General features: G+C 59.5%; 52 protein-coding genes and 2 pseudogenes (1 of these 54 running past the window's edge). 43 read left to right on the top strand and 11 right to left on the bottom strand.

Annotation, left to right across the window (positions count from 1 at the left end; genetic code table 11):
• The 3 genes in view from FHX05_RS25685 to FHX05_RS25675 are tightly spaced (at most 25 nt apart) and all read left to right on the top strand, a layout consistent with a single transcriptional unit that may run on beyond the window.
• Positions 1-1660 carry the 3' portion of a DUF1998 domain-containing protein gene (locus FHX05_RS25685; RefSeq protein WP_183875389.1) on the top strand. The gene continues 182 nt to the left of window position 1, outside the view, so the window shows 1660 of its 1842 coding nt (coding positions 183-1842); its start codon lies beyond the left edge, outside the window; its stop codon occupies positions 1658-1660.
• A gap of 11 nt (positions 1661-1671) precedes the next feature.
• Positions 1672-2421: a DISARM system phospholipase D-like protein DrmC gene (gene drmC / locus FHX05_RS25680; RefSeq protein ID WP_210294992.1), complete on the top strand. Its 750-nt coding sequence runs from the start codon at positions 1672-1674 to the stop codon at positions 2419-2421.
• A 25-nt stretch (positions 2422-2446) separates the two neighbouring features.
• Positions 2447-3040 carry a hypothetical protein gene (locus FHX05_RS25675; protein ID WP_183875387.1) on the top strand — a complete coding sequence of 198 codons (594 nt, stop codon included), beginning with the start codon at positions 2447-2449 and terminating at the stop codon, positions 3038-3040.
• A gap of 938 nt (positions 3041-3978) precedes the next feature.
• Here the strand turns inward: FHX05_RS25675 and FHX05_RS30870 are convergent.
• Positions 3979-10047 (bottom strand): hypothetical protein, encoded by a 6069-nt coding sequence (locus FHX05_RS30870; RefSeq protein WP_183875385.1) that lies wholly within the window; start codon positions 10045-10047, stop codon positions 3979-3981.
• Between the two features lie 244 nt (positions 10048-10291).
• Between FHX05_RS30870 and FHX05_RS25665 the strand changes: the two genes are divergently transcribed.
• A complete protein-coding gene (locus FHX05_RS25665) occupies positions 10292-10486 on the top strand; it encodes a hypothetical protein (protein ID WP_183875383.1) in 195 nt (64 codons plus the stop codon).
• 27 nt (positions 10487-10513) lie between these two features.
• Here FHX05_RS25665 and FHX05_RS30865 read toward each other — a convergent pair whose 3' ends face one another.
• Positions 10514-10969, bottom strand: coding sequence for a DUF1612 domain-containing protein (locus FHX05_RS30865; RefSeq protein ID WP_348648344.1), 456 nt, complete (start codon positions 10967-10969; stop codon positions 10514-10516).
• Complete coding sequence (locus FHX05_RS30860; RefSeq protein WP_348648346.1) at positions 10860-11282, bottom strand: hypothetical protein; 423 nt, start codon at positions 11280-11282, stop codon at positions 10860-10862. The genes FHX05_RS30865 and FHX05_RS30860 overlap by 110 nt, the downstream gene beginning before the upstream one ends.
• A 75-nt stretch (positions 11283-11357) precedes the next feature.
• Here FHX05_RS30860 and FHX05_RS30855 point away from each other — a divergent pair, with 75 nt between their 5' ends.
• The 4 genes from FHX05_RS30855 (at position 11358) to FHX05_RS25645 (ending at position 13663) form a co-directional block, all read left to right on the top strand.
• Positions 11358-11621: a hypothetical protein gene (locus tag FHX05_RS30855; RefSeq protein WP_348648343.1), complete on the top strand. Its 264-nt coding sequence runs from the start codon at positions 11358-11360 to the stop codon at positions 11619-11621.
• A 224-nt stretch (positions 11622-11845) separates the two neighbouring features.
• Positions 11846-12088, top strand: coding sequence for a type II toxin-antitoxin system prevent-host-death family antitoxin (locus tag FHX05_RS25655; RefSeq protein WP_183715472.1), 243 nt, complete (start codon positions 11846-11848; stop codon positions 12086-12088).
• The gene (locus FHX05_RS25650) at positions 12088-12507 is read left to right on the top strand and encodes a type II toxin-antitoxin system VapC family toxin (protein ID WP_183715470.1); all 420 of its coding nucleotides are present in this window, start codon (positions 12088-12090) and stop codon (positions 12505-12507) included. Before FHX05_RS25655 ends, FHX05_RS25650 begins: the two co-directional genes overlap by 1 nt.
• On the top strand, positions 12497-13663 hold the full coding sequence (locus FHX05_RS25645) for a site-specific integrase (RefSeq protein WP_183875381.1): 1167 nt from the start codon (positions 12497-12499) through the stop codon (positions 13661-13663). Before FHX05_RS25650 ends, FHX05_RS25645 begins: the two co-directional genes overlap by 11 nt.
• A 37-nt stretch (positions 13664-13700) precedes the next feature.
• Here the strand turns inward: FHX05_RS25645 and FHX05_RS25640 are convergent, their stop codons facing one another.
• Positions 13701-14906 (bottom strand): GGDEF domain-containing protein, encoded by a 1206-nt coding sequence (locus FHX05_RS25640; RefSeq protein ID WP_183875379.1) that lies wholly within the window; start codon positions 14904-14906, stop codon positions 13701-13703.
• A 201-nt stretch (positions 14907-15107) separates the two neighbouring features.
• Between FHX05_RS25640 and FHX05_RS25635 the strand changes: the two genes are divergently transcribed.
• The 6 genes from FHX05_RS25635 (at position 15108) to FHX05_RS25610 (ending at position 21525) form a co-directional block, all read left to right on the top strand.
• Complete coding sequence (locus FHX05_RS25635; protein ID WP_246699101.1) at positions 15108-15932, top strand: alpha/beta hydrolase; 825 nt, start codon at positions 15108-15110, stop codon at positions 15930-15932.
• Between the two features lie 347 nt (positions 15933-16279).
• Positions 16280-17494, top strand: a complete 1215-nt coding sequence (repA, locus tag FHX05_RS25630; RefSeq protein ID WP_183715464.1) for a plasmid partitioning protein RepA — start codon at positions 16280-16282, stop codon at positions 17492-17494.
• On the top strand, positions 17491-18492 hold the full coding sequence (gene repB / locus FHX05_RS25625; protein WP_183875377.1) for a plasmid partitioning protein RepB: 1002 nt from the start codon (positions 17491-17493) through the stop codon (positions 18490-18492). Before repA ends, repB begins: the two co-directional genes overlap by 4 nt.
• Positions 18493-18686: 194 nt before the next feature.
• A complete protein-coding gene (repC, locus tag FHX05_RS25620) occupies positions 18687-19940 on the top strand; it encodes a plasmid replication protein RepC (RefSeq protein ID WP_183875375.1) in 1254 nt (417 codons plus the stop codon).
• A gap of 232 nt (positions 19941-20172) precedes the next feature.
• Complete coding sequence (locus tag FHX05_RS25615; protein WP_183715458.1) at positions 20173-20832, top strand: transcriptional regulator; 660 nt, start codon at positions 20173-20175, stop codon at positions 20830-20832.
• A gap of 132 nt (positions 20833-20964) precedes the next feature.
• Positions 20965-21525, top strand: a complete 561-nt coding sequence (locus tag FHX05_RS25610; protein ID WP_183875373.1) for a hypothetical protein — start codon at positions 20965-20967, stop codon at positions 21523-21525.
• A gap of 213 nt (positions 21526-21738) precedes the next feature.
• On the opposite strand, the gene FHX05_RS25605 is transcribed toward FHX05_RS25610, so the two are convergent.
• Positions 21739-21954, bottom strand: coding sequence for a hypothetical protein (locus tag FHX05_RS25605; protein ID WP_183875371.1), 216 nt, complete (start codon positions 21952-21954; stop codon positions 21739-21741).
• 171 nt (positions 21955-22125) lie between these two features.
• On the opposite strand from FHX05_RS25605, the gene FHX05_RS25600 reads away from it, so the two are divergent.
• The 11 genes and pseudogenes from FHX05_RS25600 to FHX05_RS25550 all read left to right on the top strand — a co-directional run bounded on the left by FHX05_RS25600 (position 22126) and on the right by FHX05_RS25550 (position 35403).
• Complete coding sequence (locus FHX05_RS25600) at positions 22126-24243, top strand: ParB/RepB/Spo0J family partition protein (protein ID WP_183875369.1); 2118 nt, start codon at positions 22126-22128, stop codon at positions 24241-24243.
• Between the two features lie 73 nt (positions 24244-24316).
• Positions 24317-24971: pseudogene (locus FHX05_RS25595) on the top strand (hypothetical protein).
• Between the two features lie 75 nt (positions 24972-25046).
• Positions 25047-26237, top strand: coding sequence for a DUF932 domain-containing protein (locus FHX05_RS25590; RefSeq protein ID WP_183715448.1), 1191 nt, complete (start codon positions 25047-25049; stop codon positions 26235-26237).
• 104 nt (positions 26238-26341) lie between these two features.
• Complete coding sequence (locus FHX05_RS25585) at positions 26342-26602, top strand: DUF6117 family protein (protein ID WP_183715446.1); 261 nt, start codon at positions 26342-26344, stop codon at positions 26600-26602.
• Positions 26603-26726: 124 nt separating this feature from the next.
• A complete protein-coding gene (locus FHX05_RS25580) occupies positions 26727-31109 on the top strand; it encodes a strawberry notch family protein (RefSeq protein ID WP_183875367.1) in 4383 nt (1460 codons plus the stop codon).
• A 12-nt stretch (positions 31110-31121) separates the two neighbouring features.
• Entirely contained in the window at positions 31122-32159 is a 1038-nt protein-coding gene (locus tag FHX05_RS25575; protein WP_183715442.1) for a toprim domain-containing protein, read from the top strand.
• A 323-nt stretch (positions 32160-32482) separates the two neighbouring features.
• Positions 32483-33424 (top strand): DUF2493 domain-containing protein, encoded by a 942-nt coding sequence (locus FHX05_RS25570; RefSeq protein WP_183715440.1) that lies wholly within the window; start codon positions 32483-32485, stop codon positions 33422-33424.
• Positions 33425-33506: 82 nt separating this feature from the next.
• Complete coding sequence (locus tag FHX05_RS25565; RefSeq protein WP_183715438.1) at positions 33507-33767, top strand: type II toxin-antitoxin system prevent-host-death family antitoxin; 261 nt, start codon at positions 33507-33509, stop codon at positions 33765-33767.
• Positions 33757-34176, top strand: coding sequence for a hypothetical protein (locus FHX05_RS25560; RefSeq protein WP_183715436.1), 420 nt, complete (start codon positions 33757-33759; stop codon positions 34174-34176). The genes FHX05_RS25565 and FHX05_RS25560 overlap by 11 nt, the downstream gene beginning before the upstream one ends.
• 513 nt (positions 34177-34689) lie before the next feature.
• A complete protein-coding gene (locus tag FHX05_RS25555; RefSeq protein WP_017958522.1) occupies positions 34690-35013 on the top strand; it encodes a DUF736 family protein in 324 nt (107 codons plus the stop codon).
• A 57-nt stretch (positions 35014-35070) separates the two neighbouring features.
• A complete protein-coding gene (locus FHX05_RS25550; RefSeq protein ID WP_183875365.1) occupies positions 35071-35403 on the top strand; it encodes a hypothetical protein in 333 nt (110 codons plus the stop codon).
• 58 nt (positions 35404-35461) lie between these two features.
• On the opposite strand, the gene FHX05_RS25545 is transcribed toward FHX05_RS25550, so the two are convergent.
• The gene (locus tag FHX05_RS25545) at positions 35462-35740 is read right to left on the bottom strand and encodes an HU family DNA-binding protein (RefSeq protein WP_183875363.1); all 279 of its coding nucleotides are present in this window, start codon (positions 35738-35740) and stop codon (positions 35462-35464) included.
• Positions 35741-36139: 399 nt separating this feature from the next.
• Between FHX05_RS25545 and FHX05_RS25540 the strand changes: the two genes are divergently transcribed.
• On the top strand, positions 36140-36304 hold the full coding sequence (locus FHX05_RS25540; RefSeq protein WP_183875360.1) for a hypothetical protein: 165 nt from the start codon (positions 36140-36142) through the stop codon (positions 36302-36304).
• 93 nt (positions 36305-36397) lie between these two features.
• Here FHX05_RS25540 and FHX05_RS25535 read toward each other — a convergent pair whose 3' ends face one another.
• Positions 36398-36667, bottom strand: a complete 270-nt coding sequence (locus FHX05_RS25535) for a WGR domain-containing protein (protein ID WP_183715428.1) — start codon at positions 36665-36667, stop codon at positions 36398-36400.
• A 1684-nt stretch (positions 36668-38351) separates the two neighbouring features.
• Between FHX05_RS25535 and FHX05_RS25530 the strand changes: the two genes are divergently transcribed.
• The 16 genes from FHX05_RS25530 to FHX05_RS25455 all read left to right on the top strand — a co-directional run bounded on the left by FHX05_RS25530 (position 38352) and on the right by FHX05_RS25455 (position 54264).
• The gene (locus tag FHX05_RS25530) at positions 38352-39086 is read left to right on the top strand and encodes a hypothetical protein (protein ID WP_348648157.1); all 735 of its coding nucleotides are present in this window, start codon (positions 38352-38354) and stop codon (positions 39084-39086) included.
• Positions 39087-39097: 11 nt separating this feature from the next.
• Positions 39098-39553 (top strand): hypothetical protein, encoded by a 456-nt coding sequence (locus FHX05_RS25525; protein WP_183875358.1) that lies wholly within the window; start codon positions 39098-39100, stop codon positions 39551-39553.
• Positions 39554-39690: 137 nt separating this feature from the next.
• Positions 39691-40827, top strand: coding sequence for a transglycosylase SLT domain-containing protein (locus FHX05_RS25520; protein ID WP_183875356.1), 1137 nt, complete (start codon positions 39691-39693; stop codon positions 40825-40827).
• Positions 40824-41195 (top strand): TrbC/VirB2 family protein, encoded by a 372-nt coding sequence (locus FHX05_RS25515; RefSeq protein ID WP_183715422.1) that lies wholly within the window; start codon positions 40824-40826, stop codon positions 41193-41195. Before FHX05_RS25520 ends, FHX05_RS25515 begins: the two co-directional genes overlap by 4 nt.
• Positions 41196-41197: 2 nt before the next feature.
• Positions 41198-41524 (top strand): VirB3 family type IV secretion system protein, encoded by a 327-nt coding sequence (locus FHX05_RS25510; RefSeq protein ID WP_064710298.1) that lies wholly within the window; start codon positions 41198-41200, stop codon positions 41522-41524.
• Positions 41525-41527: 3 nt separating this feature from the next.
• On the top strand, positions 41528-44047 hold the full coding sequence (locus FHX05_RS25505; RefSeq protein WP_183875354.1) for a VirB4 family type IV secretion/conjugal transfer ATPase: 2520 nt from the start codon (positions 41528-41530) through the stop codon (positions 44045-44047).
• A complete protein-coding gene (locus FHX05_RS25500) occupies positions 44025-45194 on the top strand; it encodes a lytic transglycosylase domain-containing protein (protein WP_183715418.1) in 1170 nt (389 codons plus the stop codon). Before FHX05_RS25505 ends, FHX05_RS25500 begins: the two co-directional genes overlap by 23 nt.
• Before the next feature lie 20 nt (positions 45195-45214).
• Positions 45215-46006 carry a conjugal transfer protein gene (locus tag FHX05_RS25495; protein WP_183715416.1) on the top strand — a complete coding sequence of 264 codons (792 nt, stop codon included), beginning with the start codon at positions 45215-45217 and terminating at the stop codon, positions 46004-46006.
• On the top strand, positions 46003-46245 hold the full coding sequence (locus tag FHX05_RS25490; RefSeq protein WP_183715414.1) for a hypothetical protein: 243 nt from the start codon (positions 46003-46005) through the stop codon (positions 46243-46245). Before FHX05_RS25495 ends, FHX05_RS25490 begins: the two co-directional genes overlap by 4 nt.
• Complete coding sequence (locus FHX05_RS25485; RefSeq protein ID WP_183715412.1) at positions 46221-47294, top strand: type IV secretion system protein; 1074 nt, start codon at positions 46221-46223, stop codon at positions 47292-47294. Before FHX05_RS25490 ends, FHX05_RS25485 begins: the two co-directional genes overlap by 25 nt.
• A 65-nt stretch (positions 47295-47359) precedes the next feature.
• On the top strand, positions 47360-48088 hold the full coding sequence (locus tag FHX05_RS25480) for a type IV secretion system protein (RefSeq protein ID WP_246699099.1): 729 nt from the start codon (positions 47360-47362) through the stop codon (positions 48086-48088).
• Complete coding sequence (locus tag FHX05_RS25475) at positions 48085-48918, top strand: TrbG/VirB9 family P-type conjugative transfer protein (protein WP_183715408.1); 834 nt, start codon at positions 48085-48087, stop codon at positions 48916-48918. Before FHX05_RS25480 ends, FHX05_RS25475 begins: the two co-directional genes overlap by 4 nt.
• Positions 48919-48927: 9 nt before the next feature.
• Entirely contained in the window at positions 48928-50250 is a 1323-nt protein-coding gene (gene virB10, locus FHX05_RS25470; protein WP_183875352.1) for a type IV secretion system protein VirB10, read from the top strand.
• Entirely contained in the window at positions 50247-51296 is a 1050-nt protein-coding gene (gene virB11 / locus FHX05_RS25465) for a P-type DNA transfer ATPase VirB11 (protein ID WP_183875350.1), read from the top strand. The genes virB10 and virB11 overlap by 4 nt, the downstream gene beginning before the upstream one ends.
• Positions 51265-54069, top strand: coding sequence for a type IV secretory system conjugative DNA transfer family protein (locus tag FHX05_RS25460; RefSeq protein ID WP_183875348.1), 2805 nt, complete (start codon positions 51265-51267; stop codon positions 54067-54069). Before virB11 ends, FHX05_RS25460 begins: the two co-directional genes overlap by 32 nt.
• A 9-nt stretch (positions 54070-54078) precedes the next feature.
• Positions 54079-54264 (top strand): hypothetical protein, encoded by a 186-nt coding sequence (locus tag FHX05_RS25455; protein ID WP_183875346.1) that lies wholly within the window; start codon positions 54079-54081, stop codon positions 54262-54264.
• Positions 54265-54572: 308 nt separating this feature from the next.
• Here the strand turns inward: FHX05_RS25455 and FHX05_RS25450 are convergent, their stop codons facing one another.
• A complete protein-coding gene (locus FHX05_RS25450; protein WP_183875344.1) occupies positions 54573-55916 on the bottom strand; it encodes a hypothetical protein in 1344 nt (447 codons plus the stop codon).
• A gap of 9 nt (positions 55917-55925) precedes the next feature.
• Entirely contained in the window at positions 55926-56219 is a 294-nt protein-coding gene (locus FHX05_RS25445) for a hypothetical protein (protein WP_183715396.1), read from the bottom strand.
• Between the two features lie 330 nt (positions 56220-56549).
• Here FHX05_RS25445 and FHX05_RS25440 point away from each other — a divergent pair, with 330 nt between their 5' ends.
• Positions 56550-56891 carry a helix-turn-helix transcriptional regulator gene (locus FHX05_RS25440; protein ID WP_183715515.1) on the top strand — a complete coding sequence of 114 codons (342 nt, stop codon included), beginning with the start codon at positions 56550-56552 and terminating at the stop codon, positions 56889-56891.
• A 30-nt stretch (positions 56892-56921) separates the two neighbouring features.
• Here the strand turns inward: FHX05_RS25440 and FHX05_RS25435 are convergent, their stop codons facing one another.
• On the bottom strand, positions 56922-57467 hold the full coding sequence (locus FHX05_RS25435) for a hypothetical protein (RefSeq protein WP_183715394.1): 546 nt from the start codon (positions 57465-57467) through the stop codon (positions 56922-56924).
• 126 nt (positions 57468-57593) lie between these two features.
• Positions 57594-57671, bottom strand: a pseudogene (locus tag FHX05_RS25430) (IS6 family transposase); the annotation flags it as partial.

Raw genomic sequence — 57671 nt, 5'->3', positions numbered from 1 at the left:
CCCGCAGGTGGAATCGCTGAGAATGCCTCCACTCGGCGACCGTGACGTAGTCGATCCGTTCTCCGCTGCGGCGCTCATTGGCGTCCCGGTCAAGCCGTTTCCCCGATGGCTGCGCTGCGTGAAATGCGGTCTGCTGTCGCCGTACGATGCCGGCCTCTTCAAATTGAAAGAGAACCGGTATCGTCCGGAACTGACACGCTTCGTCCATGAGGGATGTCGGGGTTCGAACAACGATCAGCGGGCCAAAGACGCCGATGCTGTGCCGGCGCGTTTTTTGATGGCCTGCCGTGCAGGACATCTCGATGATTTCCCGTGGCATTGGTTCGTTCATGGCGGTCCGTCGGAGTGCCGTGGAACATTACGGTTTTTCGAAAGCGGAGCATCGCTGCAAACCGAAAATCTCTGGGTCAAATGCGATGCCTGTGGTGCCGCGAAAAACATGGCCCAAGCCTTCGGCCAGGCAGGCAGAGACAATCTCCCCGCTTGCCGAGGAAGGCATCCCCATATCGACCGTTTCGATGATGATTGCCACGAGGATCCTCGGGCGATCCTGCTCGGCGCGACCAATGGCTGGTTCCCTGTCACGTTATCGGTTCTCGCCATTCCTCAAACGGGAAGCCCCTTGGCGCAGCTCGTCGGCGATGGCTGGACCTTCTTCGAGGATGTTTCCTCGGTCGACGAAGTCGGTTTCGTGGTCAAGACGCTAAAGAAGACGGCCCAGCTCCCCGGCATCGAACAGTTCACTAGCGAGCAGATCTGGGTTGCCATAGAAGCCCATCGGAACGGTGGCGCGGATATCGATCAAAGTGACCTCAAGGAACCGGAATGGCAGGTTCTGACGGCGGATGATCCTCCGACAGACTATCCGCATTTCATGAGCAAGAAGGTCGGGATTCCGAAAGGCTTCGAAGCCGCGATCACGCGCGTCCTGCTGTTGGGGCGGTTGCGCGAGGTCAATGCCTTGCTCGGTTTCACCCGCGTCGAATCCCCGGACGAAGGATCGGGTGACGATGCGGCACCACGCGCTCCGTTGGGGCGCTCGGCTCCCGATTGGGTGCCGGCGACGCAAGTTCACGGCGAGGGAATCTTCGTGCGCTTCGACGCCGGCGCCCTGGACGCTTGGGCTGAGCAGGATGCGGTGAAAGATGTCGACGCTCGTTTGCGAACGGGGCATCGTGGATGGCGCCAAAAGCGGAATCTCGATCCGAGAGAGGGCTATCCCGGCGTGCGATACGTGTTACTACACACTTTGGCCCACATGCTGATCAGGGAACTGGCTCTCGAATGCGGATACAATGCCGCCAGCATCCGTGAACGGATATATGGAGAAGTCGACGGCGAAAAAGATCAAGCTGGAATTCTGATTTATACCGCCGCCGCAGATTCCGACGGAACGCTCGGCGGTTTGGTCGAATTGGGCAAACCAGAAAACCTAGGGAGGTTGCTTCGCCAGGCCTTGGACCGCGCCCATGTCTGCGCCTCCGATCCGCTGTGCTCCGAGCACGATCCGAGCAAAGACCAGTCGCTGCATGGCGCCTCCTGCCATGCCTGCTCCTTCGTCTCGGAAACATCGTGCGAAAGAGGCAATCGGCATCTGGACCGCGTGCTGGTGGTTCCCACGCTTGAAAATCCCGACGCAGCATTCTTCCGGAACTCATGATGGGTCCGCTCTTGAACGCGGTCACGAAACTCGTGGCCTTGGTGTCGCCATCGAAGATCGAAGCAATTGCGTCCCGACTGCGAGGCACACACCCTTCTGATCGCCAGCAAAATCTTCAGGAGGTCGTTGGCACGCCCGCCGCCCGATCTGCATTGGGCGCGGTAATGTCGGCTTGGCGGGACACCACGTTGACCGGTGACATCGTGGCAGGAATGCTTTTGGGAGCGGCTCATACCAGGCAGCAGACACAGCGAGATCATAACGTCGAACTCGTGTGGACTGGGCCGACGACGCCATTTGTCGCGACCCGTCGTACCGAACAGGTGCTTCTGGATATCATTCGACAGGCGAAGCGAGAGATTTTTATCGTGAGTTTCGTCGCCTACGATGTTCCTTCCATAATTGCCGCGCTCAACGATGCCATCGATCGAGGCGTCGATACCCGTATTCTCGTCGAGGCCTCCTTGACCCAAGGGGGCAGTTTGCTCGTCGATCCGGTGGCGACGATGAGAAATGCCGTTCCCTCGGCCCGGTTATATGTCTGGACGGATCGCCCGCATCCATTCACCAATGGTCGGGTCCACGCGAAGGTGGCCGTCGCGGACGGCACCATTGCATTCTTGACGAGTGCCAATTTGACGGGACACGCACTGGAAAAGAACATGGAGGCGGGTGTTCTGCTGACTGGTGGATCAACTCCAGCCAATTTGCGTGATCATATGTTTGCACTGATCGAAACAAGGGTAATCAGATCCACTTAGCCAAATCGGTATCGGAGCCATTGCAGTGATTCAGCGCCTGGTCATCGACAGCAACATGCTGCAATCGGAATATCTCCGGCACTTTCTCGATACCTCGTCTACCAATTTCGCGGTTTTGCCTGATTTCGCTTGGTTTGAAATTTACAAGCAAAGATCAATCGAAGCAGTTGCTTCAGCCCTGGCCGTGATCGGTGATTTTCCTGAACAGATCATCGTTTTGAAGTCCGAACGGGATATCGCGGAAATCGACCCCTTGACGCCAGTGATGCTGCCCCTGATGCAGTACGAGGATGCGGCAGGGAGCATTCGAGAAATGGTCAATATACTGAATGGCCCCAGTCGAAACGAGCCTGCGATTCTGGATCAATTGGATCGCCTGTGGGATGGCGCCGTGAATTCTCTTTCTGGTATGCTCGAAGGTGCTCAGGACATAATGACCTCTCTGCCGGAGATGTCCGAGCAGATGTTCAAAGCGCAGCACCTTCGTATCATTAGGCAGAACTCTCGATTCACTCCGGAAATGTTTTCCTCGATTTTTGGAGCTGCCGACCAGATATGTGAGACGTTGTCGGATGGAGGACCGCATCGTTCCGCTTTGTCAGGGTTCGGCGAGCATTAAACTCATACCTATCTCTACCGTTATGCCCTTGCCCTCGTCATCTATCTTCTCTGGTGGATCAGGAATGGAAATCAGCCTCAAAAGCGGCTTGAGCGAACGAGAAATGATCTCATCGACCTGAGCTTTGCCGTGTACGGCACATATTACGAGGGCCTGATGACTTCCGACAAGAAGGCGGGATGGATGTATGAAAACCTTCGCCTTGTACTCAATGCCATTGAGACGGAAGCGACAACGAGGGGGTAATTCCATTTGCACGTTCGAGTGCGTTCTCCGCTTGCATCAACCCATCGGGTGGAACGCATGTCGTGCGTGGCCATGATAGACGTGGATATACTTGGAAAGCGCCTGACAGATGTCCCTCTTCAGTCTAGCATTTACAGAACGTCGACCGGACCTTGGACAGACGAAGAAAATGACCTGATCGTCGTGGATTATTTCACGATGCTTGCTGATGACATCGCAGGACTCCCCTATAGCAAGTCTGAGCATAATCGGCGAATGCAGGAGAAAATCGATCGTTCTCGAAAGTCCATCGAGTTCAAGCACCAAAATATAAGCGCCGTACTCAAGGGGTTGGGCGAGGACTGGATTCCCGGCTACAGGCCAGCTTTCCATTTCCAGGCATCATTGGTCGACGCAGTGGCGCGCTGGTTCGCGCAAAATCCGCATTGGCTGGCTCGGACACCGGCTTCCGACCCATCCCGTTCACTATCTGATCCGCCTACCGTATATCTGTACCCCTTTAATGTTCAGGGGCCCCCCTGTGCACAGATGACAAATGCGATATCTTAATCGCTTCCGCTTCTACAGCCGTGCCAGACACGGCGCCGTGCCCGCCAACTAGCTCCCTATCGGTGGATTGCGAGGAAGTTAGATAGGGCAACGGAAGCCCGCCGCTCTGAGGCTACGTTGCTTGGCGTCCAAAGGAAACGCCGTCACTGGAAACTCGGGACGCCGATGAACCCACTCTCATTCTCAAACATGCTGTAAGCATGAGTATCATCCACGTATCCGCTTTGAGTCGCTGCGCCAAATGCTCCTCCGATCAGATAGGAGATCCCAATCGCGGGCAGGTAGGCGAGCCCCATCGTCTCACTCTGAGGAATGTGACCAAGTTCATGCCCTCTATTGTTGGCTTCCTCTCCGTTCTCGTTCAGAGAGACATGGTTGCCGCTCATGGCTGGCGCTTCGAGCACCTCCTCATCGCCAACAACGACATTTCCAATCGTGAAGGCGCTCCCAATCTTCGGATTATACTCCCAAGCCCCATTGTTCCACTCCGGGGCTTTGAACCCTGACAGGGTTAGCCCTAATGCGTGGCCAATGAACATATTAGCTGCAGCCGAAATAACCCCGGCAGTTGCTCCCCGCAACGCTCCCTTCCCGATATCGTCACCGGTAAACGCCGCATAAGCGCCGCCCGCTGCTGCCCCTCTGAGTGCCGAATTCAGGGTATAGTCTATCGTTCCATCAAGGCCGTTGTCGGCGCCAGCAAACGAAAGGCGTTCAGAAAATATCTCAGCCGAAACGACGCCGACAATTGCACCTCCAACAGTGGCCTGAGGCACATCACCGCCGAACAGCGCGGCATTGGTGAAGCCGGACAGACCGCCGGCAAACGCGTACGCTAGCGGGCCTCCACCAAGTTCTGCGCCAACCCAGTAGAATGCCCCGCCAATAGCTCCCGTCAGCGCGCCCTGAAGTATGTTAGAATGGTTGGCGGCCGCTGCCGTAGCACCCAGAATTGCCCCTACTATGATCGGAACAAACCAGGCGAAGCGGCCGTCGCGATCCTGATACGTGAAAGGGTCACCGTTTCCGTATACATAACTGCCGATCAGTGCACTTTGGCCACTGAAGTGAAACTCAGGCTCAGGAACAAGAAAGACCGATTGAGCGGGCGAAAAGGCGCGCCCCCCCATGACATATAGCGACAACTCGGGGATGAACGGTATGTTGGCAAGACCCGTGCGCGATGCCTGAGGCACGCCTGGATCTCCCGCCGGTTGGCCATATGCAGAGAAGATAGCTGACTTCTGGTCCGTCCCCGTGTGGAGCGTACGAGGCGAGCCCTGTCCGTCGAGCACTGCGTAAGACCGGTCGCTGTTGCTATCAAACATTAGGAATGGGCCAACACCCTTCAGAGCAAAGCGACATTTTTGGTTCGCGCAAGCAATGTCGGGGCCGAACAGAGTTGTTCCATCCTGTCCGCCTACCTGACTCAGCCGCCCCATCGCATCATACTCAAGGGTCGTTCTGGAACGCGGACTGCTCACGGCTTGAAGCAGGCCACGATCATCGTAGTCAAATGTCGTCGAGCCTATGGACTCGATCCTTCCATCCTTTCGATAAGTCACGACTTGTCCGCCAATGGTCCGAGGACCATCGGCCGCATAGATCGCAGTAGAATCGTACGTGTAGTCCCCGATCGCTGAGCTCTTCGCAATTCGCCCAAACGCGTCGAAGACGAACGACTCCGTCGGCCGTACTAGCTCGCTCCCATCAGACGATAAGTTCTCGATGGAGGTTACCCGCCCGAGATCGTCTCGCTTGATCGTCGTTCTGGAGCCCGGCTGCTCTACAGTGTTGACGCGGCCAACGCGGTCGTAGCCATACGTCTCCAGGAAGGTGGTTACTCCATCTGCGGTCGTCGCGCTCACCTCGCACAAGCGCGCAATTTGTCCCCCGCACTGGCCGTCAATTGGGGATTGATACTTAAGTGATACGGTACCGACCTCCGGAAGGTCAAATGTCGTAGGTTGGCCCGCAAGTGAAACGCCACTGGTGCGGAGGATGGTCCCAGAGGGGCCGTCGACTTCACGCAGTATCCCACCATCATAGCTTAGGCGATACTGCGTCCCGAGAGCTGTGATGCTCATAATACGGTGCCTGAAATCGTAAGTTCGTAGCACGCGCTGAGACGTTCCGCCGACGGCATAGGTAGTGCTAGTCGCATCGCCTATCGAATTATATTCGAAGACCTCCGAGGTATTGCCGAAGGTGATCTTAGCAAGCCTTCCCTTGCCATGAGCGGAAGCCGAGTCGTAGACGAAAACAACTGCATCCGCGCTAGTCGGGTCGCCGAAAGTGTACTTCGTCGGTCGTCCGAGCAGGTCGTAGTCCACGTACTTGGACACGCCGCCATTAGTTACTGCCGATTTGGTCCGTCCATTCGCGTCGTAGGTGTATGACATGCTGCCGCCGTTCACGTCCCACACCTCGGTAACCTGACCCAGGGCGTTGTAGGTCATCTTGGTAGATAGCCGGCCCTGTTTCATCACCTGCAGGAGTCTTCCGGCGGAATCGTAGCCAGCGGTAACTTCGGCGATCCGTGGAAGTGCCATCGCGTGCGCGCAAGTCACACCTGACGCTCCACGTGATTCAGCCGCGAATATACTCGAGATGGTGCCATGTTCATCGATCTCGCTTCCTCGGATTTCTCCGTTGGGCTCAATCTGCAGTGTTTCGGCGCCAACAAAGCAGTTCTTGCTGACCTCCCCGTTGGGGTCTATGGTTTCGATCAGCCGGTCGAGAATGTCGTGGCGGTAGGTCGTCGCCTTGACGGCGACGCTGCGTAACGCGGGCCCTCGCTGCGAGGCGACGGTACCCGTTGGCGAATAGATCCACTCTGCGTCAAGCCAGGTCGCCTCCGGCCCTCGCGATGAAAGCTTGACGAGACGGCCGAGCCCGTCCCGCCGCTCGTAGGTTTCGTCTCCCGCGGAGTCGGTCGCATGCACGACCTGCAATCCGCTATCGCTCGAATAGTCCCAAGCAACCCAGCCGGAAACATCATCAGGCAAAGTCTCGCGGGTCTTCCGCCCAAGCTCATCGTATTCACTCCTGATGGTGTCGCCGTTTGCATCGACCACTCTGCTTGCGAGACCTAGGGGGCCGCCGGCCAATCCTTCACCATCGACGCCGTAATAGTAGATTTGGGTCGTCAAACCCAATGGGTTCGTGAGGGTGCGCGGCCAATTGCCCGTAAAATCGTAAGCGGTGCGAAACGCCGCGCCGTCGGGCAGGCGTCGACAAATGACATTGCCATATTGGTCGTATGCGATAGAGGTCGTTATCGGCGTGTCGCCCTCGAATGTGGTCTCGGACGTCTTGAGGTATCGGCCCGCCGAGTGGGCAATGAGTGTGGAGCCGCAAGTGACGGTCTCGTCGTAGTGATACGCTGTTTTAGAGTAGGTTTTGCCAGTCGTTGCATCGCTGACCGTCTCGCCAGTCACGATCCCCAGAACGCCGGTCGCGTTTCGCAGATATCTCCTGCTCATCTTGATAGCGCTGGACGCGCCGTTCAGGGACGTGGTGATCAAGTCAGTCACGCGATTGCCCAGATCATCATAGTCGTATTGGGCAGTCTTGGTCAGGTAGCAGTTGCCGTCACATTGACTGCTGGCGATCTGTAGCGGTGCAATGAATGTGCTCGGGCCTCGAGCTTGCTGCCGGTAAGTTATGACGGTGTCCGCATACCTCTTGTCTTGGTCATCGCCGACTGACACCTCATAAGGACGCCCCTTCATCAAAGCGACCGGCGCACCGAAGTCATCGTTCGTGGGCACGGCGGCGCCGCCCTGATGAAAGCGGAAGCGCACGATCTTCCTGCGTCCGTCGCCGCCGACAGGATACGTCACGACGGCTGAGCCAAAGCCACGGAACTCACGCTGGTCGGCGTTGTAGTAGCCGTCCTCGTAGCCGAAGCTCAGTTCTAGCGCTGGATCGCCCGGTGCAGGTTGCAATTGAACGGACTGAAGTACCGGCGTTGGTCCCAACAGGTGGCGTTGGGTAAACGGATCCAGCCACTGATAGTCGAAGCGGATCGAAAGTCCGCTCGGAAGGCTCACTGTCGACACGGCCCATGGGGCGTCATGTCCTCCTTGCGTCCATGTCGCCATTGATCCACCTGCACCGATGCAGGCCAAACCGGCTCGACCATTTCCCAATATGTCACCAACGAGACATTGGGCGGAAAGATCTCCCGGCTGAGGACCATTAGTCCAAAGAGTCAATTGTCCAGGCCCGCCAGTAAACTCGCCGACCTGCCAACCCCCATTGCTCACGTGGCAAAGAATACCGCTCTTGCGGTTGGCCAAAAAGCCTCCCGTACCGCACGCGGTAGACACAGCACCTTGTGGTTCGGGGCCGCCAATCCACGTAGCGGTATACCAGTTGCTACCTGTCGGCGTCGAAACCGTCCATTGCCCGCCACCCTGGTAACAGGCTATTCCGGTCCTGACATCTCCGCTGAAGTCGCCGGTAAGGCAGTCTCGAATAGGGAGGGCTGGGGCTGGCCCTGTGTTCCACGTCTGGAGTAGCCATCCTGTTCCGGTCGACAGCGCAACCTGCCAATCGCCTCGAGCTCCGGCATAGCACGCGATGTCAGCGCGACCAGCTCCGTTGAAGTTACCGGTAATGCAGGAATCCACTGCTGCGCCACTGGGCGTCGGACCGCCATTCCACTGATGCAGTTGCCAGCCGCTACCCGTCGAAAGGGCGACCTCCCAATTTCCGCCGCCGAGGTGACATGCGATTCCAGTCCTTCCATGTCCCTCAAAATCACCAGCGAAACAATCTCGCAACGGAAACGGGGGAATGCCCCAAGTTATCTTCCCGGATCCAAACTGCTGCACACCCGCAGGACGCGGGCCTCCCTCCCAGTCTGACGTCGTCCAACCTGTTCCTGTCGAAAGCGAAACTGTCCACCGTCGGGCGTCGGGACCGCTGCCATCCACGGCGTAACACGCAAGCCCTGTCCGGCCGCTATTGTCGAAAGTCCCGGAGAAGCACCAGTCATGAACCGACCAATCGGGATAAGGTTCGTAGCCCCGAGGGGCTATTCGGTGAACATGAACCGGCGTTCCCCTATCCCACAGTGATGTGTTCCACTTTGCACCATCGTAGGATGCCACTTGCCACTGCGTGCTCGGCTTCGCCTTGCGACCGCTGCCGGAGCCATGCATGTGCAAGTAACATGCAATTTCCGCTCGCCCGTGGCCAGTGAAGTCCCCGCCGAAGCAGAGGCTGCGCATTGGTAGATCGCTACGCCTCGTTGTGCCGCCGAGATACACAGAATCGGGAGTCGGCCCCCCGGGCGAGGTGATGCTCGCGTCCGGTGCGTGGTTGGCAAAGTAGTCGATTCTAAAGGCTTGCGTTAGATTTCCCGACGGGCCGGACTCACCTACCTGTCGGAGCACAAACGCTGCGATCTCGGGATGACGATCGTACACAAATGCATATTGGCGAACCGGCTTTCCGAGTTCCACGATGGAGATTTTCTGCAAGACTAACGCGTTCCGGTCTTCGAACCCGAGCGCGTAGCTCGCCGTCGATAGATCGTCCGGCGCGTAGGAGAAAAGCAATTCAAAGGGTGGCAGTTGGTTCGATTGGCTGCCGTAGCTGATGGCTTTGATGTAGGGCCGACCGCCAATATTCTCGTACTCGACGGTGGCGACGTTTCCCTGCCGATCAACAACCTTGTCCAGGTACCAAGCGGCCACGCGCCCGCTTTTGGGATCATGAAGTGTTGTATTCGGTGTGGCGCCAAAGGTGGACGTCGTTCCGTCGGGGCTTCGAACCACAAACGATGAGCGGGATCGATTCACCGTCAACAGTTTGTCGTCGGCCACAGGCCGAAAGGTGGTCGTATCGGTAGCGACGAGGTCGGCCACACCCGCCGATGTTCGCAAGCTGAAGTCCGCTGCAGAGTAGTCAATCCCTTGAGCGTCCTTCCGCACAATCCGGGGAAGTTGGAGTTCCCACCCCAATCCCAGTGGCCCCGTCGTTCCCGCCGCCATGCGGGGCTCCATCGATAATCCCAACGAGGGACGGATGGCCGGGAAGAGCAGCGGCAACTCAAAATTCGGTTGGCCGGCAAAAAGGTTGGGCAGAAAACTATCAAGCGACGTCGAAGGCCCGCCGGATCCGGGAGCACGATCGCTCATCAATGAGGAAACGGACGAGACTTCGAAATGGGATACTTGCTGCGCGTTTGACGAAGCCACCTGCCCGGCTCCAGCAGCGGGTGGCATTAGTGAGAGCGAGACGGCCAAAACGTAGCAGAGCACCCGTCGCATGCTGGTGGACCTTCATTACTTCGACTTCCCTATATCACGGAAAACGTCCATCGTGCAGTCGAGAACTGGTGGCCGAGTGGGGTAGTCAATAGAAACGGCGTGTCGTGGCGCGGTCCCACCGCCGAATGCCAGAGTGAGCCCATCGACCGACGTCGTGGATTGCTGCCAAGGCTTGAACGACAAACCAGTCCTTCTCGACAAGCGCAAGAGATGGAAGGCCAAAGTGCTCTTGGACTTCAAGAAACGTCTGGCGATAAGGAGCGGGGAGGACGCCAACGCCGAAACTGGCAACCGAACACAGGCGAGTAAACACTGTCCCGCGATTGGTCTGGTTCATGGCGGGCTGGCCACCGTGACCATCGTTTGAAATATCTAACCTGTTGAGGTTCCGCAGCTAGAGCAAGCCCCAGGCTCGACAGCTCCCCCTCCCCGTCAGCTCGCGAACGCCGAGCTGGGCGACCAGATCGAGCGCTGCACGATGGCTCACCTTCAACTCCTTTACTATCAGCGATGAAGACACGATGGGCCGTTTCAATAGCAACTCTACAACGCCCGCCAGACTGCTGGACAGACTGCTGGACGATCGCTTTCCCTTCAGCTTGCGCTCGAGCTGCTCCCTCGCCTGTCCGAGCCGGATGACTTCCTTCATAGCCAGTTCGGCACCACCAGCCATAGCGTCAAGGCCGGCAAGCAATCGTGAGGTTCGGTTTGGCGATCGGCGCCGCTCCCGTGGAACCACCTTAAGGCCTGAGCAAAATCCGGATAGATGCGAGCTCACCTTTCGGCGCGAGCGGAGATAAGAATTCACGAGCTGGACGCCAAGCCAGTGCTGCCGCTGTAGAGGCTCCATGCATTCCCATGCGTCCTACAGGATCGCCGCCGCCAACGGAAGCTGGCTGGGCTTCGACCTGTTCCAGGACTGCACTCCACTCTGAAAGCCGACCTTCCTTGTCCCATTCCGGATCTCGGACAATGAGCTCGCCAATCGCGATGGGATCTGCCCTGGGTGCTTGATCCCTCTCCATAACATCGAGTGCGCGCGAAGAACGTTCAAGAATCGTATCGATTTCGGCCAACTCCGCAGCGAAACCATCTTCGTCGTCATCCGATCCCTTCTCGCCCGGCGATGGCTCTCTCCCCTCTCCTGCGGTTCGCCCGGTCATGCCGGCGATCCCGGTCTTGCTCGTCCCCCAGTCAGCCTTCGCGCTGGCGATGCGCCGCCGAGTCCGCAGGATCGCATGAGCGATGGTGATTTCATGGGTCGGAGCGCGAACATCCCGATCTGCATCGTGGAGAACGAGATCCTCGATATGGACAAGCTCGCCGGCGACCCACATGCTGGCAACCAACTCGGAGAAATGTGCCCTTTCCGCGTGGCCCTGCCCAACCGGGCTACGCCGGACAATCTCATCGAGGCGTGCGAGCCGATCCTCAGCCCGCGCAACGGCTGGGAGCCCCCGCTATCGGGGTATTCTCTAATTTGCGTCTTATTAACCATATGAATTAACGCTTTTATTTTCCCCAACGGAACTGTTCTTCAGACTATGTTCCGCTAGAGATTACGATGGCGGGTTGATCTTATAACCATCGATAAGTATCAAGTATCGATAGTGATGTGGTTAGGCCTTGACCAACTTACGGAAACGGCCATATGATCGCGCAGAATGTCGAAAAACGGTGCAAATCGCCATCTGCTCGACGAGAGACGCACCCTGGAGCATCCATCATGACCGTTACCGTCAAGGTCGCCGAGGCCAAAACCCATCTGTCCGAGCTGCTGGCGAAAGTCGAATCCGGCGAAGAGGTGATTATCGCGCGAGGCAACACGCCCGTCGCCCGTCTCTCTCGCATCCGCCGCGACAACGACGTCGATGCGTTGATCGCCGAAATCAAGGCCCAGCGCGCCGGCCGTCCCGTCACCACGCAGGACGAAATCCGCGAATGGCGCGATGAAGGCCGACGGTACTGATGTCCTTCGTTCTCGATGCCTCCATCGCCGCCGCCTGGTTTCTGCCCGACGAGCAGCACGATGCCGCCGACCGGCTGATGTCGGAGATGCGGTCGACGATCGGTCTCGTGCCGGCGCTGTTCTGGTTCGAGACGCGCAATCTATTCCTGATGGCCGAACGGCGTGGCCGGCTTCGCCCGGGCGAACCACTTCTGCTGATGACCCAGCTGCGCGGATTGCCGCTCGAGGACGCCGGATCGGGCGGAGATGGGCTGGTGCTGGACCTGGCGGCCCGTTACACGCTGACCGCATACGACGCGAGTTATGTCGCGCTTGCCAGAACGCACGGATTACCTCTGGCCACCGGCGACCGAAAGATGGCCGCCGCCGCCCGCGGTGAGGGGATCCCCGTTGTGGGGCCACTCGAACATGAGCACTGAACTGCGGCTTTCAGGCCATAAAATTCTAAAGCGTGCCGAGGAACTCGACGCGCTCGATGCGATCCTGCCATTCGACCGGCGCGATCAGCTCGCTGAGCTTCTGACCGACGACGATGTCGCCACGCTGAAACATCTCGCCAGCGAGGGCATGGGCGACAATACGATGCGGGCGCTGGCGTCCGACCTTGGCTATCTTGAGGCCTGGTGTTCCGTGGCGACTGGCGCCCCCCTCCCCTGGCCTGCGCCCGAAAGCCTGCTGTTGAAATTCGTCGCGCACCATCTGTGGACCCCTGCCGAACGAGAAGCCACTCCCGACCACGGCATGCCCGAAGATGTGGCGATCGTACTTCGCGCCAAGGGGCTGCTGAGAAGTATCGGCCCGCATGCGCCGGCCACCGTTCGCCGACGGTTGACCAGCTGGTCGATCCTGACCCGTTGGCGTGGCCTGACCGGATCGTTTTCGGCGCCGTCGCTGAAGAGCGCCCTGCGTCTGGCGGTTCGCGCCAGCAATCGGCCGCGGCAAAGGAAAAGCAAGAAGGCGGTGACCGGCGATATCCTTGCCCAGCTGCTGACCGCTTGTGCCGGCGATCGGCTGGTCGATCTGCGCGACCGGACGCTTCTGCTGATGGCCTTCGCATCCGGCGGCCGTCGGCGTTCCGAAGTGGCGGGACTACGCGTCGAGGACCTAGTGGACGAGGAACCGGTTCGCGCCAATCCCGCCGACGAGCACTCCCCTCTCCTGCCCTGCCTGACAATCCATCTCGGCCGTACAAAAACCACGTCGGCTGATGACGACGAGCATGTCGTGCTGATCGGCCGACCGGTAACTGCGCTCAAGCAGTGGCTCGAACAGGCAAAGATTGAAGCAGGACCGGTTTTCCGTCGTATCGACCAATGGGGCAATCTGGATCGGCGGGCGATGACACCCCAATCCGTCAACCTCATCCTGAAAACCCGCATCAAACAGGCCGGCCTCGACCCCGTGCAGTTTTCTGCGCATGGACTTCGCTCGGGTTACCTCACCGAAGCTGCGAAGCGGGGTATTCCTTTGCTCGAAGCTATGCAGCAATCGACGCACAAGTCGGTCACCCAGGCGTCGGGCTACTACAACAATACCGAACGGAAGATGGGACGCGCCGCCCGCCTCGTCGTCTGATCAAACCCGCCGTAGCTCGCCGACGCGGAGCCCCGTTTCAAGCGCGATGAGCTTGAAGGCTGAACGGAGGATCTGACGTATCGTTTGCGAGCGACGAGACGAGCCGGATGTCGGATACGGTGCGGTTGCGCCCCCCTCTCTTTGCATCGTAGAGCAGCCCATCGATCCTCTTGTAAAATGATGACCAGGTCTCACCAGGGGCCAGTACTCCTGCACCGAAACTTGCTGTCACGGATCCCAGATCCGGGTCTGTGAACTTGCAGGACTGGATTGCCAACCTCAATCGCTCAGCGCATTCCTGCGCCTCCCTGGCGGAGGTGTCTGGCAAAAACACCGCAAATTCTTCCCCTCCCATCCGCCCGAGGATGTCACCTGTTCGAAGGGAAAGCTCCAATTGCCGTGCAACGGCCTTCAGCACTATGTCACCAACATCATGACCGTACTGATCATTGATACTCTTGAACTTGTCGATATCGCACAGCAGCAAAGCGTGCCCGCCTTTGCGCAGGCGACCCGCAATCCGTTCCTCGAAGCCACGGCGGTTGAAAACACCTGTCAGGTGGTCAACGTCGCGCTGATGCCGCAGATCGTCGATTACATCGGTGACCGCAGCGGCGAGAATGGCCATCGCGAGACTTGCGCCTAACACACCAAGCGAGAGCTGCAGAGCCTGCCAGAAGATCGAGTTTGCGAATGCCGCCCTGTCTGACGGAGCTGACAATCCTATCGTAAGCAAGGTCCGAGGAAAAAACTGGATAGAGAAAACCAGCAAGATCCAGAATAAGACCCTGTCGACAACACGGCCCCGCATTAGTCCCGACAGACGCAACGCGGTGACCAGAAGGACAAAGCCGTACCCGAAACTTTGAATATAAACCCGCGCAAGCAGGTTTCTGTCGACATAGAAGAAATAGGCCAACAAAGCCGTGAACCCACAGACGATCATGACATCCGCGTATAGTCCAAACGTCTTACCCGACCGCAACAGAAGGCCCTCAGCGGCGGTGATAACGGCCGCCGTATAAATTGCCCCCGAGACAACCGCGTTCGGCCCCGCGCCGGATGGCAAGCTGAATATCTGGGATCCAGCAGCCAAGGCGAAGAAGACACAGGCACCCGCCAAAACCAGAAGGTAGTGACGCTTACGATCGATCAGCCAGGTACAGACAAAAGAGATTCCGAAAATCAACAGAATGCCGGGGATGACCAACTGGAGCGTGGTCCTGACAATCGCAGCATCCATCCTGTCCAACCTGAGATCTGTGGAGTTAGTCCTTGCCGTGCTCAGCTGCCGATTGGGTCATACGAAAAAAGGTTTGTTAAACCGAAAAGGAAATAGCTCAAATTGAGCGAACTAAAGCCATAGTGACCGATTTACTGGCATGGCAACGCCGTCCCTTATTGCGGAGATCTGGTTACAGGCCAAATAAGAAATCTACGGTGCATGATGGAACACGAAAAAAAGATTGAAACGTCCCACGGTCAGATCGCTGTCTACGACTCACCTGGCCGCCGACTTCCCGTTATCATGATTCACGCCAACTCCCTCTGTAAGGAAACATTCCATTTTCAGATCGAGGCCCTTGCCAACAAACACCGGATCGTCGCCGTCGACCTGCCTGGCCATGGTCAATCTTCCGATGCGACCGATCCACTGCATACCTACAACTTCAATGGATATGCCGACGCTATCTGCGAAGTCACTGACGCACTCGACCTCGACCGTTTCGCCCTGCTCGGCCACTCGCTCGGCGGCCATGTCGCCCTGGAACTCATGAGGCTCCTACCCGAAAAGATTGTCGGGGCGATGATCTTTGGTACACCACCAATCCCACCGTGCTCAGAAGGTGCTGCGCTCGGCTTCGTTCCCAATCCGGAATTCGCTTACACTGGAAAAGAGACGCTGACCGAGCAGGAAATCCACATGGTCGTCGCCCTCGCTCTCGGACCTGACGCTGTCCACGATGCGTTCTGGAAAATAGCTGTCAGACGAACCGACGGACGGTCGCGTCGGATGATGATCGATGCAGCTCTGGCCGGAAAACACCCCGATCAACGCACCCTTGTCGCAACTTCGCCTGTTCCACTGGCTATCGTCAACGGCGCCGACGACCCTGTGATCAATCTCGATTACATCGACAGCCTGACCTTCAGGAACCTCTGGAACAGCGGCGCTGCCCGCCTGGAAAATGCCGGGCATGGTCTCCACTGGCAAAAGCACAAGGAGTTCAATGCCCTGCTAAACAGCTTCCTTGCCGACGTTGCGTGAGACAGAGACAGCCGGCAAAGCGGTAAAACACCCGAAATTCGCACGACGAGTTCTCGATCACCGAGCCGCTTTCACAGCGTCCTTCTGCGAAGCATCGTCCAGGGCATAAGAGCCTCGTTTGAAGACAGGCTTTACAGCTGTAAAGTTCGGCACCGCGAAAAGGGGAGGGCGCTACTTTACAACTGTAAAGTCCTCTCCGCGACATGACATCAGTATCGCGAGCCTTCGATTGCGCACCTATCCCGTTAACTTTTGATTAACTAAAAAAGGCTTGTGGAATCGGACGACCTCTGCCAATCATGACGGAAATTGCCCCATAAAGTGAATTAAACCGTCAAGAGGATCGGATGCATCAAATCGCATCTAAGAGCGTCACAGATACCGCATCAAAAATCGGCGTATACACGTCGAAACTTTCTGCGGAGCTCCGAGATATGCGGGAGGCGGTCTATCCGCCCGAGGCGCGGAAGACATTTTCAAAAACCTTCTCAACCGTCGATCTTGTTCGTCTCCTCGGCGTACCTGAGAGCACCTTGCGCCAGCTCACTATCGAGGGAAAGGGGCCCGTCCCTGACAGGGCTGAGAACAACCGTCGAACTTACACCGTCGAACAGGTCCGAGAACTCCGCTCCTTCCTGGCAACTCTACGTCCGGACGAGGCGGGGCATCTCCTGCCTTACCGCCGAAAGGGCGAGAAACTCCAGATCCTCGCCACCGCAAATTTCAAAGGCGGAAGCTCCAAAACAACCACCTCCATCCATCTTGCCCACTTTCTGGGCCTCCAAGGCTATCGTGTCCTTTGCGTTGATCTCGATCCACAGGCATCGATGACGGCCCTTTTCGGTATCCAACCCGAATTCGACCTAGGCGATAACGAAACCGCCTTTGCTGCTATTCGCTACGACAACGAGCGGCGGTCCTTCCTTGACGTCATCCGGCCCACCTATTTCCCAGGCGTCGATCTCGTTCCTGGCAATCTCGAGCTCATGGACTTTGAGTTTGACACCCCCAACTACCTGACATCGAAAACACGTGACGAACTCGGTCTTTTCTTTGAGCGCATCAATACTGCGATAGCCACTGTAGACGACCGTTATGATTTCGTCATCCTCGATACGCCACCTTCCCTAGGCTACTCGACGCTCGCTGCCCTGTACGCAGCAACCTCGCTCATCATCACCGTGCACCCGGCGATGCTCGATGTCGCCTCCTGCAATCAGTTTTTGCTGATGATTTCGGATCTAGCCGAGGTTCTGGAGCAGTTCGGCGCGAGATTCGAGCATGACTTTTTCCGCTTTCTACTCACCCGCGTAAATCCGAACGATGGTCCGCAGAAATACATGGGCGGCGTGATGCGCCGGCTATTTGGGGATGACGTTCTCGTTGCGGAAGCAGTCGAGTCTACTGCAATCGCCGGAGCGGCCGTCGCTAAAAAATCTCTCTACGAGCTGGAGACCGGCGAAGTCGGAAGAGAAGCCCTTAAGCGGGCACTCGAAAGCGCCGACAGGGTCAATTTTGAAATCCTTGCACTTGCCCATAAAGTCTGGGGTCGCAGCACATGAAAAAGAGCATCCTTCAACGTATGGCCGAGGAGGCGGTCAATCGCACCGAGTCGGTCGAAGCCGATACCTCCGAGAAATTGATCCCTGCAAGACGGCACTCGTCGCCTGTCATCGCCAATGTGGGTAAATCGCTGACTCAACTGGGTGAAGACAGCATTCTCTCGCTCGATCCATCCAGGATTGATCGGTCGCCCTATCAAGATCGCTTCAGCAACGACCATGATGCCAATGTCGAACTTGAAGCCTTAAAGATCTCCATTGCGGCAGAGGGGCAGAAAATACCTGTCCTTGTCCGGCCGCACCCGACCAAACCTGACCACTATCAGCTCGCCTACGGTCACCGCCGTCTGGCCGCGATAAAATCGTTGATGGCAGAGGCCGAACGTCCGGAGACGGTCAAGATAAAGGCGCATGTGCGCAATCTTACGGACCGCCAACTGATCGAAGAACAGGCTGTTGAAAACGGCGTACGTGAAAACCTGACCTGGATCGAACAAGCCATGTGGGCTGTTCAGCTCAAGGAAGCCGGTTTGTCTCACCGCGCAATTTGCCCGGTTTTGGCGCTCTCAGAAGCAGCCGTGTCGCATCTGTTCCGTGTAACATCCGTCATTCCCGCTGATATCATCTTTGCCATCGGTCGCGCCAAATCCGTCGGCCGTCCGAAGTGGACCGCTTTCGCTGAGCTTCTAAAGGACGATAGCAAGATAGCCGCAGTTCGCGAGATCTTGGACACTGCCGATTTTCAATCGAAGGATGGAGCGGGCCGTATCGCGATGGCAATGGACACCGCCAATGGCATCATTCCTACGAAGCCGGACGAGTCGCGCGATGTGATCAACTTTACGCTCGGCGAACGGCTGTTCGGGCGCATGAAAAGTTCGTCGACAGGTACCACGGTCACCATCCCGAAAAAGCAAGATGCGTTCGCTCGCTGGTTGGCGGAACGGATGCCTGAGCTCGTACGGGAGTACGATCATCAATTGGGCCGCATAAAATGAGGTCCGATAAAGCAGTTTATCTGATTCATAAGGAGCGATAGCGCAAAGAAAAAGGCCACCAAAACGTTCCCGTCGTGGAAGCCTTCCTCAAGTCCTTAAGCAAGATCGAGAATCGCATTTCCACGAATCACAGTCAAGAGTCTTGGCGCCGTTTTTGGTGAGCGGATTTCTTTTGCCTTTTGAAAGGTGAAGAAATGGATAGTGGACATGTGACGACGCCCTTTGGGCGGCGGTCGATGACGTTTGCCTCGTTGTCGCGGCAACGACAAATCAGCGAAGCAAAGCCTGAGACCGCCCGAAACAAATGGAAGCTCTTCAGAGCCGTCTGTGAAGCTAGAGAGGCGCTTAATGTTTCCGATCGGTCTCTGTCGGTTCTCGATGCTTTATTATCGTTCTACCCGTCCGATGAGCTCACTTCGAAGAACGATCTGATCGTCTTTCCCTCAAACGCCCAGCTTTCAATACGGGCAAGGGGCATGACTGCTGCTACGTTGAGACGACATCTGGCCGCTCTAGTCGACGCCGGCCTTATCCTTCGCAAGGATAGCGCCAATGGCAAGCGCTTTGCCCGGCGGAGCAGGGCAGGGGAGATTAATGAAGCTTTCGGCTTCAATTTGGCCCCGCTGTTGTCCCGCGCAAAGGAGATCGAAGACATCGCCGCCAAAATCGCCGCCGACCGGGAGCTTTTCCATGCAACACGGGAACGGATCAGCCTCTGCCGCCGCGACATAACCAAACTCATCCAGCTAGCAATAGACGGATGTGTAGAAGGCGAATGGAGCCAACTTCACGACCGATTCCGCGCCTTCCTTGCGTCTTTGCCCCGTCAGCCGTCACTCGACGAACTCCAGTTTCTACTCAGCCGCTTGATCGAACTTCGCACGACTATCGTCAAGCTATTGCACGAACACGATAAAATGCAAAATATGTGCGCCAGAGAGTCCCAAAATGAGCGCCACATACAGGATTCACAAACACAATCCTTTTATGAATCTGAAGCAGAGCAAAACACACCGCCAGCCGAAACTTCCAACCCACCGGCAGCCGCCCGACCTGCTAAGGAAAAGCACCGAGCCGTCAAACAGGCTCTGGAAGAACCGATCCAATCTTTAAAACCCGCTGTCGCTCTGGACACAGTGCTGCGAGCCTGCAGTGAAATTCACCCTTATGGGCCCGGTGGATCGATCAGATCGTGGCGAGACCTGCTCGCAGCGACAGCCGTCCTACGATCAATGCTGCAAATAAGCCCATCGGCCTTCCATCAAGCATGCCTTGTCATGGGACCAGAAAATGCTGGCGCTGCCATAGCTTGTATCTTCGAAAAGGGTGGGCAGATCAATTCTGCAGGTGCGTACCTGCGCGATCTCACCAGACGAGCCACACAGCGCCAATTCACGATCAAACCAATGGTCTCGGCCCTGCTGAGGTCCAAGGCAGGCCCATCGTGAAATGAAGCAACCGCTGTCGCCAGGAATTAGGAGCAACCGGCATCAGCAGCTATGCGGAGCGGTTGCGAACAACTGGTTCGTCATGCGTCAAGCACGGATAATGGGACAGACAGGCTCAAATTCGTATGCCTGATATCGCAATGGCATATGGACCACCAGCGCGATATTCGGTATCTGCAGGATACTTGTTGCGATGCTGAAACATCGCCGAAGACACTCAAGGCCTCTCAAAGTGAAAAAAGTTCAACGCAGCTTTACCGTCGAGTACAGATCGGGCCGACGAAAACTCAATTCCAATCCGAACTCTATTTGGGGACACATGGACCTCAAATCCGTCGCGCAGGATCTGCAGGATGACGCAAGGCCTTTCTTGACGCCAATGTCTCAGGTCGGCAGCGAAAAGGCTTTGACCGGCGAAGAACAATCCTCCGCACTATTGACACTGCCGATGGCGCAAGAGACAAATGTGCTGGCTTTACAGGAGACCAGAATGGCCGACGAAAACAATACGATGACTGTTGCTGACGCGCCGGCCGCAGAGGCGCCCGATGTACCCAAGAAGGAGCGCAAACCTCGCGCCAGGAAGGCGGTGCCTGAAATCGCCTCGGCAACGGTTTCGCCGCAACCGGCAGCGGCATCGAATGCCGCAGCGGTCAAGCCGAAGAGAGGACGCAAGGCAAAGTCCGACGAGGCTGCGACAAGCGCCAAGCGTGCGCCTGTCAAACGCGCTCCGAAGGCCGTGCAAGCGGCGGCTGCACCCTCGGTGGCGGCAGTTGACGAGTTTGCGGATCTTCTGCAGCTGGAAGAGGAAAACCAAAGACTGCGCAAGCTGCTGGCCGAGAAGCTCCGTGCCGAAAATGCCGATCTGCGAAAGCGGCTCAACCTCGCTTGATCGGCAGCAGCCGATCAAGCCCTGGCCGCATTCACGAGGTTATATCGAAGCGAACATATTGGCGGCGGCTAGTCCTGCCGCCAACGCTTTTGCCCGCTGCCTGCATGCGGGCTAGAATACGAGGTCGAATAAATGGCGTCTCCATGGAAACTTCTTGCTCGGCTGGTGTCACCGCGACGTCAGCAGCGCCAGGAACATGCCTCGACCGATGACGTGAAGCCGGACCTGTTGGCTATCGCCAACCTGACTGAAACGGCTGCCGATAACGGATTGAACACCGGGGCGCCTCCGGTCGACGAAAAGCCGATCGCCGACGAACAATCGGCGGCGGTGTCAGCGGATCCGGATCATTCCGACGAAACGGCAAGTGGTGTCGACAGCACGGCCGATATTGGAGGCGCCGAGCCCGGGAAGACGGCTGATCCGGACTTGTCCGATGAGGCGGCTACGGTTGCACACGCCGGACCAAAACTCTTGCAGACTGGCGAAGGCGTTACGCGAAAGCGCAGGAAATTGGCCAAGTCAGCGGAGCCGGTTGAAGCTGTTTTGCCTCCCTCTGCAGCCGCTCCCTCCGCTTCTGACGACACGATCAGTCTTGATGAAGAAATCAAGCTGCTCAGGAACCAACTCGCGCGTAAGCTTCAACTGCAAAATGCACAGCTGAAGAGGATGCTGGAGCGGTTCGAACGCTGAACGTCTCATTCAATACATGGACAACTCCTCGTTTGCTCGGCAGGGTGTCACACTGCCTCCTTTCCATTAGCGCTCGGCTGCTAACATTCACCGTGACCCGAGGGTTTTCGTGACTCCCCCGTCATCGATGCGCTTCGACCTGCAACTAGGCCAGAGTGCCTCGTAGGGGTTTCCGGAGCCGTGGGTGTGCTGAGGTCACCAACCTGATTGCCGTCACAGCTCAGACAACGCCCTGTGCTCGGCCGCAGCTGCCTTCAGCGTTTCGATTGTTCGGTTTCCCTCGCGAAACAGGTTGAGCATCACAGCTGCCGCAAGCTCGACGTCCGGATTGTCCTTGGGCAAACCGCGCCGCGCCCGCCATTCCTCGAGCACGATGTCCAGGATTTCCAGCTCCTCCGGCCCAAAGGTGGTTTCCAGAAACTGATGCATGCTCGAATGACCTCTTTACAAGTGACGGCCGCAATGTGGGGAGGGATCGGCGCGGATCAAGGGCGGATTCGAATGGGAGCGGTTGCAGAGAGGAAGAGGAGGGAAGGGGAGCTGCGACGGATTGAGAGGGTTGGAGAGAGGCTCCGGCCGGTCCGTCACGGAGAAACTGACATGGCACAAGCCATCCAGAAAATCACCCTCAGTTCAGCTCGGGATATTCCCTTCAATAAGCTGGTACTCAGCCAGCAGAACGTCCGCAAGATCAAGGCCGGCGTCTCGATCGAGGACCTGGCGGAAGACATCGCCCATCGCGGGCTGCTGACCAGCCTCAACGTCCGCCCGGAACTCGACGGCGATGGCAACGAGACCGGCATCTATCGTATCCCGGCCGGCGGTCGTCGCTATCGCGCCCTTGAGCGGCTGGTTGCGCAGAAGCGACTGGCCAAAGCCGCCCGCGTTCCCTGCATCGTCAGTAAAGGCGAGACGCTGGAGGTCGAGGATTCGCTCGCCGAGAACGTCCATCGCGTCAGCCTTCATCCGCTCGATCAGTTCCGCGCATTCCAGACTCTCCGGGAGCAGGGGCTTGGCGAGGAGGAGATCGCGGCGCGCTTCTTCGTCTCGGTTGCCACCGTCAAGCAGCGCCTGCGGCTGGCCTCCGTCTCGCCGCGGCTTCTCGATCTTTATGCCGAAGACGAGATGACGCTCGAGCAGATCATGGCCTTCTCGATCACCAACGACCATGTTCGCCAGGAGCAAGTATGGGATACGGTGTCGCGTTCGCATAGCCGGGAACCTTATTATATTCGCCGGCTGCTGACAGAGACCGCCATCCGCGCTAGCGACCGCCGCGCCGTCTATGTCGGTATCGAGGCCTATGAAGCGGCCGGTGGCGTGACCATGCGCGATCTGTTCGACCAGGATCAGGGCGGCTGGCTGCAGGATCCGGCACTGCTCGAGCAGCTCGTGATGGAGAAGCTGAAGGCTGACGCCGAGGCGATCCGCGTGAGCGAAGGCTGGAAGTGGGTCGAAGCCACTTTTGATTTCCCCTACGGTCACACGTCCGGGCTGCGCCGCTTCTATGGCGAGCAGGTCGAAATGACAGAAGACGAACTGGCCCGCTATGATGCCACCCGCGCCGAATACGACAAGCTCGACGCGGAATATGCGGAAGCAGACGAGTACTCGGAAGCGACCGAACAGAGGCTGGAGGAGCTTGGTAGCGAACTCGACCGCCTGAATGACCGTCCATATGTGTTCGATCCGCAAGAGGTTGCCCGCGGCGGCGTCTTCGTCTCGCTTGGCGCCAGCGGCGAACTCAAGTTCGAGCGCGGCTTTGTGCGGCCCGAGGATGAGCCGAAGTGCGAGACCGATCCCTCCGCTGAGGCCGGCGATAATGACGTCGATCAAGGCAATGATCTTGCGGCAAGCGGTGCCACCAGCGGGGAGGGCGCCCAACCGGACGACGAGGACGAAACGATCAAGCCGCTTCCCGATCGCCTGATCCTCGATCTGACAGCGGCGCGCACGGTTGCTTTGCGCAATGCACTCGCGAACGATCCTGTCATCGCCTTCGTCGCGGTCCTGCACGCCTTCGTCCTAAAGGCCTTTTACGTCTACGGCTCGGATTCATGCCTGGAGGTGACGCTGCAGAGCACCCGCTTCAGCCAGACGCCGGGGCTCGGCGACACGGTCTGGGCGAAGGAGATCGATCAGCGGCATGAAGGCTGGGGCCAGGATCTGCCCAAGGATCCGAACGATCTCTGGGATTTCTTGATCACGCTCGACGAGGTCAGCCAGCAGGCGTTGTTTGCGCATTGCGCCTCGTTGTCGGTCAATGCGGTGATCGAACCATGGAACAAGCGCACCCGGGCGATTGCGCATGCCGATCAGCTTGCCCGCTCGATCGGTTTCGACATGGTCGAAGCCGGCTGGACAGCGACCGCCGACAACTATCTCGGCCGTGTCACCAAGGCACGCATCCTGCAGGCGGTGCGAGAAGCCAAGGGTGACCAGGCAGCGGAGTTCATTGGCCATCTGAAGAAGACCGACATGGCCCGCGAGGCCGAACGGTTAATGGCCGGGAGTGGTTGGCTTCCGGAGCCCCTCCGTCTCGTGACAGATTTCGCTTCCGTCGACGACGCGACGTGCGAAAACGCCGAGATTCTGAGCGGTGATGCCACCGGGAGCGGCAATTCCGATCTCCCAGCGTTCCTGACTGATAGCGGGGACGATGCCCACGCTGCGACTGACGAAGTCAACGAAGAACGGCATCTCGACGCCGCCGAATAACTGTCTTCCCAGTTCAACCAACGGCCCGGCTCCGAAAGGAGACCGGGCCGCTTCCATATTCAGGAGCATTTCAATGCCCGACTTTACGATCGAATCCACCTTTCACCTGCCGGTATTTCGGCATCGAACTTATGCGGCTGACACGCTCGAGGCCGCCTGCCGGGCCGCCGTCGACGACGACAATTGGGATCTCGCCGAGAAAGACTACGATTCCTCCGGCGAGGTTCATATCACCGGCGTCTGGGAAGGCGCCCATGGCGCCTATACCGGACCGTCAGTCCCGGTGCCCTCGCAATTCGATGAAGCTGTCCAGCGGCGTGCACGTCATTTCGAGATCCTGCTCGGCCTGTTGAAGATGTTCTTCGACGACGCACACGCAGCACGTTCTCCCTCGCCCGACTGGCTTGCCCGTTCGGCCTGGGAGATTGCGCGTGGTGAGGCCATTCTTGGCAACGCTCCGGATCCCGATGAGCCTGTGGAACGCCAAAGGCGAACCATATCCTGGCGCGACTACAGGAAGATCAGGTTCGCAATGCGATCGCCGCCGTACCGGAGGTCGATGACAATTTCCGAGCGCTTTCGCCGACGGCCATAACCGACGACGACATCCACACCGCCTGCCTCACGATCGCGACGACGATGGATGCTCGGACGTCGTCGGCAATGCCGAATTCCAGGCAGCGCTTGCAGCGATCCGGGCAGCGCATCAGCGCCTCCATCCAGCCTGACTGACCATCAGCCATTTCACTTCCCCCAACCCAGCCCGGCCACTGCGCCGGGCGCTTGTTTTTCAGGAGACTCCCATGAACACTTTAACACACGAGGCCCGGTCCGTTTCCTCGGGCTTTAAGGTCGATATCTCGCGCGGCGAACGCATCGGCCGTGTCTCGTCCGAATGGTTTTCGCGCCCCGATGACGAACGCTTCCTGTCGCTGACTGATTTGTACTATACCGTCCGGTCCCGAGCCGAGCGTGCCCATGCCCGAACGATCGAAAGCGCTGCGATCCGCGTCGAGGCCACACGCGACAATGCCGAGCGGCTTGAGCTTCTCGTTCCAGGTCAGCGTCAGGCGATCGCGCCGACGCATTGGAGCTACGGCCAGCTTTGCAGTCTTGTCGGCGCCCCGGCCACCTATATGCGGCAACTGCCGGCGCCGCTCGCCGCGATCAATCTGCAGCATGGTCTGCTCAATCACCGTGCCGAGCTCGTCAAGACGCTCGAGATGGACGACGGTCGCCTGGAACTGCGGGCCGTCACCGGACCGGAATACGGCCGCATTTGGGACCACGAACTGGTCTCGGCGGTGATGAAGATCGCCGGCAATGGGACCGGCGACACCATGTGGAAAGTGCCGGGGGTTCTCGATTGGGAGACGATGACCCACAATCCGTTCGTCGACATCACCAAGGATACGACGACGCTCTATGCCAGCGACCGTGACGTCTTCCTGTTCCTGGTTGACGACACTCATCCGATCGAAGCCGGGCGCCTGCCGAACGGCGAGCCTGACCTCTATTTCCGCGGCTTCTACGCCTGGAATTCCGAGGTCGGGTCCAAGACGCTCGGAATTGCTTCCTTCTATCTGCGGGCGGTCTGCGCCAATAGAAATTTGTGGGGCACGGAGAATTTCGAGGAGATCACCATCCGCCATTCGAAGTTCGCGGCCCAGCGGTTCGCGCATGAGGCAGCACCCGCGCTGACCAGCTTCGCCAATTCGTCGCCGGCGCCATTCATCGCCGGCATCAAGGCGGCACGCGAGTGCATCGTCGCGCGCAAGGACGACGACCGCGAAACCTTCCTGCGTCGGCGCGGCTTCTCTAAAGCCGAGACCGGCAAGGTGATCGAGATGGTGCTGTCGGAGGAGGGCCGGCCGCCGGAATCGATCTTCGATTTCGTGCAGGGCATCACCGCGCTGGCGCGCACCAGGACCAATCAGGACACGCGTCTCGAACTCGAAGGCAAGGCGAAGAAGCTGCTGGAGAGCGCCCCCTGACAGGTTCAAGCGCACGGGCTCAGACCCGGCCGCGTCAGCAATCCCCATCGTCATCATCCCAGAGCCCGGTCAAGCGCCGGGCCTCATTTTGTCTGGAGCACTTAATGGCTATCCCCGATCATGCCCGCACAAACTTCGACACGCTGCTGCGCGCCGCAGCCGATGGCAATCTTGCTCTCATGGAATGCCTCGACGCCGCCACACGCGAGCCGCGTTACGTGCTTTGCGCCGTCGGCCGCAGTGACGGCGAATTCGTCTTCACGCCATTCGGCCATCTTGCCGATGGCAACCCGTATGACGCCTACCTGCCGCCGGACCCAAAGGATCCCGTTGGCTTCGTCATAGGTCCGACGACCAGACGCTGACGATCGCCGGCAGTTCAAGCTGGCGATCCCCGACCCATCCGTGGCTGCCCCGATATCGCTCCTCCGAACCCTCGGCAGGACGCTGGGCTCCGCTGTTCTTTCCTCACTCTTGGAGCACCCTTCGATGAATATCATCTCACATTCTCAAACCGTTAGCGTCTCCCCGCGTCTTGAGATCAAAACCGGCGTTGAGGCACTTATTAAGGCTGCCGAACAACTCACGTCGCTTCTGGAGCACGGTCAAGTCGTCTCTACCGGCGCCCTGCGACAGGTCATGATGGAGGCCTTCGGCGGAAACGACGCCGAGGGCCTCTGGCTTTGGAAGGATGCCTATGAAGCGACTGAAGCCGCCCAGGTCCTGTTCCTGCGCAAATTCCGCTCAATCGCCTCCCGAGCCCAGTCGCCTCAATCGACGCTCGCAATGCTGACCAAGCTGGCAAACCTCCTGCCGACCCATACACGCCGATCCGAAGAGAGCCAGGCCCTGCAGCAGTTCTCGACTCCGATCCCTCTTGCCTATGTCGCATCGCGTGCTGCCGGCATTACGGTCGCTGACGTGGTCCTCGAACCGTCAGCCGGAACCGGCCTCATGGCGATCTTTGCGGAACTCGCGGGCGCGCGCCTGGCGCTCAACGAATATGCGGCTGCTCGGCACGCGCTGTTGGAGCAGATTTTCCCCGGCGTTCCGACATCACAGCACGATGCCGCTCATATAGACGATTACCTCGACCGTTGCATTCAGCCGACCGTGGTGCTGATGAACCCGCCATTCTCCGCCGGTGTTCATGTCGAAGGTCGTGTCACCGACGCCGCCTGGCGCCATCTCACGTCAGCCTTTGCGCGCCTTGCCCCTGGCGGCCGCCTGGTCGCGATCACCGGCGCAAGCCTTTCTCCCGACAATTCGGTATGGCGCGACGCCTTCGTGCGGCTGCAGAGGCAAGGCACGATGCTGTTCACCGCGGCGATCGACGGCAGCATCTACGCCCGTCATGGCACGACAATGGAAACGCGGCTCACCGTCATCGAAAAGATCCCGGCGCGCGATCCCTCGAAGCTGGTGACGTCGAGGGGCACAGCGTGCGATATCGAAACGCTGCTCGGCTGGATCACCGGTCTCCCACCCCGCGCGCTGACGACGGTGCCGAACTCTACCGTCGTGCTCTCAAACGGTATCCTGCGCGCGGACACAACGCGCCCGGCAGCGATTGCCGCGCACCGCCCCGCGGTCGGCGAGCAGGCGCGGCCTGCGGCAACGGTGCGTCCGATACATCTCGATGACGAGATCATCGAACTCTCCTACGAGCTGCGAGACGCTCAGCCGGGGGATGAGGCCAACGCCGACGGCATCTATGAACCCTACCGGCTGCAATCGATCCACATCCCCAATGCAAAACCGCATCCCGACAGGCTGGTTGAATCCGTGGCGATGGCATCCGTCGCGCCGCCGAGGCCGACCTATCGCCCACATCTGCCGAAGCGCATCGTCACCAGTGGCGCTCTCTCCGACGCCCAGCTCGAAAGCGTCATCTATGCGGGCGAAGCCCATTCCGGCTATCTCGCCGGACACTGGAGCGTCGATGCCTCCTTCGACAATCTTAAGGCCGTCGCATCCGACGCAGAGCATGCTGTCCGCTTCCGTCGCGGGTGGTTCCTCGGCGACGGAACAGGCGCTGGCAAGGGCCGTCAGGCCGCCGGCATTATTCTCGACAATTGGCTGAAAGGCCGCCGGCGGCACGTCTGGATCTCAAAATCCGACAAGCTGATCGAGGACGCCCAGCGCGACTGGAGCGCGTTGGGCCAAGAAAAGCTGCTGGTGACACCGCTGTCGCGTTTTCGGCAGGGCACGCCGATCAAGCTGGAGGAGGGCATCCTCTTCACGACCTTTGCGACGCTGCGCACCGACGAGCGCGAGGGCAAGCGCTCGCGTGTGCAGCAGATCCTCGACTGGCTTGGAAGCGATTTTGACGGCGTTATTATCTTCGATGAAGGCCACGCCATGGCCAATGCCGCGGGCGGCAAGACCGAGCGCGGCGACAAGGCGGCATCGCAGCAGGGTAGGGCGGGCCTCCGCCTGCAGCGCGCCCTTCCGGACGCCCGCGTCGTCTACGTCTCGGCGACCGGCGCGTCGGAAGTGGAGTCGCTCGCCTATGCCGAGCGCCTCGGCCTTTGGGGCAGCAGCGACTTTCCCTTCCCGACCCGTTCCGAGTTCATTGCCGCCATCGAGGATGGCGGTGTGGCGGCGATGGAAGTGCTCGCACGCGACCTCAAGGCCATGGGGCTTTATGCCTCGCGCTCGCTCTCCTTCGAAGGCGTGGAATACGAAATCCTCGAACACGAACTGACCGAGGAACAGGTCCGCATCTACGACGCCTATGCCGAGGCCTTCCAGGTCATCCACAACCATCTCGACGCCGCCATGGAGGCCTCAGGTATCACTGGGAAGTCCGGGACGCTCAACAAAAACGCCAAGGCGGCTGCGCGCTCGGCCTTCGAAAGCTCGAAGCAGCGCTTCTTCAATCATCTTCTGACCTCGATGAAGACGCCGGCCCTGCTTAAAGCAACCGCTACAGATTTGGACGATGGTCATGCTGCCATCATCCAGCTCGTCTCGACGGGAGCGGCTTTGACCGAGCGCCGGCTGGCACAGATCCCGACTGAGGAATGGGGCGATCTGCAGGTCGACGTAACGCCGCGCGAATACGTTATCGACTACCTGATGCACTCCTTCCCGGTGCAGCTCTTCGAGGAGTTTTCCGATGCTGATGGCAATCTGGGTTCCCGGCCTGTCCATGACGCGAAGGGGAATCCTGTCATCTGCCGAGCGGCGGAACGGCGGCGCGACGAACTGATCGAAGTCTTGGGCAGCCTGCCGGCGATCCCGACGGCACTCGACCAGATCGTCCAGCACTTCGGCGCCAGCAAGGTCGCAGAGATCACCGGCCGCTCCCGCCGCATCATTCGCCGGGAGGACGGCAACTCCATCGCCCGCTATGCCGTGCAGAGCCGGCCGGGCACCGCCAATCTCGACGAGGCCCGCGCTTTCATGGATGATGAGAAAGGCATCCTTGTCTTCAGCGATGCCGGCGGAACCGGCAGATCCTATCACGCGGATCTTGCCGCCAAAAATCAGCGCCTGCGTCTTCACAACCTTCTGGAAGCGGGCTGGCGTGCCGACGTAGCGATCCAGGGGCTTGGGCGCAGCCATCGCACCAACCAGAAACAGCCGCCCCGGTTTCGGATGATCGCCACCAATGTCAAGGCGGAGCGGCGCTTCCTCTCGACAATCGCCCGGCGTCTCGACACGCTTGGCGCTATCACACGGGGCCAGCGCCAGACCGGCGGGCGGGGGATGTTCCGGTCCGAGGACAATCTGGAATCGCAATATGCCCGCGACGCGCTGCGGCAATTCTACGGGTTGTTGCATGCCGGCAGGATCGAAGGCTGCTCGCTGGAGACTTTCGAAAGCATCACAGGCCTGTCTTTGACCTCGGAGGAGGGCGGACTGAAGGACGAGCTGCCGCCGATCCAGACCTTTCTCAATCGCATGCTGGCGCTGACGATCGCCATGCAGAACGTGCTGTTCGAGGCCTTCGAGCAACTGCTGGCCGCTCGTATCGAGGGGGCAATTGCCGCCGGTATGTATGACAAGGGGCTTGAGACGATCACCGCTGATAGCATGACGGTTACCGACCGCCGGCTGATTTACACCCATCCGGTCACCGGCGCGCAGTCGCACTTGCTGACGGTCGAACGCCGGGATCGCAATGCACCGATGCGGCTCGAGGAGGTTCGGTGCCTTGTGCAGCAGGATCCGCGCGCCAGGCTGATGATCAACGGCAAGTCTGGCAGGCCCGCGGTGATGGTGCCGACGCGCTCGATCATGCTGGACGATGGCTCCGTTCAGCCGCGCGTGTCGCTGATCCGGCCGATGGACGAACTCCGCTTCGAAGTCCGCCAGCTCGAAGAGACAAGTTGGGAAGAAGCCGACGAAAAGGTCTTCTTAGCTGCCTGGGATGCCGAGGTGGCTGCCGTGCCGGAATTCTCGACTTCGACGATGCATATCGTCAGCGGTTTGTTGCTGCCAATCTGGAAACTGCTGCCGCAGGACTTTTGCCGCGTGCGGCGACTGCAGACCGATGACGGCCAGCGGATCGTCGGCCGTGTCATCGCTCCGGATCGGCTTACCGGGCTTTGCCGCAACTTCGGGATCGACCAGACCATGGTGATCTTGCCGGACCAGGCCTGGGCATCGCTTGTCGACGGATCCTCGATCGTCGGGCTTGCCGGCGGCATGACGCTGCGGCGGGCGCGGGTGATGAACGACTACCGCGTCGAGCTCACCGGCTTCACCGACGGCATGCGCGACTGGTTGCGGTCGATCGGCCTGTTCGCCGAGATGATCAATTGGAAGCTGCGCTTCTTCGTGCCTGTCACAGACGAGGGTGCGGCGATCCTGTCGACGTTGATGCAGCGTCATCACCTCATCGACATCGCGCGCCGGTCGTGACGGAGGTCTGTCATGCTTTCCGCCTCCGATCTGGCGGGCCGTCTCGCGCAAGACGCGGAGGCGGTCTGCCGCCACTATCTCTCCGCCGGCCGCCGTGCCGGTAACTACTGGCTCGTCGGCGATGTCGCCAACAACAAGGGCCGGTCCCTCTATGTGCATCTGGTCGGCCAGCGCGCCGGCCGATGGACGGATGCGGCGACCGGCCAGTTTGGTGATCTGCTTGATCTGATCCGCGAGACCTGCGGCCTCGTCGATTTCCGCGACGTTGCCGAAGAGGCGCGCCAGTTCCTCAGCCTGCCTCGACCGCAGCCTGTATCGTCTTGCAGAAGGGATACCCGAAATTCTGCGACGGTCGAGCAGCCGGCGTCTGAGCGAGCCAGGCGTCTGTTTCGGATGACACAGCCGCTGGCTGACACATTGGCCGACTCCTATCTGCGCGAGCGCGGCATCCTGCGAGCATCCGCGCATACGGCGCTGCGGTTCCATCCGTCCTGCTACTATCGCGATCTCGTCACCGGCCACACGACAAGCTATCCGGCTCTGATCGCTGCCGTGACCGACACAGCTGGAGCGATAACCGGTGTGCATCGCAGCTGGCTCGATCCCGACGGCGCTGGCAAGGCCAAGGTAGACGATCCCCGTCGCGCGCTTGGCGGTCTTCTCGGCAATGCCGTCCGCTTTCGATTTCCGACCAACGATCTTGTGCCGGTCATGGCGGCAGGGGAGGGCCTCGAAACCATGCTATCGCTATCGCATGTGATGCCCAGCATGCCGATGGTCGCCGCTTTGACGGCCAATCATCTCGCGGCCTTCAACTTTCCACCTGGATGCCAGCGCCTCTACATCGCCGCCGATGCGGATGCCGCCGGCCGGCACGGGATCGCGGGATTGAGCCGCAGGGCACAGGAAAGCGGGATCCTGCCGCTGGTTCTGTCGCCGGAGCTCGGCGACTTCAATGAGGATCTGCGCTGGCTGGGTTCCGACCGACTGACGGCGAGCCTTCGGGCTCAGCTGGTCCCTGAAGACGCGATGGCATGTCTGCCCGCATGAGGACGGCGGGGCAGGGCAGGGGCGGAGCCGGCGAGGGCGGGAGGACGGTCCGCGGTGCCGGCTCCCCGAGTGAGCGCGTCCGCGGGCCTGCCGAGAGGCGACCCTTACCACGCGGGCCTCCGGCCTTCAGCGGGTCGGTCGGGTTTCTTCCCCTGCCAGACCGCGGTCGCGGTCCGTCATTCCTCGCGGACCAAGAAACCCGCCCTCCGCCGCCCGGCGCTTCGCTGGGCCGCGGCGCTTCGCTTGCGGTTCCGGCCTCGACCCGCGTGACCGGGTTCGCCGTCAGGCCGCGAGAGGCGCGGCCCAAACCGACGGAGACCATCATGGACCTGATCCTTCACCCCGACGACGGCGTCGAGCCCCACCACGCTTCCTCCCCGACAGACCGCTTCATCTACGAGATGCAGATCTTCGGCTATCGTCCCTTCCAGGACGAGCCCGATCCGCGGCCATTGCCGGAAGAACCACAGGTCCAGTCGTCGATCACCGCCATTTTCGATGCCTTCGCCGAAATGCTCGGCGATACCCGCCTGGAGCCCGATCTCGAAGACCTGTTCTGGTCGATCCCCAATCTCTTCCACCGGGCCGGCGAGCGCATCCAGCGCGAGCTCGACCGCAACGAGGAAGCGCAGCGCACCGGCCAGCGCGAGCAGGACGGCTCGGAGGTGAAAAGTGTCGAGCTCGAACGCCTGATCGCGGAAGGCATTACGCTCCTGGAGCGTAGAAATAGCTTCGAGTTCATGCGCGACTACGCGGCCGATCTGTTCGAGGCGCAAATCGGCTCGTCCTGGCGGCCGCGCACCGGCTCGAAAGTGAACCACGCCAACATGACAGCGGCGATGATCGACAGCCGTGACTTTCTCTCAGCTCGCCGGCGCGCCGAAACCGAGGTGCTGATCCCTGCCGGCACCAAAATCGCCTTCGCCGGCGGGATGGACTACAACGATCATGAGCGGATCTGGGCTAAGCTCGACCAGGCGCATGCCAAGCATCCCGACATGGTGCTGCTGCACGGTGGCTCGCCGAAAGGCGCCGAGCGGATCGCCGCCTGCTGGGCTGAAACCCGCAAAGTGACGCAGATCACCTTCAAGCCCAACTGGACCAAGCACGCCAAGGCCGCGCCGTTCCGGCGCAATGACGACATGCTCTCGGTCATGCCCGCCGGATTGATCGTCTTTCCCGGAAACGGCATCACCGGCAATCTCGCCGACAAGGCGCGTCGCCTCGGCATCCCGGTCTGGCAAGCTTCAGGAGACGGCGCGTGAGCGCCGTTTTCCTGGGAATATGGAAAAGATGGAAAACATGGAGAAATGTGTTATATGGAGAACCATACCGGAGGCTATAGCCATGAAGCAGTTCACGACAGGCGACTTGAACAAACAAATCGGCGATATCACCGACGCGGCGAGCCGCGAGCCGGTGATGCTCACCCGGCACAAGAAGCCGCGTTTCGTGCTGATGAGCTACGAGCACTATGAGCGCATGCGCACCGGCGGCAACCCCCGCCGTGCCTATGCTGTATCGGAGATGCCCGACGAGCATGCGGAACTGTTCGACGAGGCTCTTGATCGGCTGGCGCGCGGCGCAGGCTACGACGATGAGCCATGAATTCCGGCCCGGCGAGGTCATCTCCTATCCTTACCTCTGGGCCTGGCAGCAGCAGCGCGGCGAGACCGAGGGCCGCAAGCAGCGGCCGGTCTGCGTCGTCATTGCCATCCGAAGTGCCTCCGATGGAAACACGCATCTGGCGCTTCTCGCCATCACCACGCAGCCGCCGCAGACAGGCCGCATCGCTCTGGAGATCCCCGAAATCGAGCGCAAGCGTGCGGGCTTGAGCGATCTGAAGCAGTGCTGGATCATGGCCGACGAGTACAATTATGATATCGTCCAACGCTCCTGGTACATCGAGCCCGATCAGGACATCCTCGGCCGCTTCAGCAAATCCTTCATGGTGAAGATCGCCAGACTGTTTGCCGAGACGCGTGGTCGAACCGGCCGGGTCAACCGCCTCGATTGAGGCGGCAGGCTGGAGCGGTCATCATCCGGCCATCTCCGGCGGCTGGTCTCCTTTTCCTGACCATCACCGGCGCGGGAGCGGCGCTCCGCAATCAAACCGCTGTTGTGATCTCACTTCACCCGAGGTGCAGTGGCGCCAGAGCGCATGGCATATCAGCTGCCACACCGACCGAAGCCTTCTATGATAGTGACGATGGGATTGGAACGGTGCTGATCGCTCGCGCCGTGTCCACCTGGTTGAAGGCCTGCATTCGTTGACCCGAACGCCCACCGACGCAAGCGACGAGCGCGGCACTCATCGGGTCAGCAAAGGTAGCCAAGGCGAGGTCTCCTGCCGACGTCGCAATCAAGGACCATTCCCGTTCTCTATGTCGCCTTTCTAAGGGACCGGCCGCGATCAGCGTCAACCCCGCAAGGGGGTTCCCCTTCGCTAAAGCTTCGGTGACGCCTGCGGCGCGGCCCCTTCTTCGGGCGCCATCGGGAATGGTCCCGATGCAACGAAGGAGACAATCCCATGGCTACCACGATCGCAACCCTCACCGAAAAGACCGACGGCACTCTCGAAGGCGTCTTCGCCACCATCCGGGTCAACGCTCCGATCGCCCTCGTCCCGAACGCCAGCAAGGCGAGCGAAGAAGCCCCGGACTACCGCATCATCCACCGCAAGACCGGCTTTGAGATCGGCGCAGGCTGGAACCGCATCTCCCGCCAGACCGGCGAGGAATACATCTCCACGAAGATCGAAGCGCCAGAGATCGGCGTGATTTTCGGAAACGTCGCCCCGGCACCCGGCGGCGAACCCGGCAAGAAGGTCATCCTCTGGAACAGCCCGGCCTGAACCGGATCGCCGGCCCCGAAATCGAGGCCGGCATCCCCTCATTTCAAGGAGTTGGCCATGAGCCGCTACACGATTACTGTCACCCGAACCGCATCCCGCCACTCCGACCCGGATGCCATAATCGGCTACGTCCGCCCGCTTCAGACGTTCTTTCTTCAGGCGTTTCCGGACGCCGAAAGCGAGGACCTGGAACTTTGGCTGGGCACGGACTTCCGGGAGTACGAAACACTGTCGCAACTGAGGACCACGGCGATCGCACGCGGTTTCGACTTCATACCCTTGGCATCCGGCATTCTTCACAAGCTGCTGGACGATCATGCCCGCGAAGCGCATCACGTGGTCAGCGACACGATTATCCAGGACCTTCTTGAGCGGACATTCACCCGCTGATGCAAACCCGGAACGAAAATAGCCCGGCACGGGCTATTTTTTTGCTTGGTCAGCAAGATTACTTGTTCAGCGTATCCTTCAGTGCCTTTGCCGGCGTGAACGCCAGCTTCTTGGCCGCGGCGACCTTGATCGTCGCGCCCGTCGCAGGATTGCGAGCTTCGCGCTCCGGTGTCGCTTTCACCTTGAACTTGCCGAAGCCGGGCAGCGACGTCTCATTGCCGGCAACCGCAGCTTCGGTAATCGAGGCGATCACCGCCTCGACGATGGCTTTTCCCTGAACCTTTGTGAGGCCATGCTCGCTTGCGATCTTCTCGGCAATTTCGTTTGTCGTGGTCATCTTCGTCTCCGCATCGTTTCAGATGCAGAATCCCTGCCATTACCGCCCCGAGCTGTCATCGACGCGCTGCGGAAAATGGCGCGGAAAGCCCCGGATCTCCACAGTTATTCACGTGGTCAGGTGTCAGATAACCCGAAGACGGGCATCGAGGCCGCCCTCGCGTTCGGGTGCGATACGGAGAGGTAATGTCTGCTCAGTCCGTCCGAGGATGCCATGGCGCCATGCCGGCCTCAAGGACGAGCGGTTCCCCCAATTTTGCCTCCGCTCCGGTTCCCTGCGCTCCGACAAAATCGGCACCCCCACTCGCCGCCGCTGGCGGTCGCGTCCGCGATCCTTGACGCCGCCACGCCCCCATGTCCGCGCGCGTCGTCTTTCACAAACGTCAAGGAGACGACGACGATGCTTTTGGAACAACACATTGAAGAGCTGCGGGCCGAATTGCGAAATGCCGTGTACCCCGGCGAACGCCGCGAGATCGAACTCGAACTCGAACTGGCCCGCGCCGAGCTCGAGGTGATCATGGCCGAACAGGAGGGTTCAATCGACGCCGAGCCGCCCTTCTGAGGCGGCGTTCGCCATATCGCCTGGCCTGTCGCGTCGGATCAGCCGGCGCTTCAAGCCGGAAGCTACGCTTCGCCGGCCTCCTTCCGCCATCGCTCAGGAAATCGCCCCTCGCGAGAAATTCGCTCTCGGACCGTAGCCGCGCCGCCGTTTCTGACGCAGGAGTTGGAGGAAGAGCCCGACCGCTTCCTCTTCCTTCTTAAAATGATGGATTAGTCTTTGGCCCCTGGCACCAATGCGGCCCCATCGGCGGATGAGGCAAGCTTCGCCGAACAGGTTGGGCTCGATCGACATGGCATAGTAGCGGGCCATGTTCTTGCTGGCGTCCGTGCGTTCGACATAGAGCTGGTAGGGTTGCGCGATCATGAAATACAGAATCGGACAGGCGTGACTTTGCGTCCAACGACATATTTGAATCGGTCCCCGTCGATTGATTCACGGCGATGATGGGTTTGTTGCGTAGTACGGGCGAGCCGCCTCCGGCGGACGGTGCTATTCGCTGTTGCTCACCGAACCCCTTTCGGGTTTCGTCCCATTCGGGTGACGCCCGCTCTCGCGGCTATTGCACTGGCGGCGCCACGTTTCGGCGTCGTCTACTATTGACGTGCCCGCGAGAGACGGCCAAGCCCGTCTCTTGCCATCTTCCATTCGCTTGATCGGTTGCTGGCATCGAGCCTGCTCGCGGGCTTGAGGGGAGAGACTAGCCGCCTCTCCCCTCAAGCACCCCTCTCCCTGCGGAGCGGGTAAAGTCCCGCCCGGCCTTTCGGGCCGGTAAGCGGACGCTGCCGCGACTTCCCCAAACAATACGGAGGAAAAGGCCAGACTGCGCTACACCCTCATATTTCGGGTATCCGCTCCGTCCGCCTTTTCCTCCTTTGGTGGCTCGCCATCTTATCGCTTGCAGCCATCGATGTCCGATCCCTGCGGTCCGAACATCCCGGCTGGTCGCGATGACGGCTCGCTTCAGCATTCCACCAAAGACGGCCAACCGAAGTGCTGTTCCTGCGACGCGGATCGTCGCTGTGACACCTCCGATCGCCGTTGCATCGTCTGAAGACTCGCAACAGCATTGGCGCCTCGGGCACGGCGGTTGGCCGTCTTTGGTGGAATGGCAGGATAGGCTATTGGTATACCAAATAGCCGTTTCGCCCGAAGGGCGATCGCCTCAAAGGCGAAAGAGGGTTTCCCGACCTTTCAATTCTCAAACGAAACAAGGCCATGAGCGAGAGACATTGAGCTGCTAGGAGGGGGCTGGGGAGCCGGCTCTTTGGCGCAAGAGCCTCCGGCTGTCGTGAAAAGCAGTAGCATCTTGGAGGTCAAGCGCTTGCGCTAATCAGCGAATGGGCGGTCGCGCCGATAGGTGGTTCGCCGATTGGACCGGATTGCGAATGTGCAAACAGGCGAAGCCGCGTAAACGTGAATAGGTGCATCACCGGTGGGCCTATCGGTACGTCGGCGAATGAGTGAAGCGGCGATTGGGCTATCCGGTGAAACGGCAGATCAGCGAAATAGCAAATCCGTGAAATGGGGCGACACCGATCGGGCGAATGGGAGGCCAGCCGATTCAGTTAATCCGTGAATCGGTGATTGGGCGGATCGCTGAATCGGTGGTTGCGCGGGCGCGCGATTGGGCCACTCAGCGAACAGCTTACTCTTCGAATAGGCATTTGAGCGATCCGACGCATCGGCGAATGAGGGGTTCACCCGTTTGGCGAAACGGTGAAAGTGCGTCCAGACGGTCTGCTTCTGCGGACAAACACTCAATTGGCAAAGTCGCAATCGTGGTTGCTGCGGTTTTCGCAACAACCAAGACCGCGACAACAAGACCTCGGCGATGCCTCTATCGCAACCGATCATGCACTCACCTACGACGGAGCTTAGACATAGGCTTTTTCCCGCTTGAGCAAGCGATCTGCTGCTGATAAAATTATACCAGAGTATAAGTTAGTCATTTGATCTAAGCTGCGGGCCAGGCGGTATTCCGTTTTTTCGAAAATGGGGTTTGACACTGATACACAATCGATCCCTCCTGACGAAGGAATGGTACAAGGTGCCATTCTCAGCGGACTGCCCTGGCTGTGGCGCACAGACGCGGTCTGCCGCTGTCGTGGTTGGCCCTTCGAGCCTGGTGGGGGACGCAGGATCGACGTCGGGAAGCGACGTACTGGCGAAGCCCAACAGACGACTTGATGCGTTCGCATTCGTTGAGGCGCTGGGCGGTCAGACCGAACATGTCGAACGATCCGTCGTCAACCGCTTCCACAGCACCTTCAGCTTCCTGAATGGCAGGCTGACGTCGATTTGCGAACACTGCGCAGAAAACCTTCCACCTGCGGCAATTCGCTCCGCCGTGATGAACGGCTTTGTTCGGCTTGGCCAAAAGCGCCTTCTGGTGAACGAGCGCTTGATGCTTTTTGCCTCCGACGTGGTGCTGACGGAATTTCGCCGAGACACCTCGATAGAGGAAAGCGCTCTGCGCGATCCGGATTATGCCCTCCTGCTCGTTTGCGACACGGAAAGCGCAAACGGTGAAACCGGTATGATCGAGCTTTGGCACAGCATCGCGCGTGACGACTACGCGATCGTGATCAAGGGCCACGATGGCCGGGAGATGTTGCGGGACGCGTTCAACAGTGACTTTAAGGACGTCGTGACAACCATTTCCGATCTCGGACTGGTGCTGACCCAGCTTCACATCGCTCAGGCATCGTCGCCCTATTGCGCTCTCGCCCGCGATCTTTTCCTCGAAGCCCTCGAACATGCCGGTTACCGGCAGGCAAGCTAGAAAGCGATACTATGCGTTTTTTCACGAAGCTCTTCGGATCTCTGGCAGCAATGACGGCATTGGCAGGATGTGGTCACCAGGTTGAGCGGCCGCAACCACGGCCGCCGGCGCCGTTTGCGTATCTCAGCCTCACAGCTTGCAGAGCTTATCGCGACAACATCGTCGAGTGCCAGCTGGAGTATGGCACCGAAGTCGGGCGCCAGCGTCTTGGCCCCGTTCAGGAGAGGAGCCTGACGATTGCCGGCGACGGCGAGCGCTACCAGATCCTGTCCTGCTATCCAGTGGCGAGGATAAAGAGGGAATTGCCCAATTTCGTGTGCCGAATCTCTTCCGGGAGCTCGGGCGCTGAAGCCGCTTCGATACTGGTGAAGGGCGGAACCGCGGTCCGTCTTGCTCGCATTTTGGGAGACCGCGAACAGCTTCATTATCGCTGGATCCCGGATAGATGGTCACGGCTAAACGACTGAATCCCTTGAGGAAGCTCCCGTCATCAGGCATCGCGGCGTCGCATTAATTATACTCCAGTTAAACTTTAGGGTTGATTTCCAAGGCTGAATGCGGTTCAAAATCTTATACCGCAGTATAATTTAGCATTGGTTCAGTCATGGATAGCGTCCCGCTCTCGCCTATGAACAGACCGCACAAGATATCCTCGCGGAGCGTGCTTTGGCTCGCTGGAACGTCGGCTTTTCTCCTCACAGGTTTCGCCTCCGGCCCAGATGACAGCAGCGGTTACATCGTCGCAGGACAGTTGACGCAGGTCGGACACGCTGCCAGCCGGATGGAGCTGAAGGCTGACGAGGTGGCGGCCATGCCGCCAAATCCGAAGACCTCCGCCGCTGCTTCGACGCTCGATATCCCAACGATCGATTCTGCCAGCTTCAACGATCGATTTAGCGGCCCGGTCACTGATGCGCATCGAATCAGCGCTCGCCCGTCGGAGTTCATCGGAGGGTTTAGTGACAATGTGGGGCGATCAGAATCAGCGGCTGAGAGCAGGAATGACCGTCGGGAACGCGGTGTGCATTCGCTGGTCAGCGTCTACTCGTTTGAGCAGGCGACAGCCGTCCCCGAGCTTTCCGAGCCGGCAACCGCACCTTATATCAATGCGGCACGAACGCAGGCCCGACCGGATCTTTTATCTGGCGTCCCCACGGACTATGCCAGCCTTGCATTGAAGGTCGCCGGTGAGGAGGAGGTTGATCCGAACTGGGTGCTTTCTGTGATGCGGGCCGAAAATGCCGCGTTCGATCCAGACCTGGTGAGTTCCGCCGGCGCCATCGGTTTGATGCAAGTCATGCCACGGATCGGCGAAGCCTTCGGTGCGACCGATCTGACCGATCCCCAACAGAGCATCCGCGCCGGTACCCGATTCCTTCGTGTCCTGATCGCCAAGTATAGAAACCCTGTGCTGGTCGCGGCTGCTTATAATGCGGGCGAGCCCAACGTGGACCTTCGCCATTCCCTACCATTGATCCGCGAGACCGCCGACTATGTCACGCGTGTCGTCGGATACTACACCGGCACAACGGCCAATCCGAGCATCCCACGAGCCGACTCGCCGTCAGAGTTCGTGCCCAGTTCCAAGCGCCGTACCGGGCCTGCCGAACGGGCCAAATCCCCCATGCTTGTTTTCTCAGCTGCAACACCGTCCCCACCAGAGGTCCGTCCTCAGCGTGATGAGGCGCGGAAGGATACCGGCGGGCCGGTCAAAATTGTCAAGGAAGAGGTGTCTCAATGAATCCCATCACGTTGGCAGTCCAGACAGCCGTTCTCTATGGCAGCGTTGCCTGGTCCTCAATGGCCCGAAGGAAATGGGTCGGTAATGCCGCGATCGTGCTTGCGGCGAGCCTGATCCTGCTCGTCAGCCAGTACGAGCCTGCGGCGGCGCAGAACCTCGATGCGCTGCAAAACGCCGCTGACCGGCTCGTGCAGTTTTTTACCGGCCCGTTCGGCCGATCCGTAGGAGCGATCGCCTTTATCGGCATGTTTCTCGCAGCAGCCTTCGGCTACTGGTCCTGGGGAGCCCTGCTTCGGGTTGGGGGAAGCCTTGCCGGCATGTTTGCCGCAGCCGAGCTCGTCGACTTCCTCGCTGGCAGCGGATCTTGATCATGGCGGGAGCAGGCAACACCGCCGATGGTGGCGACGAATATATCGAATCCCATCCGGTTATATTGGCTCTGACGCGGCCGCCGACGGTGATGGGAATTCCGTACACTTACTTCCTGGCGGAATGCTTTGTGTCGCTAATGGTGTTCATGATCCTGGGATCCATCCTGTGGTTCCCGGTCTCCTTCGTGGTCCTTCACAGCATTCTCTACGTGCTCACCGTCAAGCTCGATCTCTGGTTCTTCGAGATCGTCGGGCGCCTCAGCATGTGTGGTGTCAATCCTCTTGGCCGGAAGCTCGGTGGCGGCGTCAGAACCTACGGGGTGTAAGCGATGAACACGATGGCGAGATCGCTGAAAGGCAATCTGTCGAAGGGCTGGGAGATCTTTGCGGACCGCAATGTGGCGACGCATGTTCCTTTCTACGTCCCGATCGAAAACGGCATCATCCGCCTAAAGAACGACTGCCTCGTCTCGACCCTAAAGCTCACCGGCTTTTCTTTCGAGACGGCCGATATCGAAACGATCAATATGCTGCAGCGGCAGCGCAACGCCGCCTTCCGTGCGATCTCCTCCATCGGCAGCTTCGCACTCTATACCCATGTGATCAGACGCAAGGTTGCGCCGTCGTTGCCGTCGGCATTCGCCGATCCCTTTATGGATCGTCTCGATCACGTCTATCAGTCGAGCATCTCGAAGAACGAGATGTTCGTGAACGACACTTATGTTTCGCTGGTCGTGCGCCCCATGTTCCGCAAGGGATCCGCGCTCTCCCGCCTCATGGGGGCCGGCGGCACGATCGTACGGAAGGAACAGTTCCGCGCGATGCGTGACAAGCTGGTCGAGGCAACGCGGGCGCTCGAGAAATCGCTTGCCGTTTATGGCCCGAAGGTCCTGCGCGACGTGCAACGCGTACAGGTCGACGTCGGCGACAACAGGACGATCTTCCGCGACGTGCTGGAAGACATGGTCGTCGAGGAGACCGCACGCAAAGCCTGGTTCTCCGAACAATGTGAGTTCTTCTATACACTGCTGAACGGCGGACGCGTCCGGCCGATCCGTCTTGGGAACATCCCGATCGACGAGATGCTGCCGGCCCGCAGGACATCGATTGGCAACCGCATCATCCACCTGCAGGGCGACATACCGGATGATGACCGCTACGCGGCGATGGTCTCCTTGAAGGAGTATCCGCCGGAGACCGGCGCCGGCATGCTTGACTATATTCTCAAGCTGCCATTCGAGCTGGTGCTGACCCAGTCGATGTCCTTTGTCGACGATATGGCGGCGCGCAGCCGGATCGAACGGCTGGACCGGCAGATGTCGAAGGCCGACGAAGGCGGATCGAGTGTCCAGGCCAACCTCGATATTGCCCGGGACGAACTAGCCCGCAAGCGGGTCGCCTTCACGGAACATCATCTCACTGTGATGCCGGTCGCCAAAACCACCGCCCAGCTTGACGACGCGGTGGCTCTGATCGGCAACGAACTTGGCGCGCTCGGCGCCTCCTATGTCCGCGAAGACCTGAATGCGGAGCCGGCCTACTGGGCGCAACTGCCGGGCAATCAGGCCTATATCGCCCGGCGTGCCCTGATCTCCACGCTGAACTGCGCCGGCTTGAGCAGCTTTCACGCCTATCCCTATGGCAAACCTGACGGGAACCACTGGGGGCCGGCGATCACGATCTTCGAGACGACGTCAGGCACGCCCTTCTTCTTCAATTTCCACCAGGGCGACGTAGGGCACACCACCGTCTTCGGCCCGACCGGGTCCGGCAAGACCGTCATCATGGCCTTCCTGATCCTGCAGGCCTATCGCGTCAGTCCACGACTGAAGACGATCGTCTTCGACAAGGATCGCGGCCTTGACATCATGGTACGTGCAGCGGGCGGAACCTACATGTCGCTGGAGCCCGGCCAGCCGTCGGGATGGAATCCACTATTGCTGGACGACACCGAGGAGAACCGCGTTTTCCTCTATGGGCTCCTGAGCTTCATGCTGAAGCCTTCCAAGGAAGGCGAAAGCCTGACGCCGCAGGAAGAGGCGATCATCCGTAACGCGATCAAGTCCGTCCTCAAGACGAAGGACCGGTCATATCGCCGTCTTTCGTCGCTGAGGGCACTTCTCGCCGGTAGCGAGCGAACGGAAGGCAGCCTAATTGCCCGGCTCGACAAATGGGTCGACAAGGGGCCGTACGCTTGGCTCTTCGACAACGCGGCCGACGATCTCGATATCTCGCGACCGATGATCGGCTTCGACATGACGTCGATCCTTGATGATCCGACGGTGCGTACCGCAGCGCTTCTCTACATGTTCCATCGGCTGGACGCGATCTACGACGGTAAGGCGCCGATCATCAACTTGATGGACGAAGCCTGGAAGCTGCTCGACGACGACGAGTTCAAGCGCACCATGAAGGACTATTTCAAGACTATCCGAAAAAGGAATGGTCTCGTCATCTTCGGGACACAATCGGCCGACGACGTTGTTCGTTCGACCGTCAGCCGCACGATCATCGAACAGACGTCGACCAATATCTTCTTTGCCAATCCGAAGGCCGACGAGAACTCCTACATGGAGCATTTCGGCCTATCGCGGGCTGAGTTTGATTGGGTGAAGAACGGCGATCCGAGCTCGCGTTTCATGCTGATCAAGCAGGCTAGGAGCAGCGTGATCGCACGCGTGGACATGTCCCACATGCCGGAGTTCATCAAGGTGCTGTCCGGCCGCGAGGAGACGGTGCGCGAGGTCGAGCTGCTGCTCGACGAGTATGGCGACGATCCAAAGAACTGGCTCTCGAAATTCTGCGACTGGAATGGGGTGACGGTCGATGAAGAACGCAAAGCACCTTGAGGGAGCCGCGGCCGGCGTCTTGGCCTTGGCTCTCGTCTTTCCCATCGGCACGAGCCATGCCCAGGTGCCGGTCATCGACAACGCCCGCCAGAAGATCCAGCAGGCCACCCTGAACTGGTATCAGTCCTATCAGGCCGATACCCGGAAGGTTAAAGGCGCCTCGGGCGGTACGACCGATAGTGTCGCGCCCGGTGAGGGCTCTGGCGCGCCGGCCGATTGCTCCGCCGATGGCATGGCGCGAGACACCACGCCCGCTGCGCCATCGTCTCGCACGCCAAGCCAGCAGGAAGTTGCCAGCATGGTCCAACAGGAGGCAATCCGGCAGGGCGTCGATCCGAACTTCGCGATGGCGATCGCCGAGCAGGAATCCCGCTTCCGCCAATCGGCGCGCTCGGCGGTCGGCGCGACCGGCGTCATGCAGCTGATGCCCGGCACCGCAGCACAACTTGGCGTCAACCCCTACGACACGCGCGACAATATTCGCGGCGGCGTCAAATACATCAAGCAGCTCCAGGGCATGTTCGGAGACCGCTATGACCTGATCGCCGCCGGCTATAATGCCGGTCCGTATCGCCAGTCGCTGCAGAACGGTCAGATCCCCAATATCCCCGAGACACAAGACTACGTCAAAAAGGTCTCCGCCTATTATGCCCGTAACAAGGCCCAGAACGGTGATAACACCCCGGAGGGGACAGCCGAGCCGGAAACCGCGAGCTACGCAAGCGGCTGCGGTGAGCAGCTGAAGAAGGCGGTCGACCGAAACACTCAAGCGCAGATCGAACGCGGTTCGGTCTGGAACGAGTTGCTCGGAAAGTCGATCGCTGCGAACCAGCAGTATCTGCAGCGCCTTCAGTCTGGCCTGCAATCCTCGTCGGCAAACCTGCGCGGCAGTGGTGGAGGAAATTCCAGGGATCACGACGGGTCGCTAGTGATGGCCGAGATCCGGTGCCCGACCAACATCATCGACACAGGTGGCACACGGTGCTTCGCTGTTCCGCAGAACGCCACGACCGAACAGATCCAGCGCTGGCTGTCTGATCTGGAGGACGAGGCGCGGGCAAATGGCGCGGTTGCGACCTTCACGGCGTTGCAGGATCCGGCGCTCGGCCTGGTCACGGTCGTCGATTCCAGGCCGACGTCAAATTGAGAACGAGAGAGGTTAGGCACATGAAGACAGCACTGATCGCAGTGACCCTCGCCATTGTTTCCGTCCCTCAGGCTTATGCGCAAGTCCCGGTCAAGGACTCGGAAAACATCTCGATCAGCGAGGACATCAAGCGCCTGTCGTCCGAGATCCAGCAGGACACCTCGGTCGTCAAGGACAACACCACGAAAACTCTGCAGGCGATCACTGGCGATCGAACGCAGGATGCGAGCCAATTCGCCAAGCTCGCGACCGGCAATGGCTTCACCATGGGACAGGCACCGGATTTCGGCACGGTGCTGTCGAGCAACGCGGCCGTGTTCGGAGGAATCGGCGGTCAGTTTCAAAATACCGCGGCCAAGCTGATCAACGGCCTCAACCTGGTGAAGATGGTGGTCGATACCGTTAAGGGCGGTGAGCTCTCGGGCGCCAATCAGGCCTATTCGCAGGGCATCAACGCGCTGACGACGTTGACTGCGCTGACCGACGCGATGAACAGCGCCACCAAGGACCGGCAGAATTCCTTCATGCAGGCCACCCAGCAGATCGGAACCGCGAAGGACCTGAAGGGAGCTCTGGAGCAAAACACCCAGATGGTGCTTCAGGGCAATCAGACCGCCAATGAAGCAGTCGGCTCACTCAACAACCAGGTTATGCTGCTCAACCAGCAATATAAAGCGGCCCTCGCAACGTCATCGCAGAACCTCAAAACCTTCGCGCCTCTACCCGACAGCGTCATGCGTGACGGTGGGACGCAGCCGCAAGGCACCTCCGTTCGGGATCAGCTGAAGGCATTCGAGGACCAGAACCAGTGAAGGCGGTTCTCGTGCTGATAGTCAGCCTCGCGGCCCTTGCCGGTTGCGCCGGGAAGCACGAACAGCTGGCGAAATGCTCGGCTGACGAAAATCCGGTCCCGGCTCTCGGCTTGGTATCCGAGCCCACGACCACCACCGCTGAGGATGCGCTCGCGGATGCCCTCAAGGACGATTGCGGCCCGATGCGACCGGTCAATAATTTTCAGGAAGAGACATGGATCCCGTCAGCTACGCGATAAACTTCTATGGCGATGCGCTTCGATATTTCGACAAGATCAACGAGGCGTCGCTGGAGCGGGCCTGGGGGCTGTTTGCCGAAAACAGAAACCTCGTTTCAGGCATCCTGGCGATCTTCCTGATCCTTTATTTCCTCTGGGGCGCCCTCGGACTATCCAGCGTTTCCCTTCAGGACATGGCGATCACCGCCTTCAAGATCACGCTCGCCTATACGCTCATCATGTCGTGGGCACTCTTCTACGACAATATCGGCCAGTTCGTGCTATCGGCGCCGCAGGATCTCGGCTCGGCCATATCCTCGGCGATGGGCGGTCAATCGGCCGGTGCGGACATCGCCCAACAAGTCGCCTCGATGGCGCGCAAGGTCTACGATTTTGCCATGCAGCTCTTCAATTCCTACGAGTCCGGCTGGCTGCCGAATGTCACCGGCGCTGTCGTCGTCTTCATCGTGCTGGTCTTCGGCCTCCTGCCGATGCTGCTGATCCTCACCGGTGTCACGCTGTTTGCCAAGATGATCACCGCCGTCATGCTGGCGATCGGTCCGATCGCAATTCTCTGCTATTTCTTCGGCATCACCCGCTTCGTCTTTGATGCCTGGGTGAGGGGTGTCGCCTACGGCATGTTCATGCTGCTCTTCACCTACATCATGGCTGGCCTCTCGTTCGGGTTCCTGATCGGCATGATGGACACGATCAACGGCGACATGGCGACCAAGGAAAATGCGTTGGCGATCGTCCTCGCCATGGTGCTCTATTTGGCGCTGATCTCCTATTTCATCTTCCAGGTGCCGGATTTTGCGCGGACCTTCGCCTACGGCGCGGCCTTCTCCGGCGTCCCGGGAGGAGGTGGCGTCGACACCGCCTACAATACCGCCCGCAGGCGCCTATCCTCCAGCAATTCCCGTGCTGGACAGGCTGCGGCCATAGCGCTCGGCACGCTAGCAGGTCCTCGAGGCGCCGTCACCGCTGCGGCGCTTGCAGGCCGCGGCAGTATCGCGGGCGCCGGCGCTCTCGGCCGCATGCTCACCAATCGCCGTCGCAACAGCGAATGACGCATCGGCTGCGAGGATAACGTTCACATTTTACCTATTGCGACTTCGAGGTTTGAGATTTGGTATTGTTCAAAAGGCAATTGAAGCCGGCGCCGGCCGATCGTGTCCCCGGCCCGCAAGACATCTACGATCAACACCTCTCATGGGGGGAGAAGAACCGGTCCCTGCGGACCCTGATCGGTCTCATCCTGCTGGTCTTTGCGGTGGCGGGCTGGATCGTCGCCGGCGTGCTGTCTTTCTCCGTCGCACAGCTCTTCCCGCTCGTGCGAACCGAGGTCGTGCCGCTGATCGTCGACAAGAACACCGGCTACATGGAAACGGTGACGACGCTCGATAAGGACCGATCGAACGTTTCGGAGATCCAGGCCGTCCGAGCCTCGTTTGTGGGTAATTATGTCATCCGCCGCGAGACCTACGATCCCCGCTACCTCTCGGAAAACTTCGACATGATCGCCCTTTGGTCGGACCCGGATTCGCCGGCTTTTAAAGACTACTCGGAAATGATGAACCCTTCCAATCCGAGAGGTCCGGTCAAGACCATGGGAACCACGGGCGAGATCCGGCCGGAAATCCTGTCCGTCAATCCGCTCAACGCAACGACCATGGCGGTGCGCTTCGAGACCAGGGAGCGCCGGCGCGGCGGCGACGTCGTCAATCGCTGGTCGGCGACGGTCCGCTACCGCCAGATCAATCTCCCAGCCAGCAACAGGGTCCGGCTTTACAATCCCCTTGGCTTCGTCGTGACCGAATATGTCAAGGTTCCCGAGACCATGCCGTCGGGGCTCGTCCCATGAGGCGAGCGTGCGTCGGAATAACGCTGTCACTGCTGCTGGCGGCTTCTTCGGTTCATGCGGAATTGATCGCCCGGCCTGGCCGGCTCGATCCGCGGGTTCGGACGTTGCCCTATTCGGCCGAACAGGTCTTCGTCGTCACCGGAACTTACGGCATGGTGACGACCATCCTCTTCGGTGCGGACGAAGAGGTCACCCAGGTGGTCGCGGGTGACACGGTTTCCTGGCAGATCCTGACATCGGCCGACCGCCGCTCACTCACCCTGAAGCCAATGGAAAAGGACGCACCGACGAACCTCTCTGTGGTGACGACGAAGCGGACCTACTCGTTCGACCTCGAGGTCAACGACAGCAAGTCGATCCAGAACCAGACCTTCAAGCTGCGGTTCATTTATCCGGAAGATGCCGGCCTCAAGGGCACGGCCGAGCTTTGGAAACAAGCCCAGGATGCCGAACGCAATCCCAACATCAAGAACATCCGTCGCGACAAGGTCAATTACGACTATGGCTTCAAGGGTAGCGATGCCGCGAAGCCCTTGTGGGTGTTTGATGACGGCTTGAAGACCTTCATGAAGTTCACCGGCGACCTGCCGGCGATCTTCATCGTCGATGCCAAACGGCGAGAGAGCCTCGTCAATTATCGCCGTGAGGCCGACTACATCGTTATCGACACGGTCTCGCGGCAGTGGACGCTTCGTTTTGGCACCGAGAACGAGACCTGCCTGTTCAATCTGAGGACCGCTCCAGCCGATGTGCTGGCGCCGATCGAGGGTGCCGTGGCGCCGAAGCGCCTTGGCTCGGCTGGTGCCAGCTCACCATCAAAATCTCGATAGGGAGGCACGATGTCTGATCCGAACTATCATTCGATCGAGACCGATACCGCGATTGGCGGTCAGGTGAGGCGCTCCGGGGTCGGGCTGATGCGGCCGGTCGCCGTGGTGGTGGCAATCGCCGGCGTTGGCGTGGTCCTCTATTTCCTTCTCTCCGGCGGCGAGCGGGAACCGGCGATCGACAATACGCCGCATGAAGAGTTCCGCCCGGTGCAAGCGCCTAGAAACGAAGGCTTCAATCCGCCAGCGCCGCCGCCCTTGCCGACGGTGCAGGTGCCGGAGGCGCCACCCCCTCCGCCACCCCCGCCGCCGGCGCCGGCCCAGATAACGCCTCCGGTCGATGTCGATTGCACGAGAGGCAAAAATCCTGACGATCCTAAGTGCATCGAGCTCGCCCGGCAGGCAAAACTGCTTGAGCGCGTGCGCTCCACTGCTGTCGTCTTCGATCAGTCGGAACGCGTAGGCGGGGCCGCAAGCGCTTCGCCCGACGCCACGGGAGCCGGATTGTTCGGCGCGAACGGCTCGACAAGCACGCCCGCCGGCGGAGCCTCGGATGCGGGCGGTGCTGTCGATGGCGATCGCGCCTTCCTGAAGGCCATGGGAGGGCAGGGGGTACAGGTGTCGGTTGCCGCCGAGAACCGCCGTATTGATGCCTGGATCCCACAGGGTACGATGATCCGCGGCACGTTGGAGACGGCGATCAATTCGGATCTCGCCGGTATGGTGAAAGCGATCGTTCGGGAGGATGTCTACTCCTTCGACGGCCGCCGGGTCCTCATTCCTGCCGGCTCCTCACTGATCGGCGATTATAAATCCGGTGTCGAACGCGGGCAGGAGCGCCTGTTCATCGTGTGGACGCGCATGATCCGTGGCGACGGTGTTTCTGTCCAGCTTGGCTCTTACGGCACGGATCGTCTCGGCCGCTCCGGCATGACAGGTGTCGTCGACCGGAAATACTGGGAGCGATTCGGGCCACCGGCGCTGATGACGATGATCGGCGGGGTCACCCAATACATTGCTCAACTCGGTCAGAAACAGGATCGAAATATCACGGTGGTCAACACGGACGGAAGCGTGACCAGCATTCCGCAGAATAACGGAACCACCTCGCAGGATCGGGCGCGCGAGATTGCTGCGGAGACGATCGCGTCGGGTATTCAACAGCTCGCAAGCGAGGCTTTCCAGGACAGCCGCAACATCCGCCCGACGATCCACATCGCTCAAGGGTCCGACATCACCGTATTTGTTACTCGTGACCTCGATTTCTCGGATCTTTATCCGGACCCGGTGCGCGAGGCGTTCGAACGCCTGCGTCGAAAGAAGGTGGGCAAATGAACGCGCACCCGTCGATCTCCGCCGAGCAGCACTTTCTTTCCGAGGCGCTTGAACCCATCAGGCCCTTCCTCGACGATCCCACCGTGGTCGAGATCTCTTGCCAGCGCAGCAACGAAATCTGGCTCGAGCGGATCGGCCAGCTCAGCATGATCAGGCAACAGATCGATGGGCTTGATCAGGAGGCGATCCGCCATATGGCGTCCCGCGCTGCCTCGTTCACAAAGCAGACCATCAATGCTGAGAATCCGCTGCTTTCGGCAACGCTCACCAACGGCGAGCGCGTCCAGTTCGTGCTCAATCCGACCTCCGCCACCGGACACGCGTTTTCGATCCGCAAGCAGTTTATCCGGCGCTTCGATCTCGACGATTATGAGAAAGCGGGCGCTTTCCGCTTCACCAAGGTAACAGGAGACGACTATATCGACGATGTCGATATCGAGTTGTCGCGCCTGCTGCGTATTGGGAAAGCGCGTGCGTTTCTGGAGCTCGCGGCCGCCAATCATCGCAGCATGTTGATCTCCGGCGGCACCTCCACCGGCAAAACGACATTTCTCAATACGATGCTCACGGCGATCCCAAACCATGAGCGTTTCATCCTCATGCAGGATACGGCCGAACTCGAGCCGCGCCAGGAAAACGTCGTCTCGTTGCTGGTCTCGAAGGGCGCCCAGGGCGAGGCTAGGGTCACGATGACAGACCTTTTGGCTTCCGCACTGCGGCTCAGGCCAGACCGGATCTTCATGGGCGAGCTACGCGGCGACGAGGCTTTCGATTTCCTGAATGCGATCAACACCGGTCATCCGGGCTCGATGTCGACCATCCACGCAAACTCCCCACATCATGCCTTTAATCGACTGTCGACGCTGGTGCTCAACAGCAATGTCCGCATGGAGCGCGACGATATCATCCGCTACATCCGCTCGATCATCCCGATCGTGGTCCAGTTGAAGAAGAGCGATGCCGCCGGCGGCCGCGGTGTCAGCGAGATCTATTTTGCAGACGAGGTAGACGAAGATGGCAAACGTATCCACGGACGCAGAGGCTGAACGTCCGAAGTGGACGAAGTTTCAGGAGGTCTCGGCCTTCACATTCCCGGTCGCCGTTCTCGGCGCCGTGATGATATGGTTGCTGTTCTTCACGCTAATCTACGACGCCTATGTCACATCCTTCGGATCGACATCCTATTACGATTATGTTGCCCAGGCACCCGGTCTCGACAGTATTGCCTACACATGGTCGGTTATCCGCGCGCGAAACACTGTCGGGCTCTCGATCCTGGCTCTGGTCCTGGCCTCGCCGTTTCTGTTTTTCCTGCTGAGCCTCTGGATGTTGAAAGGCGGCAGGGCCCTGTCGCGCAAAATCCTCTACCTGCTGCATGTGAGGTCGATGTTCACCCTGATTGCCCATACGGCGCTGATCTTTGCTGGCGCCTATGCCGGCGTCATTGTTTACGGAATCGTCTTTTATCTCGTTGCAAGCAAGGCCGGTGGGTTCGCCGGAGTAGCGGACTATTTTGACGCTCATCTTGCGGCGATGTATCAGGCGCCCTTTGGTTACACCGACGCGTCTGGTAGCTTTCAGCGGCCCTCGCGACAGACTGTGTTCGCCGCTCTCGCCGGTCTGGCGGGTGCTGGAGCCCTGGTTGGGTTTCCAATCGGGGCGGCGATCCAGAAACGCCAGCGCATGATCATGGGCAAGGCGCGATTGGCGACGTTGAAGGATGCCGCCGATTTTCGGCTGCGCGACAAGCACGGTATCGTCCTCGGCCTCAAGCAGGGCCTTCTTCTGCGCAACGACGGCGACCAGCATGTGATGGTCATCGGCTCGCCGGGACAGGGCAAGTCGCGCGGCTTTGTCATTCCGACGATGATAAGTTTCAAGGGATCGCAGATGGTCCTCGATATGAGCGGTGAGCTGTTCGAGGAGACGTCGGGTTATCTCAAAGACCAGGGCTACGAGATTTTCCTGCTGGCGCCGGGATCGAAATTTACCGACGGCTATAATCCTCTCGACCTCATCAGCGCCGACCCGAACCAGCGCATCACCGACCTGCAGAAGCTGACACAGATGCTGTTGCCAGAGCGTCTGCGCTCCGATTCCTCCGACTTCTGGGAAGAGAGCGCCAGGATATTGCTGACGGCCATGCTTGGCTTCGTGCTCGAATGCCCGGACACCCGAAAATCGCTGAGCGAGCTCTACCGCATCCTCAATTCGATGTCGGACGAGCGCAAGGCGATCATCCAGCTCCTGGAGAACTACGAGACCGTTCTTTCCGATCAGACCCGCATGCAGCTGACCAAGTTCGCGGGCCGGCATGAAAAGCTGGGCGAGGGGATCGCGGCAGAGATCGTCGCAAAGCTCAATTTTCTGCAGAACCCCTTGGTCGAAGCGCTGACCTCCATCACCACGATCCCGATCGACACGATCAGAAAGCGGAAACTGGTGATCTTCGTTCAGGCCGACTGGAATGCGATGCAGATCTACGAACGGCTGATTTCGATGTTCATCCAACAAATGGCCGACAAGCTCGTGCAGATGGGACCGTTGCGGAACGGCGAGCACGAAGTGCTGATGATGCTCGACGAGTTCGGCAATGGCGGGCGCATAGACACCGTTCTGACGCTTGCGCCATTGATCCGCAAGAACGGTGTGCGTTTCGTCTTTATCCTGCAGGACGGTGCGCAGCTCGAACGATTGTATCAGCGGTCCGGGCAAAAGATCCTGATGGGCGCGTCCACGATCAAGCTGTTCATGAACTTCCAGAACCAGGAGGACGCGGCCGCCGTCTCGGCCGCAGCCGGCAGGACGACGGAATGGGTCGAGCAGTCCTCTTACTCCCATCGCCATGGTCGCAGGCAGCGTTCGATCTCGAAGGTGCCGGTGTCAGTCGACCTGCTTCCCGTCAACACATTGATGATGATGAAACCGGAGGAGGCGGTGCTCCAGGTCACCGGCATGCAGCTCATGCGCATTATGAAACTCGATTCCGGCCGCGAGCGGATGTTCTCGAAGGTGCGGAAGTTCAGGCCGGTGACCAAACCATGCATACAGCCGGTCGAATGGACGATTGCCGACAGCGAAGCCCTCATGCCCGGCGCGCCGCAGCTTGGAACCGCGTCACCACGGAGAAAGGAGAACAACTCGCCGGCCTCTGGGATGGAGATCGATTTGGCCGTCGTCAACCGGCCACAGCAGCCACAGAGCATTCGCTTCATCGTCAAGGACGGCGTGCGTCACGTCTATATTTCGTCGCTTGATGAGCTTCGTCAGCGTCTGGACCTCGACGAAATGCGCGAGGCTGGACGGACGGAAGAAGAACTTCGAGATGACGAGAAGACACCGGCGCAGAAAAAGCAATCTTCTCCGAGAGGCGGTCGCCAAGGGGATGGGGACGCGACGCGCGCTTCCGGCCCCGTCCAGATTGACGACGTCGATATCGAGATAGATCAGGCAAAGTTGGACCGCAGTGTCTATCCGGGCTCTCCGCGCGGACCTCGGAATCGAGCGCCACGCGCTTCGCATTTTCAGGAGGAGACTGAAAATCTCCCGGCGTCAGCCATCCTGCGGCGCCAGGACGTCCGTGGCGCTTTCGGTTCGGACATCAAGGCCTTGAACGACGCAATCTTTGAGCAGGCGGACGCCGGCTCGTTTGATCCAATGGAGCTGAACGCAGACGTCGAGCTCTTGATCGGAACCCTCTCTGAGCGCCTGACCGAGGATAGCTCAAAAGCGTTTCTGCGCGAATTTGCCGATCGTGCCCGCGATCCGCTGCACGAAGAGGGGCCGCAAGACGACGACGCCGAAGACCGGTTTATGTAGGCGAAAAGCATGCGCCAAAAAACGGCTTTCCGCTTTACCACGCCGGAGCGGTATTTGCCGGTTTTAGTCAGAGCCGACAAAAGGAGGAAAATTCCGTGGGCGAAATCAGATACCTCGCAACTCGAGATCTCTTTAAAGACGATGTTGTCGAGCGGATTGTTGCGGCAGCCAGAGCTAACGCTGGCCTCTGGCTGATGGTCAAGGAGCGTGCAGTGGAAAAGCGCGCTATTAAGGCCGAACTCGAACGCCGGGGAGCGGATGCAAATGACCTGGACCGGCTGTTTCCCACCCACTTGACGCGACGATTGCCGAACTCGCGGAAGAGCTGGTGTCCACCATGTTTGGGAACTGCCCGCCGGAGATCGGATCTCGTGCTCAGCTCGCTCTGCTCAAGGCAGCCGAATCCGAGCTTGATGGCGGCTCGGCACAGGCATAGCAGAAGGCGAACCCCGCCGCCCAACCATCTCCTACGCCGATCATCGACCAACAGTTGCGCCGCAGTTTCAGCCGCCCAGTTTATCGATGACCCACGCCTGCAGCCGGCGCCCGGTGCGCTCGGAATTCGCTTCGGTAAGATCCTCTGGAAAAATCCCGAAGATCGGCCCAAGGTACTTCATTCGCGGGATCGTTTTTTCCTTGGCGTGCCGATATTCCTCGGTCTCCATCCCGAGGGCCTCGACGAGCAGTCTGCGCGGTGGCTGATCTCTATAGGCAATCTCCAATACAAAGTCTGGCCTGCAAAGGCCGATGGGTGTTTCCATGGCGAAGAGGGGCTTGATAATGGAGATCCGCAGTTCTGGAGCAGCATCGAAGAGCGATTGCTGAAGCCAGAAAAGCAGATGGGAAACGTGACGCTCAAATCCGGACTCGACGGGGAAGAGCGTATCGCCGTTATAGACCGGCTGGGCGTAGGCTTGCACAGCCCGAACCGGGCCTTCATCGTCCTCCTGAAAATCCACGTTCAGCAGCGTCAGGAACGGTCCTCGGCTTGCCGGGTCCCCCCGAAGCGGCTGGCGCACCTTGGAGAGGATATCGATTGTCCGCGAGGTGGATGCCGGCATGATGGCCTGTGTGGAAACACTGGTCGAAAACAACAGCATGAAGCCGGTTCGGCGAAGTCCCTCGGGCCAGTCGCCGCGCGAGGTCGCAAGCAGTTGCTGCCAGCGGCTCTCCGGATTCCAATAGTCGGGTCCCCAAGTCGATAGAAGCGCGTTCAGCGTCCAGATCCTGAGCACCCTCAGCTCACGGGAAGCGGAACGCAGCCGTGACAACTGATTGGCAAGCGTGAAATCAACGTCATCCTGCAGCGGCGGGATCACGTTCGTACCCGCCCTATCGAGCATCCGCCATAGCACGCCACCCAGTCTGGAAGGTCGGTCATTTCGTTCGCTCGAGCGGGAGGGATCATCCCCTGAGACATCGGCCAGGCGATTAGGAATGGCAGGAAGGGCATCAATGTACGAACGCTTGGACCTGGGCAGGGGTCGAAGATGGTAGCCGCGGTCAATGAGGGCGGGACTGGCGTCCTTGTCGACGTGGAACGGACAGGCGAGGGCGTGGTTTGGTCGCTCCTCATGCCGGCCGGGCGCATTGTCCTTCGGCGTCAGCCGCCGCAGCGTGAACGTGCGTTCCTGTTGGATTGGGGCAAGCAGTGGCTGATGCTGTGCCTCTAGGCAATCACATTCGATCCAGCCATTCATCACCTTGACGCGGCGGACTATAGCAAGCGCGATCGCTTCATCCTCTTTGGTGGCTGCATTCCCGTACCAGGCGCGCAAAGCGATAGCTTCGCGTTCATCCAGCTCTCCTAGTGGGTGGGTCGGGCTGTTGCGAACCACGATACGCATGATGCGCCATTAATACCCGATCGACCAAAGGCTGAAGCCGAGATATCCGACGCACGCGGAGCAAGCGAGAGCAAAGGTCGTTTCCGCCCAACCGCGAATGCCCCGAAAGCTGCTTCTCGCCGACCGAGCACCTTCAATAGCGACCGAAAGGAAGATGTAGGTCGGGATGACCATCGCATAGCCCAAGGTCATGCTGTCTCGAAAAGCGATCCGAGCGGCGACGAATGCGAGCGCCAGGAATAGGATCGCCATTCCTAGTCGCCGCGGGTCGATCCGATAGCCAAACCGTTCGAGCGATCCCATCGTGTTCTCCATTCATAGGAAACAGATCAAAAATTTAACCGCAGTTAAAGTTTGGAGCAATCGGAGATAGGTCTACAAGGAGAATAATTGTCCACTTCGAGAGGCTTCGGGGGCCGCTTGCACAGGTTGCCCGCTGCGGTGTATTGAAGTCGCACACGAAGATGAGAACGTTAACGCTTAACTTTTTTGGTCTCTGGACAGCCTGATGCATCGGATGAGCGGTAGAACTTTGAAACATCCCCGTGACCGTCGGCGCGCTCATGCGCCTGGCTGTCTGCCCGTATGGGTCGGGAGCGCGTTGATGAGAACTCCGCGCGAGGGTGTCGTTCGATGTCGCGGTTGAAGAACGATGGCGCCGACCAAGTTTCGAATGCAATCGACCTGACGTCTCTCTCTTTCCAGGAACGGCTCGCCATCGGTCTGATGCGGTTGAAGGCTCAACGGCGGTTGACGAACAAGGATCTCGCCGACCAACTTGGCGTGTCGGAAGCGTACATGTCGCAAGTCACCCGCGGCATGCGGGATGTCAAGCTGTCGACCCTCGACAAGATGCAGCGCGAGTGGAATGTCACGATTGAGGATTTGTTCAAAATCTCGGAAAGTGATCTTGCTCGGATCGCCGCGTGGCGAGCCCGTCGAAGGAAAAAGAAAACAACCGCCGATCCGACGTAAGTTCTTCCGGTGACACTGGTTCGACGCGGATTAATGGTTCAGGTTGAACCAGAACCTCTGCTTCACGCCTTGTTTGTTAGGGATATCGAAGTAATAGGGGTCTGCACGACGCGGCCGCGGCGTCGCGATCTGCTGGATGCAGCTATCGCCGCGATCGCCGAAGCTCCTTCGTATCACGACACGGCTCTGGTTGCCGTCGGAAGCGCGCTGACCGGGAGTTCGGCAAATATCAACAGTTCTGATGCACTGGTCAGGCTCACTGCTCCAACCATTGCCAGTCTGCGAACTGCTGCCAGCCGTGGTGCCTGACGGGCAATCTTCGTAGGTTTCGCGTCCCGGCTTGCCGGCATTGGCTTCATGGCAAATAGGCCACGAAAATCCCGGCTCCTTCATCGCCGCGATGAGCTTTGTCATGGGCGGAACGCAGTAGGGAACCCCGTGCCAGGACGGATTCTGTGACGCGGCGCAAAGCAGAACCTGGCATCCCCAGGACGCTTCGTCGGCCCTTACGGGCGTTCCCGATGGCGCGAAGGCCGATCCGGCCATGATTGCAGCCAACATCAGTCCCTGTCTCATTGTCCGCTCCTTCGAGGTATTCATTGGATTTGCCTCCAGGCGCCCTCAATTTTAGCAAAGGAGAGCACACCGGGTGGTTCTGTTGCAAAATTTGAGGTAGTCGCGTCGCCCGATTGCCACGGCTGCTCAGAACGCGGCAGCCAGGCTCTCAACCTGATTAGAGATTGACGGGTTGGCAGCGTAAGCGTCCTGCAGTTGGCGCTT

It is taken from the genome of Rhizobium sp. BK491, assembly GCF_014194925.1.
In the GTDB taxonomy this organism is placed as follows: Bacteria; Pseudomonadota; Alphaproteobacteria; order Rhizobiales; family Rhizobiaceae; genus Rhizobium.
The sequence above is the reverse complement of the archived record's forward strand: the minus strand, read 5'-3'. Positions and strand labels throughout refer to the sequence as shown.

Excerpts from the sequence above, each read along its gene's own strand:
- FHX05_RS25460 (WP_183875348.1), top strand. The coding sequence starts at position 51,265 with ATGGCAAACGTATCCACGGACGCAGAGGCTGAACGTCCGAAGTGGACG.
- FHX05_RS25650 (WP_183715470.1), top strand. The coding sequence starts at position 12,088 with ATGTCCTTCGTTCTCGATGCCTCCATCGCCGCCGCCTGGTTTCTGCCC.
- FHX05_RS25600 (WP_183875369.1), top strand. The coding sequence starts at position 22,126 with ATGGCACAAGCCATCCAGAAAATCACCCTCAGTTCAGCTCGGGATATT.
- FHX05_RS25645 (WP_183875381.1), top strand. The coding sequence starts at position 12,497 with ATGAGCACTGAACTGCGGCTTTCAGGCCATAAAATTCTAAAGCGTGCC.
- FHX05_RS25635 (WP_246699101.1), top strand. The coding sequence starts at position 15,108 with ATGATGGAACACGAAAAAAAGATTGAAACGTCCCACGGTCAGATCGCT.
- FHX05_RS25485 (WP_183715412.1), top strand. The coding sequence starts at position 46,221 with ATGGATCCCGTCAGCTACGCGATAAACTTCTATGGCGATGCGCTTCGA.
- virB10 (WP_183875352.1), top strand. The coding sequence starts at position 48,928 with ATGTCTGATCCGAACTATCATTCGATCGAGACCGATACCGCGATTGGC.
- FHX05_RS25540 (WP_183875360.1), top strand. The coding sequence starts at position 36,140 with ATGCTTTTGGAACAACACATTGAAGAGCTGCGGGCCGAATTGCGAAAT.
- FHX05_RS25525 (WP_183875358.1), top strand. The coding sequence starts at position 39,098 with ATGCGTTTTTTCACGAAGCTCTTCGGATCTCTGGCAGCAATGACGGCA.
- repC (WP_183875375.1), top strand. The coding sequence starts at position 18,687 with ATGGATAGTGGACATGTGACGACGCCCTTTGGGCGGCGGTCGATGACG.
- FHX05_RS25450 (WP_183875344.1), bottom strand. The coding sequence starts at position 55,916 with ATGCGTATCGTGGTTCGCAACAGCCCGACCCACCCACTAGGAGAGCTG.
- FHX05_RS25605 (WP_183875371.1), bottom strand. The coding sequence starts at position 21,954 with ATGCATCAGTTTCTGGAAACCACCTTTGGGCCGGAGGAGCTGGAAATC.
- FHX05_RS25475 (WP_183715408.1), top strand. The coding sequence starts at position 48,085 with ATGAGGCGAGCGTGCGTCGGAATAACGCTGTCACTGCTGCTGGCGGCT.
- FHX05_RS30855 (WP_348648343.1), top strand. The coding sequence starts at position 11,358 with ATGAGCGATGGTGATTTCATGGGTCGGAGCGCGAACATCCCGATCTGC.
- FHX05_RS25640 (WP_183875379.1), bottom strand. The coding sequence starts at position 14,906 with ATGGATGCTGCGATTGTCAGGACCACGCTCCAGTTGGTCATCCCCGGC.
- FHX05_RS25590 (WP_183715448.1), top strand. The coding sequence starts at position 25,047 with ATGAACACTTTAACACACGAGGCCCGGTCCGTTTCCTCGGGCTTTAAG.
- FHX05_RS25555 (WP_017958522.1), top strand. The coding sequence starts at position 34,690 with ATGGCTACCACGATCGCAACCCTCACCGAAAAGACCGACGGCACTCTC.
- FHX05_RS25565 (WP_183715438.1), top strand. The coding sequence starts at position 33,507 with ATGAAGCAGTTCACGACAGGCGACTTGAACAAACAAATCGGCGATATC.
- FHX05_RS25500 (WP_183715418.1), top strand. The coding sequence starts at position 44,025 with ATGAAGAACGCAAAGCACCTTGAGGGAGCCGCGGCCGGCGTCTTGGCC.
- FHX05_RS25535 (WP_183715428.1), bottom strand. The coding sequence starts at position 36,667 with ATGATCGCGCAACCCTACCAGCTCTATGTCGAACGCACGGACGCCAGC.
- FHX05_RS30865 (WP_348648344.1), bottom strand. The coding sequence starts at position 10,969 with ATGGAGCCTCTACAGCGGCAGCACTGGCTTGGCGTCCAGCTCGTGAAT.
- repB (WP_183875377.1), top strand. The coding sequence starts at position 17,491 with ATGAAAAAGAGCATCCTTCAACGTATGGCCGAGGAGGCGGTCAATCGC.
- FHX05_RS25575 (WP_183715442.1), top strand. The coding sequence starts at position 31,122 with ATGCTTTCCGCCTCCGATCTGGCGGGCCGTCTCGCGCAAGACGCGGAG.
- FHX05_RS25610 (WP_183875373.1), top strand. The coding sequence starts at position 20,965 with ATGGCGTCTCCATGGAAACTTCTTGCTCGGCTGGTGTCACCGCGACGT.
- FHX05_RS25570 (WP_183715440.1), top strand. The coding sequence starts at position 32,483 with ATGGACCTGATCCTTCACCCCGACGACGGCGTCGAGCCCCACCACGCT.
- virB11 (WP_183875350.1), top strand. The coding sequence starts at position 50,247 with ATGAACGCGCACCCGTCGATCTCCGCCGAGCAGCACTTTCTTTCCGAG.
- FHX05_RS25545 (WP_183875363.1), bottom strand. The coding sequence starts at position 35,740 with ATGACCACGACAAACGAAATTGCCGAGAAGATCGCAAGCGAGCATGGC.
- FHX05_RS30860 (WP_348648346.1), bottom strand. The coding sequence starts at position 11,282 with ATGACCGGGCGAACCGCAGGAGAGGGGAGAGAGCCATCGCCGGGCGAG.
- repA (WP_183715464.1), top strand. The coding sequence starts at position 16,280 with ATGCATCAAATCGCATCTAAGAGCGTCACAGATACCGCATCAAAAATC.
- FHX05_RS25445 (WP_183715396.1), bottom strand. The coding sequence starts at position 56,219 with ATGGGATCGCTCGAACGGTTTGGCTATCGGATCGACCCGCGGCGACTA.
- FHX05_RS25560 (WP_183715436.1), top strand. The coding sequence starts at position 33,757 with ATGAGCCATGAATTCCGGCCCGGCGAGGTCATCTCCTATCCTTACCTC.
- FHX05_RS25495 (WP_183715416.1), top strand. The coding sequence starts at position 45,215 with ATGAAGACAGCACTGATCGCAGTGACCCTCGCCATTGTTTCCGTCCCT.
- FHX05_RS25585 (WP_183715446.1), top strand. The coding sequence starts at position 26,342 with ATGGCTATCCCCGATCATGCCCGCACAAACTTCGACACGCTGCTGCGC.
- FHX05_RS25440 (WP_183715515.1), top strand. The coding sequence starts at position 56,550 with ATGTCGCGGTTGAAGAACGATGGCGCCGACCAAGTTTCGAATGCAATC.
- FHX05_RS25655 (WP_183715472.1), top strand. The coding sequence starts at position 11,846 with ATGACCGTTACCGTCAAGGTCGCCGAGGCCAAAACCCATCTGTCCGAG.
- FHX05_RS25510 (WP_064710298.1), top strand. The coding sequence starts at position 41,198 with ATGGCGGGAGCAGGCAACACCGCCGATGGTGGCGACGAATATATCGAA.
- FHX05_RS25505 (WP_183875354.1), top strand. The coding sequence starts at position 41,528 with ATGAACACGATGGCGAGATCGCTGAAAGGCAATCTGTCGAAGGGCTGG.
- FHX05_RS25515 (WP_183715422.1), top strand. The coding sequence starts at position 40,824 with ATGAATCCCATCACGTTGGCAGTCCAGACAGCCGTTCTCTATGGCAGC.
- FHX05_RS25580 (WP_183875367.1), top strand. The coding sequence starts at position 26,727 with ATGAATATCATCTCACATTCTCAAACCGTTAGCGTCTCCCCGCGTCTT.
- FHX05_RS25550 (WP_183875365.1), top strand. The coding sequence starts at position 35,071 with ATGAGCCGCTACACGATTACTGTCACCCGAACCGCATCCCGCCACTCC.
- FHX05_RS25455 (WP_183875346.1), top strand. The coding sequence starts at position 54,079 with ATGCGCCAAAAAACGGCTTTCCGCTTTACCACGCCGGAGCGGTATTTG.
- FHX05_RS25435 (WP_183715394.1), bottom strand. The coding sequence starts at position 57,467 with ATGAGACAGGGACTGATGTTGGCTGCAATCATGGCCGGATCGGCCTTC.
- FHX05_RS25520 (WP_183875356.1), top strand. The coding sequence starts at position 39,691 with ATGGATAGCGTCCCGCTCTCGCCTATGAACAGACCGCACAAGATATCC.